Origin of the sequence: Pseudomonas sp. DCB_AW (assembly GCF_026240895.1) — a bacterium.
Classification (GTDB): Bacteria; Pseudomonadota; Gammaproteobacteria; order Pseudomonadales; family Pseudomonadaceae; genus Aquipseudomonas; species Aquipseudomonas kermanshahensis.
Window position 1 is genome coordinate 167853 of sequence record NZ_JAPFCE010000001.1, and the last position, 57671, is coordinate 225523.

42 protein-coding genes (2 of these 42 cut by a window edge) are annotated in these 57671 nt (G+C 63.5%); 23 read left to right on the top strand and 19 right to left on the bottom strand.

The window, feature by feature from the left end; all coding sequences use genetic code 11:
- From OO306_RS00830 to OO306_RS00870, 9 genes are all read left to right on the top strand, one after another.
- Window positions 1–453 carry the 3' portion of an LLM class flavin-dependent oxidoreductase gene (locus OO306_RS00830; RefSeq protein ID WP_099429813.1) on the top strand. The gene continues 699 nt to the left of window position 1, outside the view, so only the last 453 of its 1152 coding nucleotides appear in the window; the start codon falls outside the window, past its left edge; the stop codon is at window positions 451–453.
- An 18-nt stretch (window positions 454–471) separates the two neighbouring features.
- A complete protein-coding gene (locus tag OO306_RS00835) occupies window positions 472–1536 on the top strand; it encodes an ABC transporter substrate-binding protein (protein WP_186678656.1) in 1065 nt (354 codons plus the stop codon).
- On the top strand, window positions 1533–2591 hold the full coding sequence (locus OO306_RS00840; RefSeq protein WP_027593764.1) for an ABC transporter substrate-binding protein: 1059 nt from the start codon (window positions 1533–1535) through the stop codon (window positions 2589–2591). Before OO306_RS00835 ends, OO306_RS00840 begins: the two co-directional genes overlap by 4 nt.
- A 382-nt stretch (window positions 2592–2973) precedes the next feature.
- Window positions 2974–5217 (top strand): TonB-dependent receptor, encoded by a 2244-nt coding sequence (locus tag OO306_RS00845; protein WP_027593765.1) that lies wholly within the window; start codon window positions 2974–2976, stop codon window positions 5215–5217.
- A gap of 152 nt (window positions 5218–5369) precedes the next feature.
- Window positions 5370–7817, top strand: a complete 2448-nt coding sequence (locus OO306_RS00850; protein WP_265967412.1) for a TonB-dependent siderophore receptor — start codon at window positions 5370–5372, stop codon at window positions 7815–7817.
- Window positions 7818–8077: 260 nt separating this feature from the next.
- Entirely contained in the window at window positions 8078–8830 is a 753-nt protein-coding gene (locus OO306_RS00855) for an ABC transporter permease (RefSeq protein WP_265967413.1), read from the top strand.
- A gap of 10 nt (window positions 8831–8840) precedes the next feature.
- Window positions 8841–9596, top strand: a complete 756-nt coding sequence (locus OO306_RS00860) for an ABC transporter permease (RefSeq protein WP_265967414.1) — start codon at window positions 8841–8843, stop codon at window positions 9594–9596.
- An 11-nt stretch (window positions 9597–9607) separates the two neighbouring features.
- On the top strand, window positions 9608–10393 hold the full coding sequence (locus OO306_RS00865) for an ABC transporter ATP-binding protein (RefSeq protein ID WP_099429819.1): 786 nt from the start codon (window positions 9608–9610) through the stop codon (window positions 10391–10393).
- A 57-nt stretch (window positions 10394–10450) separates the two neighbouring features.
- Window positions 10451–10747 carry a chorismate mutase gene (locus tag OO306_RS00870; protein ID WP_265967415.1) on the top strand — a complete coding sequence of 99 codons (297 nt, stop codon included), beginning with the start codon at window positions 10451–10453 and terminating at the stop codon, window positions 10745–10747.
- 171 nt (window positions 10748–10918) lie between these two features.
- Here the strand turns inward: OO306_RS00870 and OO306_RS00875 are convergent, their stop codons facing one another.
- A complete protein-coding gene (locus OO306_RS00875) occupies window positions 10919–21745 on the bottom strand; it encodes a peroxidase family protein (protein WP_265967416.1) in 10827 nt (3608 codons plus the stop codon).
- A 455-nt stretch (window positions 21746–22200) separates the two neighbouring features.
- Here OO306_RS00875 and OO306_RS00880 point away from each other — a divergent pair, with 455 nt between their 5' ends.
- The 3 genes from OO306_RS00880 to OO306_RS00890 are packed head-to-tail and all read left to right on the top strand — an operon-like array spanning window position 22201 to window position 26614.
- Entirely contained in the window at window positions 22201–23937 is a 1737-nt protein-coding gene (locus OO306_RS00880; protein ID WP_085273306.1) for a type I secretion system permease/ATPase, read from the top strand.
- Between the two features lie 6 nt (window positions 23938–23943).
- Window positions 23944–25284, top strand: coding sequence for an HlyD family type I secretion periplasmic adaptor subunit (locus OO306_RS00885; RefSeq protein ID WP_099429825.1), 1341 nt, complete (start codon window positions 23944–23946; stop codon window positions 25282–25284).
- 1 nt (window position 25285) lies between these two features.
- Window positions 25286–26614, top strand: coding sequence for a TolC family outer membrane protein (locus OO306_RS00890; protein WP_265967417.1), 1329 nt, complete (start codon window positions 25286–25288; stop codon window positions 26612–26614).
- A gap of 67 nt (window positions 26615–26681) precedes the next feature.
- On the opposite strand, the gene OO306_RS00895 is transcribed toward OO306_RS00890, so the two are convergent.
- Both OO306_RS00895 and OO306_RS00900 read right to left on the bottom strand, forming a co-directional pair.
- Complete coding sequence (locus tag OO306_RS00895; protein ID WP_265967499.1) at window positions 26682–27107, bottom strand: MAPEG family protein; 426 nt, start codon at window positions 27105–27107, stop codon at window positions 26682–26684.
- Window positions 27107–27439 carry a DUF2834 domain-containing protein gene (locus OO306_RS00900; protein ID WP_265967418.1) on the bottom strand — a complete coding sequence of 111 codons (333 nt, stop codon included), beginning with the start codon at window positions 27437–27439 and terminating at the stop codon, window positions 27107–27109. Before OO306_RS00900 ends, OO306_RS00895 begins: the two co-directional genes overlap by 1 nt.
- Window positions 27440–27549: 110 nt before the next feature.
- On the opposite strand from OO306_RS00900, the gene OO306_RS00905 reads away from it, so the two are divergent.
- The gene (locus OO306_RS00905; RefSeq protein ID WP_265967419.1) at window positions 27550–28362 is read left to right on the top strand and encodes a helix-turn-helix domain-containing protein; all 813 of its coding nucleotides are present in this window, start codon (window positions 27550–27552) and stop codon (window positions 28360–28362) included.
- 22 nt (window positions 28363–28384) lie between these two features.
- On the opposite strand, the gene OO306_RS00910 is transcribed toward OO306_RS00905, so the two are convergent.
- The 3 genes from OO306_RS00910 to OO306_RS00920 all read right to left on the bottom strand — a co-directional run bounded on the left by OO306_RS00910 (window position 28385) and on the right by OO306_RS00920 (window position 32394).
- Window positions 28385–30802: a TonB-dependent receptor gene (locus OO306_RS00910; RefSeq protein WP_265967420.1), complete on the bottom strand. Its 2418-nt coding sequence runs from the start codon at window positions 30800–30802 to the stop codon at window positions 28385–28387.
- Between the two features lie 101 nt (window positions 30803–30903).
- Window positions 30904–31881: a FecR domain-containing protein gene (locus OO306_RS00915; protein ID WP_265967421.1), complete on the bottom strand. Its 978-nt coding sequence runs from the start codon at window positions 31879–31881 to the stop codon at window positions 30904–30906.
- Window positions 31882–32394, bottom strand: coding sequence for a sigma-70 family RNA polymerase sigma factor (locus OO306_RS00920; protein ID WP_265967422.1), 513 nt, complete (start codon window positions 32392–32394; stop codon window positions 31882–31884).
- 149 nt (window positions 32395–32543) lie between these two features.
- Here OO306_RS00920 and OO306_RS00925 point away from each other — a divergent pair, with 149 nt between their 5' ends.
- Window positions 32544–33212: a class I SAM-dependent methyltransferase gene (locus OO306_RS00925; protein ID WP_265967423.1), complete on the top strand. Its 669-nt coding sequence runs from the start codon at window positions 32544–32546 to the stop codon at window positions 33210–33212.
- A gap of 141 nt (window positions 33213–33353) precedes the next feature.
- On the opposite strand, the gene quiC is transcribed toward OO306_RS00925, so the two are convergent.
- Window positions 33354–35261 (bottom strand): 3-dehydroshikimate dehydratase QuiC, encoded by a 1908-nt coding sequence (gene quiC, locus OO306_RS00930; protein ID WP_265967424.1) that lies wholly within the window; start codon window positions 35259–35261, stop codon window positions 33354–33356.
- Window positions 35262–35727: 466 nt separating this feature from the next.
- Between quiC and OO306_RS00935 the strand changes: the two genes are divergently transcribed.
- Entirely contained in the window at window positions 35728–37101 is a 1374-nt protein-coding gene (locus OO306_RS00935) for an MFS transporter (RefSeq protein ID WP_027593782.1), read from the top strand.
- 121 nt (window positions 37102–37222) lie between these two features.
- On the opposite strand, the gene OO306_RS00940 is transcribed toward OO306_RS00935, so the two are convergent.
- The 5 genes from OO306_RS00940 to OO306_RS00960 form a co-directional block, all read right to left on the bottom strand.
- Window positions 37223–38635 carry a DOPA decarboxylase gene (locus OO306_RS00940; protein ID WP_265967425.1) on the bottom strand — a complete coding sequence of 471 codons (1413 nt, stop codon included), beginning with the start codon at window positions 38633–38635 and terminating at the stop codon, window positions 37223–37225.
- Window positions 38636–38834: 199 nt separating this feature from the next.
- Window positions 38835–39779, bottom strand: a complete 945-nt coding sequence (locus tag OO306_RS00945; protein ID WP_099453582.1) for a LysR family transcriptional regulator — start codon at window positions 39777–39779, stop codon at window positions 38835–38837.
- Between the two features lie 138 nt (window positions 39780–39917).
- Window positions 39918–40628 carry a YebC/PmpR family DNA-binding transcriptional regulator gene (locus tag OO306_RS00950; RefSeq protein WP_085273298.1) on the bottom strand — a complete coding sequence of 237 codons (711 nt, stop codon included), beginning with the start codon at window positions 40626–40628 and terminating at the stop codon, window positions 39918–39920.
- Window positions 40629–40722: 94 nt separating this feature from the next.
- Window positions 40723–42114 carry an FAD-dependent oxidoreductase gene (locus OO306_RS00955; RefSeq protein WP_265967426.1) on the bottom strand — a complete coding sequence of 464 codons (1392 nt, stop codon included), beginning with the start codon at window positions 42112–42114 and terminating at the stop codon, window positions 40723–40725.
- 14 nt (window positions 42115–42128) lie between these two features.
- A complete protein-coding gene (locus OO306_RS00960; protein ID WP_265967427.1) occupies window positions 42129–43445 on the bottom strand; it encodes an MFS transporter in 1317 nt (438 codons plus the stop codon).
- A gap of 244 nt (window positions 43446–43689) precedes the next feature.
- Here OO306_RS00960 and OO306_RS00965 point away from each other — a divergent pair, with 244 nt between their 5' ends.
- Window positions 43690–44559, top strand: a complete 870-nt coding sequence (locus tag OO306_RS00965) for a LysR substrate-binding domain-containing protein (RefSeq protein ID WP_027593788.1) — start codon at window positions 43690–43692, stop codon at window positions 44557–44559.
- Window positions 44560–44700: 141 nt separating this feature from the next.
- Window positions 44701–45072, top strand: coding sequence for a DUF2784 domain-containing protein (locus tag OO306_RS00970; protein WP_265967428.1), 372 nt, complete (start codon window positions 44701–44703; stop codon window positions 45070–45072).
- On the opposite strand, the gene tam is transcribed toward OO306_RS00970, so the two are convergent.
- A complete protein-coding gene (gene tam, locus OO306_RS00975) occupies window positions 45062–45838 on the bottom strand; it encodes a trans-aconitate 2-methyltransferase (protein ID WP_027593790.1) in 777 nt (258 codons plus the stop codon). The two genes, OO306_RS00970 and tam, sit on opposite strands and share 11 nt — an antisense overlap.
- A 107-nt stretch (window positions 45839–45945) precedes the next feature.
- Here tam and OO306_RS00980 point away from each other — a divergent pair, with 107 nt between their 5' ends.
- A complete protein-coding gene (locus tag OO306_RS00980; RefSeq protein ID WP_099429838.1) occupies window positions 45946–46125 on the top strand; it encodes a hypothetical protein in 180 nt (59 codons plus the stop codon).
- 3 nt (window positions 46126–46128) lie between these two features.
- Here the strand turns inward: OO306_RS00980 and OO306_RS00985 are convergent, their stop codons facing one another.
- The gene (locus OO306_RS00985; protein WP_027593792.1) at window positions 46129–47538 is read right to left on the bottom strand and encodes an amino acid permease; all 1410 of its coding nucleotides are present in this window, start codon (window positions 47536–47538) and stop codon (window positions 46129–46131) included.
- Between the two features lie 327 nt (window positions 47539–47865).
- On the opposite strand from OO306_RS00985, the gene OO306_RS00990 reads away from it, so the two are divergent.
- The 3 genes from OO306_RS00990 (at window position 47866) to OO306_RS01000 (ending at window position 51675) form a co-directional block, all read left to right on the top strand.
- Window positions 47866–49290, top strand: coding sequence for a PLP-dependent aminotransferase family protein (locus OO306_RS00990; RefSeq protein WP_027593793.1), 1425 nt, complete (start codon window positions 47866–47868; stop codon window positions 49288–49290).
- Between the two features lie 84 nt (window positions 49291–49374).
- A complete protein-coding gene (locus OO306_RS00995; protein ID WP_265967429.1) occupies window positions 49375–50403 on the top strand; it encodes an RHS repeat-associated core domain-containing protein in 1029 nt (342 codons plus the stop codon).
- A gap of 351 nt (window positions 50404–50754) precedes the next feature.
- Complete coding sequence (locus tag OO306_RS01000) at window positions 50755–51675, top strand: LysR family transcriptional regulator (protein WP_099429839.1); 921 nt, start codon at window positions 50755–50757, stop codon at window positions 51673–51675.
- Window positions 51676–51733: 58 nt separating this feature from the next.
- Here the strand turns inward: OO306_RS01000 and OO306_RS01005 are convergent, their stop codons facing one another.
- Window positions 51734–52015, bottom strand: coding sequence for a type II toxin-antitoxin system RelE/ParE family toxin (locus OO306_RS01005; protein ID WP_027593795.1), 282 nt, complete (start codon window positions 52013–52015; stop codon window positions 51734–51736).
- Window positions 52005–52250 carry a type II toxin-antitoxin system Phd/YefM family antitoxin gene (locus tag OO306_RS01010; RefSeq protein ID WP_027593796.1) on the bottom strand — a complete coding sequence of 82 codons (246 nt, stop codon included), beginning with the start codon at window positions 52248–52250 and terminating at the stop codon, window positions 52005–52007. The genes OO306_RS01005 and OO306_RS01010 overlap by 11 nt, the downstream gene beginning before the upstream one ends.
- A gap of 168 nt (window positions 52251–52418) precedes the next feature.
- Here OO306_RS01010 and OO306_RS01015 point away from each other — a divergent pair, with 168 nt between their 5' ends.
- Window positions 52419–52961, top strand: coding sequence for a WYL domain-containing protein (locus OO306_RS01015; RefSeq protein ID WP_265967500.1), 543 nt, complete (start codon window positions 52419–52421; stop codon window positions 52959–52961).
- Window positions 52962–53061: 100 nt separating this feature from the next.
- Here the strand turns inward: OO306_RS01015 and OO306_RS01020 are convergent, their stop codons facing one another.
- The 3 genes from OO306_RS01020 to OO306_RS01030 form a co-directional block, all read right to left on the bottom strand.
- Entirely contained in the window at window positions 53062–53550 is a 489-nt protein-coding gene (locus tag OO306_RS01020; RefSeq protein WP_238211978.1) for a transposase, read from the bottom strand.
- 224 nt (window positions 53551–53774) lie between these two features.
- Window positions 53775–54509: a hypothetical protein gene (locus OO306_RS01025; protein ID WP_099453568.1), complete on the bottom strand. Its 735-nt coding sequence runs from the start codon at window positions 54507–54509 to the stop codon at window positions 53775–53777.
- A gap of 172 nt (window positions 54510–54681) precedes the next feature.
- A complete protein-coding gene (locus OO306_RS01030; RefSeq protein WP_099429842.1) occupies window positions 54682–57108 on the bottom strand; it encodes a TonB-dependent receptor in 2427 nt (808 codons plus the stop codon).
- Window positions 57109–57285: 177 nt separating this feature from the next.
- On the opposite strand from OO306_RS01030, the gene OO306_RS01035 reads away from it, so the two are divergent.
- Window positions 57286–57671, top strand: partial view of a glutathione S-transferase family protein gene (locus OO306_RS01035; RefSeq protein ID WP_186703331.1) — the 5' portion only. 238 nt of this gene lie beyond the right edge of the window; 386 of the gene's 624 nt are visible here — the first part of the coding sequence; the start codon lies at window positions 57286–57288; the stop codon falls past the right edge of the window.

Here is a 57671-nt window from a genome sequence, read left to right on the forward strand (position 1 = left end):
GCCGACAAACAAGGGCGCACCGTGCGCTTCGGCCTGCGCGTCGACCTGTTCGCCCGTGAGACCGAGGAACAGGCGTGGCGGGAATTGCGCCAGCAGTTCGAGCGCCTGGAAGGCAAGGCCAGCGCCTCGGCCAAGGGCTTCGTGACCGGCTCCGACTCGGTCGGCGGCGCTCGCCAGGCGGCCTATCACCAAGGCTTGCAAGGCTTCGACGAACTGATCCTGGCGCGCAACCTGTGGGCCGGCTTCGCCAAGGCCAAGCCCGGCCCGACCGTGGGCCTGGTGGGCAGTCACCAGAACATCGCCGAGCGTCTGGCCGAGTACCGTGATGCGGGTTTCAGCACGTTCATTTTGGCCAGCAACCCGCACCTGGAAGAAGCCTTGCGCATCGGCCAGGAAGTGCTGCCCTTGGTGCAACAGGCTGCCGCCACCCCCCCCTTGAAGGCCAGCGCCTGAACCCGATGGAGCCGGAACATGAGCACACCCCTCGATACCCTTTGGTACACCCGCTGTCCAGTCCCCACCGGCCTGGGCATCGCCGTGCAGCAAGGCTGGCTGCAGGATGACCTGGCCAGCCTTGGCACCCAGGTACAATCCCTGCGCGAAGCCGACCAGCAGGCCGTGCGCGAATCGCATTTTGACCACAGCCTGCTCAACTCGGTCCGCCACGGCGGCAGCATCCCGGCCATCTGGGCCCGCGCGCAAGGCCGCGAAACCCGTGTGATCGGCCTGTCCTGGGCCGATGAAGCGCAGTTGATCCTGACCCGCCCGGACAGCGGCATCCACACGGTCAAGGACCTCAAGGGCCGGCGCTTCGGCCTGCCCGACTGGGCCTCGGCGCAGATCGACTTCACCCGCGCGCAAGCCCTGCGCGGGCTGGAAAACGCCCTTAAACTCGAAGGCCTGCAAGTGGGCGACGTAGCGCTGGTCAACTACCGCTACGACGGCACCTTCAGCGACCGCCCGGTGCGCAATGTGGCGGGTACACCGGTGTCCAGCACGCAAAGCGAAGGCCGCAACCTGGAGCTGGCCGGGCTGTTGCGCGGCGAGGTCGATGCGATCTTTCTCAAGGGCGCGAGCGCCGTGCAACTGGCCCATGCCTTTGCCCTGCACACGGTCATAGACACCGGCAGCCACCCCGACCCGTTGATCCGCAGCAACAACGGCACGCCGCGCACCCTCGCCGTGGACAGCCACCTGTTGGCGCAACACCCGCAGGTGGTGCGCACCCTGCTTTCGTCCGTACTGCGCGCCGAACGCTGGGCCCATCAGCACCCGGACGAAACCCGCCGCTACCTGGCCCGTGAAACCAACAGCAGCGAATACTGGGTCACGGTCGCGTACGGCGCCGATGCCCACCTGCGCCTGAGCACCCGCCTGGATGACCAGGCCATCGACGCCCTGCAGGATTTTGTCGAATTTCTCAAACGCTGGCGCTTCATCCCCAACCGGTTCGAGGTACGTGACTGGATCGCCCGCCAACCCCTGGACCACTTGCTGGCCCCCACTCCCCTGGACAGGAAGCCCGTTACCCCATGACCAAGCCATTGGAAACGCTCTGGTACACCCACAGCCCCGTGCCCACCGGCCTCGGCATTGCCGTGCAATCCGGGCGCCTGGCCGAGGCCTTTGCGCCGTTCGGCACCAACATCCAGTCGTTGCGCGAATCCAGCGAACGGGAAGTGCGCGAAGCCCACTACGACCACCACCTGCAGAACTCAGTGCGCCACGGCGGCAACATCCCGGCAATCTGGGCTTACGCCAGTGGTGTCGAGACCCGCGTGCTGGGGTTGTCGTGGAGCGATGAAGTGCAACTGATCCTGACCACCGAAGAAAGCGGTGTGCGCAGTATCCGCGACCTGAAAAACCGCCGCTTCGGCTTGCCCAAGTGGGCCAATGTGCAGATCGACTTCACCCGCGCCCAGGCCCTGCGCGGGCTGGAAAACGCGCTGAAGCTCGAAGGCTTGAGCGTGGCGGATGTCGAACTGGTCGACTACCCCTACGGCGGTACCTACAGCGACGACGCCAAGCAGCACCTGTATGGCGCCGAAGTGAGCCTGGACACCAGCCGTTTCAGCCGCCGCAACAACGAACTGATCGGCCTGCTGCGCGGCGACATCGATGCGATCTTCCTCAAGGGCGCCCATGCGGTGCACCTGGCCCACGAGTTCGGCCTGCGTGTAGTCGTCGATACCGGCAGCCACCCCGACCCACTGATCCGCAGCAACAACGGCACACCGCGCACCTTGACCGTGGACCGGCATTTGCTGGAAGAGCACTTCGATGCCAGCCGTACACTGGTCGACACGGTGTTGCGCACCGAGCAGTGGGCGTGGGCCAACCCGGAAGAGACCCGGCGCTTCCTTGCCCGTGAGCTGAACACCAGCGAGTACTGGGTGGCGGCGGCTTATGGCGACGATGCCCACCGGCGCTTGCGCACGACCCTGGACAGCCGCTCGATCGATGCGTTGCAGGACTTTACCGAGTTCCTGTTCAGGTGGGGGTTCATACCGCGCCGGTTCGATGTGCGGGAGTGGATCGACTTCAGCGTGCTGGAGCGTGTGATCGGCTCGACTTCGCGGTTGGCTGTGTGACCCTGGGGGCGCTATGCGCCCCATTCGCGGGACAAGCCCGCTCCCACAGGTTCACCGCAGCTTCCTGGCCTGCGGCGTATCTGTGGGAGCAACTTCAAAAAAATCCTCAAAGACAGTTGCTCCCACAGGTGCGGCGCTAGCCTTGGAGGCTACACAGTTCGGGTGGGAGCCGGCTTGCCGGCGATAGGGCCGCAACGCGGCCCCAACATGCTCAACCAAACGCTGCTGCCCCAGCAGCACCCGCCAAGCACCCCACTGCTGCCCTACCGGCAACGGCCCCCTAAAAAACCAATTAAATTCATATAATTCAACAACTTAAAAACATGGCACAGTCCCTGCTCTAGCTCTCCCCAACAACGCTTTACATACGGGGAGATTCACCATGCACCAGCTCCACCCACTGGCCCGCCAGATCAGCCTCGCGCTGCTGCTGGCCGGCACCGGCGGCCAGGCCGTCGCCGCCAACGAAGACGCCAAGACCGAGCCCGCCCTGGAAACCGTCACCGTCACGGCCCAGCACCGCGAGCAGACCCTGCAGGAAGTCCCAGTCGCCGTGTCGGCGATCAAGGGCACCAGCATCACTGCAGACGGCGTGCGCTCGATGGGCGACATCACCACCTTCGTGCCCAACGCCTCGGCCAAGAACCCCGACGGCGATGGCCGGCCGCGCTGGTACATCCGTGGCCTGGGCACCGGTGACACCGGCGCCGCGACGGTCTACCCAGTGGGCATCTACGCCGACGACGTCTACCTCAACGCACCGATCGCCGGCGGCGGTCCGCTGTTCGACCTCGAACGCATCGAGATCCTGCGCGGGCCGCAGGGCACCCTGTATGGCAAGAACACCACGGCGGGCGCGGTCAACGTGATCTCCAAGAAGCCGACCTTCGACACCGACGGCTACGGCACGGTCGGCGTCGGCAGCAAGAACGAACGGATCCTCACCGGTGCCATCGGCGGCGCGCTGGTGGACGAAAAACTGGCCGGCCGGGTGTCGCTGTACTCCGAAGAACGCGATGGCTTCCAGCACAACGACTTCGACGGCAACACCTATGGCGACGTCAACAAAAAAGCCATCCGCCTGCAGTTCCTCGCCCAGCTCAACCCCGACCTGGACGCCTTGCTGAAGCTGCACAGCCGCCAGTTCAAGGGCGATGGCAGCAACGGCGCGCTGCCGGTGGGCCGCTATTACAACGTCGGTTACGAGCGCCCCAATGGCCGCGACATTTCGCTCAACGTCAACGAGGACTACCGCCTCGACCACGACGGCGCGTCGCTGACCTTCAACTGGTACCTGGGCGACTACACCCTGACCTCGATCAGCGCCTACGACTACATCCGCAACCGCTCGACCAGCGACGCCGACTACACCCCGTACGAGGTCAACGGCGCGTCGATCACCGACAACAGCTACCGCCAGTGGTCGCAGGAGCTGCGCCTGGCATCGCCGGAAGACCGCCCGCTGCACTGGCTGGCAGGCGCGCACTACTTCCATGAAGACCTCGACAGCGCGGCCCAGCGCATCGTCACCCCGGGCCCGACACCCAACGGCACCGGTTCGAACCAGGTCGGCACCACCGCGTTCCGCGACCTGGGCTATGACCACCGCACCGACAGCTACGCGCTGTTTGGCAACCTGACCTACGACTTCACCGATGACTTCAGCGTGACGGGTGGCCTGCGCTGGACCCAGGAGAAAAAAGACATCGACCTGGACCTGACCCAGTTGACCCGCACCACCGCCAACGGCCCGCTGATCCCGCTGGCAGGCGTGGGCACCAACGGCAATCGTCAGGAAGACAAGACTTGGGAAGCCTGGACCTACGACCTGACCCCCGAGTACCGCATCAACGACAACCTGCGGGTGTTCTTCCGCTATGCCCATGGCTTCCGCTCCGGCGGCTTCAACACCGGGCTATCGACCAGCCTTGCACAGCTGACCACGGTAGACCCGGAAGAGCTGGATGCCTACGAGTTGGGCCTGAAATCCGAGTGGTTCGACCGCCGCCTGACGGTTAACGCCAACGTCTTCTACTACGACTACAAGGACATTCAGGTGAACCTGCTGACGGTCAATAACGGCGTGCTCACCACCGCCTTGACCAACGGCGCCAAGGGCAAGGTCAAAGGTGCGGAGCTGGAGATCGAAGGCCAGCCGACCGACCGCCTGCACGTGCGTGCGGCGGTGTCCTTCCTCGACACCGAATACACCGACTTCAAGAACACCAACCCCACCACTGGCGCGGTGACCGGCGACTACAGCGGCAACAGCTTCGTGCGCTCGCCACGCAACGTGGTGTCGCTGGGTGCCGACTACACCTTTCCGTTGCAGGTCGGCGGCAAGCTGGTGGCCGGCGGCGACGTGAGTTTCCGCGACAAGGAATACTTCCTTGCCGACCGCCAGAGCAGCGCTGACGAAACCCTCAGCCAGCCCCACTACACCCTGGCCAACGCCCGCCTGACCTGGTTCAGCCCCGACGACAAGCTGAGCGTGACCGGCTTCGTCAACAACCTGACCGACCGCCGCTACCAGGTGCATGGCCGGCCTAACGGGACTGCCGGGCAGTACGTGATCACCTATGGCGACCCACGCACGGTCGGGCTGAGTGTCACCAGCCGCTTCTGATTTTTTCTGCCTTTGGGGCCGCTGCGCGACCCATCGCGACGCAAGGCCGCTCCTACAGGAGCGCGCGACCGCTGTGTGTAGGAGCGGCCTTGCGTCGCGATGGGCTGCGCAGCAGCCCCAAGGCACTCACGCCTTCTAAAAGGACATCCCCCATGCCCCACCACACCCCCTTGGCCAGCGCCATCGCCCTGGCCATCGGCAGCCTTGCCGTGCCCGCATTCGCCGCCGAACCCGCCACCAACCTCGACACCGTGGTCGTGGTCGGCACCCACCGCAGCGACGTCACCGCCCTGCAAAGCGCTGCGCCCGTCGACGTCCTGAGTGGCGAAAAACTGCAGGAAACCGGCGCCAGCGACCTGTCCGCCGCGCTCACGGCCTTGTCACCGTCGTTCAGCTTCCCGCAATCGCCACAAGGCGCCTTTGCCGGCTCCATCGCCCAGGGCGCCTCGCTGCGCGGCCTGGCTTCCGACCAGGTGCTGGTGCTGGTCAACGGCAAGCGCCGCCACACCAGCGCCAACGTTACCCGCCAAGGCTTGGTCAACGCCCGTGGCGCGGCGGCAGTGGACCTCAGCCTGATCCCACTGTCGGCCATCGAGCGGGTAGAGATCCTGCGCGATGGCGCCGCCGCCCAGTACGGTTCGGACGCCATCGCCGGGGTGATCAACATCGTCCTCAAGGAACGCGACGACGGCGGCAACGCCGGCTACCGCTTCGGCGGCTACAAGAAAGGCGATGGCCTGCAACGCAAGCTCAGCGGCTGGAAAGGCTTTGCCCTGCCCAACGACGGCTTCCTTACCCTGGCCTTCGACGCTGGCAGCCAGGACCCGGCCAGCGACACGCGCGACGACAACCGCCTGTTCTATCCCGGCTCGACCAGCATCGACACCCCACGTGAACAGAACAACCGCTACCGCAACTGGCGCTGGGGCTCGGGCAACGTCTCGGACCAGTACAACTTCACCGCCAACGCCGAGATGGGCCTGAGCGAGGGCCTGAGCGCTTATGGCTTCGCCACCTACGCGCACAAGAACACCGACGCCGAGAACTTTTTCGATCCGCCCACCACCCTGCGCAACAACTACGGCAGCGTGGCGCTGGCGCGCTACCCCGACGGCCGCTTGCCAGTCACCCGCTATGGCCTGGAAGACTTCGCCGTCACCAGTGGCCTGCGCCTGGAGAATGAAGCACTGGGCAACTTTGACCTGGCGCTGAACTACGGCAACAACCGCGTCGACTCTACCGATCGCAACGCCATCAACCCCAGCTGGGGCACCGCCAGCCCCTCGACCCTCTACACCGGCCGGCGCGAAGCCGACCAGACCAACCTGACCCTGGACTGGACACGCGACTTCGCCAACGACTGGCTGTTCAAGCCACTGACCGTTTCGGCAGGGCTGGCCTGGCGCCAGGAGAACTTCGACCTGACCGAGGGTGACGCCGCCGGCTGGTCCAACGGGCCGCTGTTCAACACCGTCGACCCGGTTTCTGGCCGGCGTATTCCCGGTTATTACTCGGGCATCACCCAGGTCGATGCGGTGTCGCTCGACCGCCGGGTGATCGGCGCCTACTTGGATGTCGAAGCCCAGCTCACCGAGAAATTCCAGGCCGGCGTGGCGGTGCGTAGCGAGCACTACTCGGACTTTGGCGACACTACCAACGGCAAACTGTCGCTGCGCTATGACTTCACCCCCGAAATCGCCGCCCGGGCCAGCGCCAGCACCGGCTACCGCGCGCCTTCACTGGTGCAGAGCGGGTTGTCCTCGTTCAGCGTGCAGGTGGTGGAGCAACCGCCGGGCAGTGGCAACTGGGTCGAGGTGCAACAGCGCACCCTGCGGGCCGACAGCCCGGAAGCGGCGCTGCTGGGTGGCAAGTCGCTCAAGCCCGAAGAGTCGACCAACTTCTCCGTGGGCCTGGTCTGGCGGCCGCTGCCCAATGCTTCGGTGACGCTGGATGCCTACCGCATCGACATCGACAACCGCATCACCTTGTCCGACCAGTTGCCGTCGTCAGTAGTCACGCCGATTTTCGCCGGCACGCCCTACGCCAATATCCAGAGTGCGGCGTTCTACACCAACATCGCCGACACCCGCACGGATGGCTTCGAGCTGGCCGGCCACTACCAGCTCGAGCTGGGCGGTTGGGGCCGGCTGGACTTCAACGGCGGCTATGCGCGCAACAACACCCGTATCACCGGGCTGGACGACGTGGGCAGCATCCCCGGCAACCAGATCATCGGCCGCAACACCCAAGGCCTGATCGAGGACGGCACGCCCAAGGACAAACTGACCTTGAGCGCCAACTGGTTGTATGACGGCTGGAGCGTCACCGTGGCCCAGCGCCGTTATGGCGAATGGCAGAGCCGCAACGCCGCCAACCCGGCGCTGGACCAGACGTTTGCGGCGCAGTGGGTGACCGACCTGGATGTGTCGTACCGCTTCGACCTGGGCCTGACCTTGTCGGCGGGCGCGATCAACCTGTTCGACAGCCACCCAGACAAGCTCGAAGGCGCGCAGCTGTATGGGGTGCCGAAGTATTCCATCACCAGCCCCGAGGGGGCGCAGGGGGCGTTCTACTACACCAGCGTCAGTTACGATTTCTGATCAGCGACCGCGCTGGCTTCTTCGCGGGCAAGCCCGCTCCTACCCGAACTGTGTAGCCTCCAAAGCTAGCGCCGTACTTGTGGGAGCCGGCTTGCCCGCGAAGAAGCCAGCAGACGTAGTGCTGACGACCTGCTGCTGGAGCAGCAGCCCTGTGCTGCTCCAGCACCACCACATTCTCATCCCCCGTATTTCCGGGCCTTCAGCGCCTGGCACAGCTCTTGCGATAGCCCTTTCTATCGTCTGCTCCCCCAAGGCCCGCCATGCGCTTGCTCTCGCCCCTCTCCTGGTTGATCTCACCTGCAGCCCTGCTCGCACTCTGGGCCGTGCTGGCCAACGCTGGGCTGTTCCCTGCCAACCTGCTGGTGCCACCGCTGGAGGTCTGGCACAGCTTCACCGAACTGCTGGCCACCGGCGAGCTGCAGGAGCACCTTTGCGGCAGCCTTTCGCGCCTGGCCCTGGGCTTTGTCGGCGGCGCGCTCGGCGGCCTGGCATTCGGCACGGCGCTGGCCTTGTCAAACACCGTAGAGGCCTACTGCGCACCGCTGTTTCACACGCTTCGCCAGGTGCCCAGCATCGCCTTGATCCCGATGTTCGTGCTGCTGTTTGGCGTCGATGAAACCTTCAAGATCGTCATCGTCGCCAAGACCGCGTTCTTCCCCGTGGCCTTGGCCACCTGTGAAGGGGTACGCGCGATCCCGCGCAGTCACTTCGAGGTCGCAGCGGTGTATCGCCTGCGCTGGACTACATTGGTCGGCCGTATTGCCCTGCCCGCTGCCGTGCCCGCGATCGTCACCGGCGTGCGCGTGGCGTTGACCCGCGCCTGGGTGGTGCTGGTGGCCTGCGAGCTGCTGGCCGCCGACAGCGGGCTGGGGCAGATGATCGAAATGGGCCGGCAGATGCTGCGTATCGATGTCGTGATGGTCGGGGTGGTGATCACCGGTGTGATCGGCTTCACCCTGGATTTTGCCCTGCGCCGCGTGGAGCGGCGCTTGTCTGGCTGGCAAAGCCGCTGAGGAGGCAGTAATGAAGCTACACAATACCCGCGGCCTGGTGCTGCCATTGCTGCTGCTCGGCGCCTGGGAATACGCCTCGTGCCAGGACGCCGCCGGCGCCTACGCCTTCGTGCCACTGGCGCAGGTAGGGTCGGCATGGGTCGAACTGCTGGGCAGCGGCGAGCTGCTGATCAACCTGTGGGCAAGCCTGGTGCGTACCTGCACCGGCCTGGCGGTAGGCATTGTCGGTGGTATCGGGCTGGGCGCGCTGATGGCCCTGTCCGCCCCTGCCAACCGCCTGATCGCGCCGCTGTTCCATGCCCTGCGCCAGGTGCCGATGCTGGGCTGGATCCCGTTGATCGCCCTGTGGCTTGGCAACGGCGAAAGCGCCAAGCTGCTGATCGTCAGCCTCGCGGCTTTGTACCCCATGGTGCTCAACACCTTCGAAAGCCTGCGCCAGGTCGAGGGCCAGCACCGTGAAGCCGCCCGCGTGCTGATGCTCAGCCGCGCCCAGCAGCTGCGCTTGATCCTGCTGCCTGCCGCCTTGCCGGGCATCGCCGCTGGCGTGCTGCAGGCACTGGCATTCGCCTGGGTGACCTCGGTCGGCAGCGAGCTGTTCCTGTCTTCCGGTGCCGGCCTCGGCAGCCTGATGATGACCGCCGAAGCCGGCGCGCGCATGGAGATCATCGTGGTCTGCGTGCTGTGCATCGGCCTGTGCGGCTACCTGATGTCCTGGCTCTGCACCCTCCTCTCACGCCGCCTGCTGCGCTGGCGCCCGACCCGTTGAAAGGCCCGACCATGAACGCCATCGCCCATGCTCTACCCACCACCGCCACCCACGGCGCACTGACGCTTCGTGGCCTGAGCAAGACCTACGCCCTCAAGGGCAAGCCGATGCAAGTGCTCAAGGACATCGAGCTGAACATCCAACCTGGCGAATTCGTCAGCATTGTCGGCGCCAGCGGCTGTGGCAAGTCCACGCTGCTGCGGCTGATCGTCGGCCTCGACCAGGACTATCACGGGCAGATCCTGCTCGACCAGCAACCCGTGCGCGGGCCGGGCCTGGAACGCGGCATCGTGTTCCAGGACCACCGCCTGTTCCCATGGATGACCTTGCAGCAGAACATCGCCCTGGCCCTGAAAAACCACACCATGCCAGCCACGCACAAGGACCGCCTGGTGGCTGAGCACATCGAGCTGGTGGGCCTGAGCGGTTACGAACACGCCTACCCGCACCAGCTCTCCGGCGGCATGGCCCAGCGCGCGGCCATTGCCCGGGCGCTGGTGAACAAACCCAAGGTGCTGCTGCTCGACGAGCCGCTCGGCGCCCTCGATGCCCTGACCCGGGTGAGGCTGCAGCAAGAGCTGCAGCGCATCTGGGTGCAGGAGCGGTGCACCGTGATCATGGTCACCCATGACATCGAGGAGGCGCTGTACCTGGGTGACCGGGTGATCGTGATGGATGCCCACCCTGGCAGAATCCGCGAGGACCTGCACATCGACCTGCCGCACCCGCGTGAGCGCGACAGTGCGGTGCTGCACGCGTACAAACAGCGGTTGCTGGGCGAGCTGGTGGGGCATTGAGCTGCGCCTGTGCTAATGTCGGTCGACTTGCTTGCCCATCAACATGGAGCCCCCAACATGGACGTACGTTGCACATCGATCGAGGACGTTCGCTCGCGCATCGACCACATCGACCAGAACCTGGTCGCGCTGCTCGCCCAACGCGGCCAACTGGTCGCCCAGGCAGCCACCTTCAAGAAGACCACCGACGATGTGCGCGCACCGGCGCGGGTCGAGCAGGTGATTGCCAAGGTGCGTGCAATTGCCAGCGATAGCGGGGCGTCGCCCGACGTGGTGGAACGGGTGTACCGGGCGATGATTGCGGCCTTTATCGATGAAGAGCTGAAACTGCATGCCACGTTGAGCCGTGAGTGAACCTGGACGGGTTCAACACTGCCCTACGCGAACCCGGTAGGAGCAGCCTTGTGCTGCGAAGGGGCCGGTGACAGCAGCAAAAATACGCTGTGCTGTCACCGGCCTCTTCGCAGCACAAGGCTGCTCCTACACGAGAATGCGTCGACTCTGGGACGACGAACGCTCAGCCACTCACCCCGCCAGAATGAAGTCTGCCGCCGTCACCGTCGTGGCGTCGGCCACCCCCACCAGGCGGATCGAGTCGGCAGCGCCGATGCTGACCAGCGTATCAGCGCCGACATCGGCGATGGTGACGCTGGCAGCGAAGGTGGCAGCCGTGATGTTGAGCGCGGTGATGTCCAGCCGGTCCTGGCCGCCCGACGCGATGGCATCGAAGTTGATGATCAGGTCGTTGCCAAAGCCTGCAGCGAACTGGAAGACATCATTGCCGTCAGTGGCAATCATCGTGTCGTTGCCCGCCCCACCTGTGACCGTATCGTTGCCAGCGGCACCGTTGATGAAGTCGTTGCCGGCCCCTCCCAGCAAGGTGTCGTTGCCGACGTCACCAAACAGCGTGTCGTTGCCATCGCCACCCTGCAGCAAATCGACGCCGACGCCACCGTCCAGGGTGTCGTTGCCCAGGCCACCCAGCAGCGTGTCGTTGCCAGCGCCCCCCAGCAGTGAGTCATTGCCATCACCGCCATCGAGGCTGTCATCGCCACCGCCGCCGTTCAAGGTATCGATGCCCAGCCCACCAAACAGCTGGTCGTTGCCGGCGTCACCGTTGAGCGTGTCGTTGCCCGCGTTGCCATTGAGGATGTCGTTGCCGCCGTCACCATTGAGCGTGTCATTACCTGCCCCGCCGTTGATGAGGTTGGCCAGCCCATTGCCCGTGGCAGTGAAGTTGCCCACCCCGGTAAAGGTCAGGTTCTCGACGTTGCCGGCCAGGGTGTAGGTACCCAGCGAGGTCTGCACGGTATCGGTACCGGCACCCGACGCTTCGACCACCACATCGTTGGCATTGTCGACCACGTAGGTGTCATTGCCGACGCCACCGACCAGGCGGTCGGCCCCCGCACCGCCATTGAGCACATCGTTGGCGGCCCCCCCAGTGAGGGTGTTGGCCAAAGCGTTGCCGGTGCCGGTGAAGCTGCTGCTGCCGGTGTAGGTCAGGTTCTCGACATTCGCCGTCAGCGTGTAGCTTGCCAGGCTGGTCTGCACCAGGTCGGTCCCGCCGTTCAGCGCTTCGGTCACCGTGTCACCGGCGTTGTCGACCACGAACGTGTCGTTGCCGGCACCACCGTTCATGGCGTCCGCGCCAAGCCCGCCGTTGAGGGTGTCGTTGCCATCGTCGCCGTTGAGGATGTCGGGGTCGTCACCGCCGTTGAGCACGTCGTTACCCAGGCCGCCGAACAGCTGGTCCGCGCCGCCCAATCCGTTGAGGGTATCGTTACCGCCCAGGCCCGAGATCACGTCGTTACCCGCCGAACCGGTCAGGGTGTTGGCCGCGTTGGTACCGACCAGGGTCACACCGGGCGGCACCACCACGGGCGCGGTTGCTGCCGACGTCAGCGTCTCCAGCGTGCCGAAGCCGTCGGTGTAGCGCACGATTACCCGCAGTTGCTGGTTACCCTGGGCAAAGCCCGGGGTGAAGGTGGCCGCCGTTGCGCCGACGATGTTGCTGAAGCTGCTGCCGCTGCCTTGCTGCCACTGGAAGCTGAACGCACCCAGCCCGTCAAGGTCGGCAATGCCAGCGGTAAGCGCGGTCAGCACCTGGCCGCGGTCGGGTGTGGTGTCGCTGATCAGCACCGCGCCTGTCGGTGCATCGTTGACGTTGGCCACCGGGTCGAGGATGTCGGAAGCAACACTTTCGTGCACGCCGAAGTCATCCACGTAGCTGACCACCACCCGCATGTTCTGCCCCACCTGCGCCTGGGTCAGGACGAAGGTGCTGTTGATGGCACCGGCAATGTTGACCCAGCCAACGCCCCGGTTCGACTGCCACTGGAAGGTGAACTGCGGGTTGCTCAGGCCGTCGGCATCGACAATGGTGGCCGGGTTGGCCGTCAGCGTCTGGTTCTGTATCAGCAAGCCGGTCACGGCCGGCCCGGCGCTCGGCGCGCTGTTGGGCGCCGAGTCGACGATTTCCAGGGTGCCCTTGGCATCCTGATACACCGCCCGCACCCGAATGCTCAGCCCCGCCACATCGTCGGTCACCCGGTAGGTGCTGCCGATGGCCCGCGACACTTCGCCGGCCGCGACGAAGGTGATGTCCTCATACATCCCCGAACCCGGCAATTGCTCGACCTGCCAGTAGTAAGCCACTGGGCCGTTGACCGCGCCGGTCGGGTTGCTTGCACTGGCGTTGTCCGCATCATGCACGGCCAGGTCAGTGACCCGCAGCAGCTGGCCAGCCACCGGTGTGTCATCGCGTACGCCGGTGGCATCGTCGAGGATCACCAGGTGGCCCGACGGGCCTGCGTTGGCGGCCGTGCCGACACCGGAGGCGATGGCCCGGTCGGAGAACTGCAGCCGCTCGATGCCGGTCAGCCGATCGACCCCGTCACGCCCCGCTACCAGGTCGGTGACAATCACGGTATTGCCATCGACCACGACGTTGTAGTCCGTCGCCACGCCTGAGAACAGCGCGGTGTCGAAGTTGTCAGTGCCTTTCAGGATCTCCCGCACGATCACCAGTTGCCCGGGGTTGTAGGTGCCGTTGAGCATGAACGGCACCATCGGCTCCATGCTGTCGAACGAGGCGATTTCCGGGCCGGTGCCATCGCTGTTGGCGCGTACGCTGATGCGCACGTTGAGCCACTTGTCACCGTCGAGGATATCGTCACCGCCGCGGCCTTCGATCAGGTCGCTGCCGCTGCCGCCGAGGATGATGTTGCCGCCGTCGTAGAACGTCGCGCCAGCGGCAAGCAGATCGGCCAGGCCGTTGATCAGGCTGATGTTGGTCAGCACGCTGCCATTGGCACCGGCGGTGGGCAGCGAGGCGGCATCTTCGTTGTCGCCGCGCAGGAAGTCACCGTGCGCCGAGCCTGACAGGCCCTCCATGATGTCGAAACGCACCAGCGCCGATGCCCCCGAACCCGGTACCGGCGGCACATCGAAGAAGCGGTCGCTGTAGTCGATGGTCACGCCTTGGGCGAGCCCCTTGAAGGTCGCCCAGTCGTAGCCCGAGCCGCCGATATAGCGGTCACCGAAGCCGAGGCTGCCGACCATGATGTCGTCGCCCCCTTCGCCGTTGAACTTGTCGTTCTCGTTACCACCGACAAACACATCGTTGCCGATGATCGGGTCGTTGCCGAGCGGGTCGAAGTTGTCGCCAGGGGCACCGTCCGAGGTGCCCTTCTCGATCCAGTCGTCCCCTTCGTTACCCATGTCCTGTTCGTTGGCCTTGCTGCCCAGGATGAAGTCATTGCCCTGGCCGCCGATGGCCTCGGAAGCGTCTTCACCGGTGACGATGAAGTCGTTGCCGAAACCGCCAATGATCAGGTTGATGCCATTACCGCCGTGCAGCACGTCGTTGCCGTCGCCGCCCTGGATATTGTCGTCACCGCCCATGTCGCTGATGATGTCGTCGCCGGCACCGCCGCGCAGTTGGTCGTTGCCGTTGCCGCCTTCGATGCGGTCATTGCCGGCATCGCCCCAGACCGTGTCGTCCCCCCCGCCGGAGACGAGCACATCGGCGCCATTGGTGCCACCCAGCACAATGTGCTCGTCACCGGCATAGCGGATGTAGTTGCTGTCCGGCCCTGCGGTCAGCGGGCTGTCGCGGAACACCACCTGCTGGCCGTTCTCGCCCAGCGGGTCGGCATTGCCCAGGCCATCGTTGTACTGCTTGCTGCGGTCCACTTCGAGGTAGAACGCCGGGTCCGAGAACACCAGGCCTGGCAAGTGGGTGGCCGAGGTGTTGGCCATGATCAGCTTGGCGAACGAGTTGCTTTCCAGTTCCGCGTTCATCGACAGGCCAGCGGTGCGCTCCAGGTAGTAGAAGCGGTCGCCGTCCTGGAGTTTTTCCAGCTGGTTCTCGAACACGAAGTTGAACGTTGAACCGAGCATGCCGCCGAACGGGGTTTTCGCTTCGGCCAGGCCGCCGATCCACAGGTCGATGGCATCGACACCGGTCACCGTGACGCCCTTCAGGTCATCGGCCGTGCCCAGCACGCCGTCCTTGCCCGGCCGTGTCACGTTGGCCCAGGCCCCGGTGCCGTTGAGGAAGTCGAGCCGATCAAGCGGCGAACCATCGCCGCCGAACACCAGCGCCATCGCCGCCGCACGCTTGTCCACCAGGGTGGTTGCCCCGGTGATGGTGCTGTGCGTGCCATAGGCGGCGATGAAGTTGATCAACGACTCCGGATGCTTGAGGTGTTGCACCAGGTCGACCCAACTGGTGTACGGCTTGAGTTGGGTATCGCCGGTTTGCCCATAGATGTCGCGGCGTACGGCGTTGAGCGAAGGGATACCGACATCGCGGCCACGGGCGATGTTGATCGCCGGCAGGTCGAGCGGCAGCCCGAGCAGGTTGTTGCGCAGCGCCTCGGTGACGAACTCGTCGATTTCGTTACCGGCCTGGCGGGTAACCCCGCGCACGATGGCACTGGTCGCATCCTCGGGGGTGACGCCACTGGCGGCGTACGCCAGCGGGTTGAGGAACGCGGCGATCAGGCCCAACTGCTGGTCGGGGTCGGCGCTGGAGGGGTCTTTGACCACGTTGAAGTCGATGTCGAAACGGTCGACGGTCTCGGTCAGCATCGAGTGGCCGAAGCGGTACACGGTGTGCGCGAACTCGGCGACGATCGAGGCGTCGAGGTCGACGTCGTACACCTGGGTCGGGGCGAAGAACAGGTCGACACGCGGTTGGATGGTGCGGGCGAACTCCTCGAACACCAAGTGCTGGTACTGCATCTCGGTACCGAACTTGGCTGCCTGGAACAACCGCTCGCCATTCCACACCAGTGCATCGATCTCGGCCTGGCTGGTCGGCAGTGCGTTGACCGGGTTGAGCAGCCACTCGTTGAGGAAGGCCACGTCGCCCGAGTCGAGCACGGTATCCTTGGTCTGCGCCACCAGCCGGTTGTGCTCGGCGTGGAAGATTGCGTGCACGGCGGTCAGGCCGATGTTTTCGTTAACCCGGCCGTCGCCCGCGATGTAGTGCGCATCCAGCAACTCGTTGTCGTAGGCCAGGTTGGCGCCGGTCTGCGGGTTGACCGGGACGGCGTTGCCGACCTGGGTACCGGCATCGGGTGCCAACACACCGCCGTTGAACACTGGCACGGCATTGTGGGCGATGTCGGCGAGGAACTCGTGCCCCGTGCGCACGGCGTTGGTCAGGTCGATCGGCGCCAACGGGTTGCCTTCGACCAGCACGTCGTCCGCCGTGCCGCCCAGGCCATCGGCGCCCTTCATGACCACCATCGGGTAGCCATTGGGCCCTTTGATGAAGTTGCCATAGGCATCGGTCGCCAGCAGCGGAACGTTGTTGACGTCGGCATCGGTGAGGTGAATGCCGAGCAGGTCATTGGCCTGCGCCTTGACCACTTTCCAGGTCGCCATGCCGCCGATTTCGCTGTCGTCGGCACTGCCGAACTTGCCATCGGCGCCCAGGTCGCGGTTGGTGATCAACCGGCCCGTGGCGACGGGGCCATGGTCCGTCATCTGATAGCCGCGCAGGAACACCTGGTGCGACGGGTGCGAGCTGTAGGTCTGGTTCTGGTCCACGAATGGCGTGGTGGTGTTGCTGTGCTCATGGATATCGTCGGCGTTGCCGAGAATGCCATCCGGCCCTGGCTGGTTGGTGGCCCGGGTCAGCACCATGAAGTTGGTGTTGCCACCCGGCACATACAGCGGGTCATCTGGTTGCAGCGGAATGTACACGGTACCCGAACCGCCCTTGGTGACCAGGTCCAGGCCATGGTCGAAGAACTGGCCAAAGAAGGTCATCCAGGCGTTGAACGGCGCAGACAGCCCGGCATCCGCCGTGGTGTTTTCAAACAGGTACACGTCGTGGTCGTCATTGGTGCCGAACTGCCCGTCCAGGCCGGGGCTGGCGACGACCCGCACGCCATCCTTGAGCACATCGTCGTTACCCGGCGTGCCGAAGTTGAGCACGCCGTCGGCGCCAGGGTCATAGGCTGTGGCGTAGGCGGCCGGGTTGTTCGAGGTCTGGTCGACGATCAGGTTGCTGATGGTGCGCGGCTGCGAGTCGAACACTGCGCCGCTGGTTTGTTGGTAGGACGACCCTGGAATGGCCGGCGAGCCTGGGCCGAAGAAGCCGGCAGGCGCGCCTTCAGCGGGGTTGAACACCGGGTCGGTGAGGCGTGGGAAGACGTTATCGGCCGCCCCGAACTGGGTGTTGTTGATGCCGTTGAGGTTCATCAGGTTGTTGTTCGAACCATCGACTGCCCGCAGCCCCAGGGGTGCACGGATGTTGGGTATCAGCGAGAGGATGTCCTGCCCGGCGGCATCAGCCTCGGCGATCTTGATTTGCGCGAGGATGAAGTTGAGGTCGGAACGGACCATGTGCAGGCCTGCGCCACCTTCGCTGGCATCAACCACCGGCGTCGGCGCGGTCGGCACCACGGGGGCGCCCGCCTCGACCACGGCCGTGGGTTGCGAGAACAGCACTTCAGTGGTGCCGTGCGCATCCTGGTAGATCGCCTTCACCCGCAGTGACAGCCCGGCAAGGTCTGGCGAGACCTTGAACGCCGTGCCATCGGCGCTTTGGAACGCCAGGTCGCCGGCCGGCAGCAGGATGATGTCCTCGAACACACCGCTGCCCGGGTCCGCCTCGAACTGCCAGTAGTAGGACACCGAGGTGTTGTTGAGCACGCCTTGCGGATTGGTCAGCGACACATTGTCGCCGTCGCGCACCCCGGCCATGCTCACGGTCAGCATGTCGCCCACGGTGATCGCGCCAGCGTTGTTGTCGGTGACAGTCGGGCTGCCGGTTGGCTGCGCATTCACCCCGGTCACCAGCACGCGCTGGCCATCGGCAAATTGCAGGCGCTCGATATGCAGCAGGGTGTCGACGCCGTCACGGCCGGCAACGGTGTCGGTCACCGTCCACACATCGTCCGACACATCGGCTGTGCCACGGTTGTTCTGGGTAACCACGTAGTCGGCCTGAACTCCGGAGAACACAGCGGTATCGAACGCCGCGCCGCCCGTCGAAGTGCCCGGCAGGATTTCCCGCACGGCCTTGAGCTGGCCTGGGTTATAGGTGCGGTCGAGCATGAACGGGATCATGTCGACCATGCTGTCGAAGCTGGCGATTTCCGGCCCGGTATGGTTGACGTCGCCGGCGGCATACACCGCGATGCGCACGTTGATCCACTTGTCGCCGTCGATCAGGTCATCGCCGCCGCGGCCCTCGATCAGGTCGCTGCCATTGCCACCGAGGATGATGTTGCCGGTGGCAAAGCCGGTGGTGGGCAAACCAGCGTCAGCCAGGAACTGCTGCAGCCCGTGGATCAGCGCCACGTTGGTCAGCGCACTGCCAGTGGCACCGCCGTGGTTGAGGATGGTGACTGCATCGACGTCGTCACCCTTGAGCACATCGCCAAACTTGGAACCGGACAACCCTTCGACTTCGGCAAAGCGGTCGAGGATCGAGGCCGGCGAGGCGCCGACCGGGTTGAACACGCCGGCGTTCTGGTTCGGCGCGTTGCCATGGGGCTGCGCCAGCGCGGCCAGGCTCAGGTCGACAGTGACGCCGACCTGGTCATTCTTGTAGGTGACCCAGTCGAAACCGGACATGCCGTCCATCTTGTCCTGGGCATCGCTGCCGACAAAGATGTCATCGCCGCCTTCACCGATCATCTCGTCGAAGCCACCGCCGCCGACGAAGATGTCGTTGCCGATCACCTCGTCACCCAGCAGCGGCGCGAAGTTGTCGCCGGGCGCACCGTCCTGGGTGCCCTTCTCGATCCAGTCATCGCCTTCGTTGCCGGTAGGCGGCAGGTTGGTCTTGGCGCCGAGGATGAAGTCGTCGCCCTGGCCGCCGAACGTGGTGCTGATGTCTTCGGTGGTGATGATGAAGTCTTGGCCATCACCGCCCAGGATCAGGTTGCCGGCAACGCCCATGCTGCCGGCGACGATTACATCGTTGCCGGCGTTGCCTTCCAGGCGGTTGTCGCCGAACGAATCGGTGATGATGTCATCGCCCGCGCCACCCAGCACCGCATCATTGCCGGCGCCCCCTTCGAGGCGGTCATCGCCGCCGTCGCCGTAGAGCGTGTCGTCACCCTCGCTGGAGATGATGATGTCATTGCCCGCAGTGCCCCCCAGAACCACATGGTCCAGGCCGGTGTAATGCAGGTAGTTGCTGTCGGGGCCCACGGTATCCGGGTTGTCGCGGATCACCAGCGGGACGATTTCCTGGCCGTAGATCATGATGCCGCCGGTAGGGTCGGCCTTGCCGTCGGCACCCAGCCCGGTGAACTGGTTGGCCTGGTTCACTTCGAGGGTGAACGTCGGCGTCAGGAACACCGTGTTGGACAGGTGGGTGACGTCGGAGTTGAGCATGATCAGCTTGGCGAAGGAGTTGTTTTCAAGCTCCGTGCCGAAGTTCAGGCCCGCTGTACGCGACAAGTAGTAGAAGCGGTCGCCGTTCTGCAGCGCCTCCAGCTGGGTTTCGAAGACGAAGTTGAAGCTCGAGCCCAGCATGCCACCGAACGGCATCTTCTGCTCGGCCAGGCCACCGACCCAGAAGTCGATGGTGTCGACGCCGGTGATGGTCACCCCGCTCACGTCGTCCGCAGTGCCCAGCACGCCGTCTTTGCCGGCCCGGGTCACGTTGGCCCAGGCGCCGGTGCCGTTGAGGAAGTCCAGGCGGTCGAGCGGCGCGCCATCGCCCCCGAACACCAAGGCCATGGCGGCGGCACGTTTGTCGGCCAGCGTGGTCGCCCCGGTGATCGTCGCATGGGTGCCGTAGGCGGCGATGAAGTTGACCAGCGATGCCGGGTGCTTGAGGTGGTCGGCAAAGTCGACCCAACTGATGTAGGCCTTGAGCTGGCTGTCGCCGGTCGCGGCATAGAACTCACGGCGCGCCTCGTTCAGCGAGGGGATGCCGGTGTCGCGCCCACGGGCAAGGTTCAGCGCCGGCAGGTCGAGCGGCAGGCCCAGCAGGTTGTTGCGCAGGGCTTCGGTAACGAACTCATCGATCTCGTTGCCGACCTGGCGCGTCACGCCGCGAATGATTGCCCCTGCCGCTTCATCGGCCGTCGCCCCGCTGCCAGCGAATGCCAGCGGGTTGAGGAAGGCAGCGATCAGGCCAAGCTGCTGGTCGGGGTTGTTGGGGTCGGTAAGAACGGGGTTGAACTCGGGGTCGAAGCGGTCGACGGTCTCGGTCAGCATCGAGTGGCCGAAGCGGTACACCACGTGGGCGAACTCGGCGAGGATGGCCGGGTTGATCGAGGTGTCATAACCGTTAGGCGCCAGAAACTCGTCGATCTGCGGCTGGATGGTGCGGGCGAACTCCTCGAACACCAGGTGCTGGTACTGCATCTCGGTGCCGAACTTGGCGGCCTGGAACAGGCGTTCGCCATCCCACACCAGCGCGGCGATCGCGGCAGGTGTGGTCGGCAGCGCGGCAACGTCATCCACCAGCCATTCGTTAAGGAAGGCCAGGTCGCCTGCGGCGAGGATGGTGTCCTTGGATTGCTGGACCAAGCGGTTGTGCTCGGAGTGGAACACGTGGTGCACGGCGGTCAGGCCGATGTTCTCGTTCACCCGGCCGTCGCCGGCGATGTAGTGGGCGTCGAGCAGTTCGTTGTCGTAGGTCAGGTTGTTGCCACCTGGGCCCACCAGCTGCGCGTTGCCCACCGCGGTGTCGCCGTCGGCCTGCAGCACGCCGCCGACCACCACGGGCGCGGCGTTGTGGGCGATATCGTCGAGGAAGCCGTGCCCGGTGCTGACAGCATTGGCCAGGCTGATCGGCGCGGCGCGATTGCCCTCGACCAGTTGGGTCACGTCATCGGGCGTGCCGGCAACCCCATCGGCGCCATTGCTGACGCGCATTACCACCTGCGGCATGCCATTGGGCCCGCGCAGGAAGTTGCCATAGGCATCGGTCGCCAGCAGCGGCACGCTGTGCACGTCGGCATCGGTCAGGTTGATACCGAGCAGGTCGCGGGCCTGGGCCTTGACCACGGCCCAGGTGGCCATGCCGCCATTTTCGCCATTGCCATCGTCGGCCGTGCCGAACTTGCCGTCGGCGCCGAGATCGCGGTTGGTGATCAGCCGCCCGGTAGCGATCGGGTCGCCCGCGGCGTTGAGCATGTACTCGCGCAGGAACACCTGGTGCGAGGGGTGCGAGCTGTAGGTCTGGCTCTGGTCCACGAACGGCGAGGTGGTGTTGGGCTGGCCATCGTCGGCCGTGCCCAGCACACCGTCCGCGCCGGCCGTGCGCACGGCACGTGGCAGCACCATGAAGTTGGTCGGGCTGTTGGGCACGTACAACGGGTCGTCCGGCTGCAACGGGATGAACACGATGTCGGTGGTGCTCTTGGTCACCAAGTCCAGGCCGTGATCGAAGAACTGGCCAAAGAAGGTCATCCAGGCGTTGAAACCGGCCGTCAGGCCCGCGTCTGCAGACTGGTTGGGGATGAAGAACACGGGCTTGTCGTCAGCCGTGCCGAACACCCCATCGAGGCCAGGGCTCATCACCGGCGCCGCGCCGCCATTGGCTTCGACGGCGGCGGGGTTGTTCGGCGTCTGATCGACGATCAGGTTGCTGATGGTGCGCGGCTGCCCGTCGACCACCGTGCCGGTGCCGGCATAGGCCGCGCGGTACGACGCATCAAGCAAACGCAGGAAGGAATTGTCGGCGGCACCGAACTCACTTTGCCCGGCCACCAGGTTGTTGTAGCTGCCGTCCACGGTGCGCAAGCCAAACGGCACCTGGCTGTTGGGCAGCAGATCGATGAGATTGGCGCCCTTGGCGTGGGCTTCGGCGATGAAGATCTGCTTGAGGATGAACTCCAGGTCCGACTTGCTGAAATTGGCCATTTAGATTGCCCTCGATCTATCGGGAGAAAGACACAGGGCAACAGGGTCCATCCCGCGCCCAGTCAGTACTGACGTGCGCAGTTCGTGGTTCGGTTTTCCGGGATCGGTGGTGCGATGACTTCTGGTCAAGCGCGGTCCGTTGGAGCGGCCCGAATAATCAAGACTAAAGTCGTAGGTTCAAACCTTGTCAATAAGCCGTCGAAAAAATGACTCTCGATGATAATGCGTTGCAACTCGCTGTTTTTACGTGACTTATAAAAAGTTCAAAGAATTTATAGAGCGAAATGATATTACAAGATGTTTCGTTGCAACCTACGCTCGTGCTTGTGGGGCACCGCAGCGTTTTCGGATGATTCGCCTACAGAGCGACCCGCCTGCGTGCCGTCCAGAAGCCACATCTAGAGCAGTCCAGAGCGCCGCAACGGCCTCCGGTTTGGTACAGAGGGAGGCCCCAGATGCACAAGCAGCCGCGCACCCGTTCCGAGCTGGCCGAGGCGCTCTTTCGCCTGCGCCGCAGCTTCTACTCACTGGCAGGCTTCAGTGGCGTGATAAACGTCATGATGTTGACGCCAGCTGTCTACATGCTCCAGGTCTACGACCGCGCCCTGGTCAGCCGTAACGTCACCACATTGACGATGCTCACCGTGCTGGTGGTCGGGCTGTTCCTGCTGATGTCCGCCTTGGAAATGATCCGCACCCGCGTGTTGATCCGGGTCGGCAACTGCCTGGACATGGACCTCAACCGGCGCATCTTCAGCGCCGCCTTCGAGCGCAACCTGAACCGCGCCGGTGGCAACCCGGCCCAGGCCCTGCAAGACCTGGCACAGGTCCGCCAGTTCTTGACCGGTAATGGCTTGTTCGCCTTCTTCGATGCACCGTGGACGCCCATCTACCTGCTGGTGTGCTACCTGATCCACCCGCTGCTGGGGCTGGTCACGATGATCGGCTCGATGATCCTCGCCGGCCTGGCGTACCTCACCGAGAAGGCCACCCACAAGCCGTTGGCCGAGGCCAACCACGCGGCGCTGTCGTCTGCCAACTACGCCAACAACAACCTGCGCAATGCCGAAGTCATCGAGGCCATGGGCATGCTGCCGTCGATCAGCAAGCGTTGGTACCAGAGCCATCTGCGCATCCTGCAGATGCAGACGCTGGCGTCCGACCGTGCGGCCTTGATCAGCAGCACCGGGCGCTTCGTGCGCATCACCCTGCAATCGCTGATCCTCGGCACCGGTGCGCTGCTGGCGATCGAAGGCAAGATCACCCCGGGCATGATGATCGCCTGCTCGATCCTCACCGGTCGCGCACTGGGGCCGGTGGAACAGGTCATCGCCTCGTGGAAGCAACTGCTTGGCTGCCGGTCAGCCTGGGGGCGGCTGACCGAACTGCTGCAGGACTACCCGCGCCGCCCACCGAGCATGTCGCTGCAACGGCCCCTGGGCATGCTCGCCGTGGAGAACGTGTTTGCTGGCGCCCCCGGCACCAACACCACCATTCTGCGCGGGGTGAGCTTCAGCCTGGCGCCGGGCGAAAGCCTCGGCATCATCGGCCCCTCCGCCTCGGGCAAGTCCACCCTCGCCCGCCTGCTGGTTGGCGTCTGGCCGACCCAGGCCGGCAAGGTGCGCCTGGACGGCGCCGACATCTTCACCTGGAACAAAGGCGAACTGGGCCCGTGGCTCGGCTACCTGCCGCAGGACGTCGAACTGTTCGAAGGGACCATCGCCGACAACATCGCGCGGTTTGCCGAGGTGGACAGCGATGCGGTCATCCGCGCAGCCAAGAGCACCGGCGTGCACGAGATGATCCTGCGCTTCCCGCAGGGCTACGACACCCGCCTGGGCACCGATGGCAGCCCGCTTTCCGGTGGCCAGAAACAGCGTATTGCCCTGGCCCGTGCGTTGTATGGCGAACCTAACCTGGTGGTGCTGGATGAGCCCAACGCCAACCTCGACGATGTCGGGGAAAAGGCCCTGGTCGATGCCCTGGGCGAACTCAAAGGCCGTGGCGCCACGGTGGTGCTGGTTTCTCACCGGCCCAACGTGCTGTGCGCCGTCGACAAGGTGCTGATGCTGCGTGACGGCGGCGTGCAGATGCTGGGCACGCGCGACGAAGTCTTTGCCGCGCTGCGCAAGGCAAGCGTGATACCGGCGGCCGCAGCAGCGCCGCTGGCTTCGGTAAAAGTACGGGAGTAACCGATCATGCACATGAGCCAACCGACCGAGTTGATCCCTGCCGAGGCGAAGAGCCTGATCGACCTGGATGCCGGCAAGCCGGTGCGCTGGGGCCTGTGGCTGGTGCTGGCCGGCTTCGGCGGCTTTTTGCTGTGGGCCTGGCTGGCGCCGCTGGATGCCGGCGTGGTCGCCACCGGCACGGTCAAGGTCACCAGCAATCGCAAGGCCGTGCAGCACCTGAGCGGCGGCACCGTAGAGGCGATCCTGGTGCGCGAAGGCGACGTGGTGAAAAAGGACCAGGAACTGGTTCGCCTCGATGCCCTGCGAGCCGTGGCCGAACAGGGCGCAGTCAGCGCCCAGTACATTGTCAGCAAGACCGTGGAAAACCGCCTCGAAGCCGAGCGCGACAACCGCGACTCGGTGACCTTCGACCCCGCGCTGCTCAAGCGCTTCGGCGCAGACCCACGCCTGCTGGCCGCCATGGACTTGCAGCAGCGCTTGCTGGACACCCGCCGCGCCGGCCTGGCGGGCGAACTCAGCATCCTCGAAGAGAACCTGGCGGCATCGGCCGTGCAGCTCAAAGGCCTGCAGCAGGTGTACGGCGCCCGCGCCTCGCAGATCAACTTCCTCGGCCAGGAGCTGCAAGGGACCCGCGTGCTGGCCGCCGAAGGTTATGTGCCGCGCAACCGCCTGCTGGAACTGGAGCGCAGCAACGCCGACCTCTCCGCCGGCCAGGCCGAAAACCTCAACAACATCGCCCGGGTACGCAGCCAGGCCACCGAGATCAAGCTGCGCATGCTTCAGCGCCAGCACGATTACTTGAAAGAGGTCGAGTCGCAACTGACCGACACCGCCAAGGAAAACACCACCCTGGCCGACCGCTTGCGTGCATTGGACTACGAAGTGACCCACACGGTGATCCGCTCACCCATCGATGGCATGGTCCAGGCGCTGGGCATCGCCACGGTCGGCGGGGTTATCCAGCCTGGCGCCAAGCTGATGGAAATCGTCCCGCTCGACGAGCCGTTACAGGTCGACGCGATGATCCCGGTGCAGGCCATCGACAAAATGGTCCCAGGGCTTGCCGTGGACATCGCCTTCCCGGCCTTCAATCACGCACAGACCCCAAACATCCCCGGCCGTGTGAAAACCATCTCTGCCGACCGCCTGCTCGATGAAGAGAGCAAGCAGCCGTTCTACCTGGCGCAGGTGGACGTTTCACCCGCCGGCATGAGCTTGCTGGGCAGCAACCATATACGCCCCGGCATGCCGGCCACCGTCACTATCAAGACCGGCGAGCGCAACCTGCTCAGCTACCTGCTCAAACCCATGCTCGAACGCGTCGACAGCGCTTTCAAGGAGCAATGAGATGAACCGCCACTGCCTGATGTTGTGCCTGTTGGGGTTGTCCTTGCCAGCCAGTGCCATGGACCTGAAGCAAGCCTGGGACCTGCTGCAGTACCAAGGGCCCATCTACCATGCCGCCGAGCATGAGAAACAAGCCGGCCTGGAAAACCGGGCCATCGGCCAAGCCGGCCTGCTGCCGCAGATCAATGCCACGGCCTATTACAACAAGGTCAATGGCTCGCAGCGCCAGAGCGGCCAGGACAACGACCTGGACTACGACTCCAAAGGCGCCAGCGTGCGCCTGCGCCAACCGCTGTTCAACAAACAGAAGATGGCCGAATACCACCAGGGCCAGCAGCGTGCCGACTACAGCGTCGCGGTGTTCGATGCCAAGAGCCAGGATGCCGCCGTGCGCCTGGCCGACAGTTATTTCGATGTGCTGTTGGCCAGCGAAACCATCACCCTGGCCAGGGCCAAGCTGAACGCTTTCGAGGAGCAGCTTGCGTCAGCGAAACGGCGCATGGAGCTGGGCGCCGGCACGGTGACCGACATCGACGAATCGGTCGCTCGCCGCGACCTGGCAGAAGCCGACCTGATCGAGGCGCAGGACAACCTGGTCAACGCCCGCCGCAAGCTCGAGGAGTACATCGGTGAAACCCCGGCATCGCTGACCACCTTGCAGCCAGGCTTCACCACCCCGCCGCTGCTGCCAGGCAACCTGCAGGACTGGCTGGTCAAAGCACAAACCGACAGCCCGCTGATTCACGCCCGCCGGCACAGCTACGAACTGGCAGAAGAAGAGGTGAACCGGGCCAAGGCCGGGCATTGGCCGACCCTGGACTTCGTTGCGGGTTACACCGCAGGCAGCAGCCAATCGATTTCGGAGCTGAACCAGCGCAACCAGTACAGCTCGATCGGCCTGGAACTGAACATCCCGTTGTACAGCGGCGGCAGCACCAGCGCGCTGACCCGCCAGGCCAGCGCCAACAGTTCGAAAGCGCTGGACGAGCTCGACGCCACCCGCCAGGAAGTCATCTCCGGCACTACCCGTGAGTACCGAGGTGTACAGAGTGGCGCCATGCGTATCCATGCGCTGGAAAAGGCCGTCGCGTCCAACGAACGCTCGCTGACCTCGACACGCAAGGGCTTCAAGGAGGGCGGTACCAGTACCAACTCGGATGTGCTTAATGCCGAGGAATTGCTGTTCGACGCACGGCATGACCTGTTCGAGGCCAAGTTGAATTACCTGATGTCACGCCTGCGCCTGGCGTCATCGGTGGGCAGCCTGGGGGATGACGATATCGAGCTGGTCAATAATTACCTTGGGCCGGAGTTGATGGTGAGTAACTGACCTGCTCTGGCTTTGTTTAAGCTTGAGATTGTTGGGGCGTTTTGTGCCCCAAGATCCTAAAGCTTACTTACAACCCACAAGCCTGCAAGACCGTTACCGCCAGCCCCAGCAAGCACACCAGCCCAACCGCAAAGCTGACTGTCCTCCAGGGCTGCAAACCGCTCAGGTAGCACACCGTATGCGCCACCCTGGCAACGGTGAACACCACACTCAGCCAAATAATGACGACCGCAGCAGCCTTCAGCGCAATAGCCAAGCCGGCCAAGGCAAAAAACGCCGGAATGTTCTCCAGATCATTCGCCCAAGCCCTGCCCCCTCGGCTGACCTGCGGCAGTTCTTCAACATTGGCCAAGCGCCCAAAGAACGCTGCGTCTTCACCATTGGTGAAGGCCTGGTAACGCAGGCGGTAATAGCCTTGATAGCAAGAAATCGCCAGCATCTTCAGGAACAGCGCGACCACACAGACCGCATAGACTGACAGGGCACCGTGCATCATGCCCCCTCCTGAGCATGATGTGCCGAGCGCCTGCCAAAGCCTTCAAACACGATGTACAGAAGCGGCCCAACCGACACAAACACAGCCGTGAGCAGCAAAAAAGGGGTAACCCGAACCCACGATCGCCCTTTCGAACGGGCATCCCTGATCATCCAGGCGCACGCAAGCCCAGCCATCACGTACAAGTCGATTACAACCTGCGCGGTATCAGGCCGGGCCATCAGTTCAAGGCCAAATGCGAGCAATGATTGCTCTGCAATGAACATCGTCCAGCCGGTGTACAGCGAAAACGACATCAGGGTAGCCAGCGCGATCCAAGTGCTTTTCATCTGCAACGCTCCTTAACCAATACCGCGCCAAGGTAGTGCTATGGTTGCAGCCTGCTCAATGACCTCACAGGTCATCGACGCCCCCGCTCACGACCCGTCAGAGTTGCCCCATGAGTAACCACCCTTTCCACCCGACCGCCTCAGCCGGTAACCCGGCAGGCAACCACTTGCGCCGGCACCGTCAACAGGCAGGTTTGAGTCAGCTTGAGCTGGCGCTACGCGCCAACGTATCCCAGCGTCACCTGAGCTGCGTGGAGACCGGTCGCGCCAAACCAAGCCCAGGCACGTTGCATGCCCTGCTTTCTGCGTTGGACGTACCATTGGAGGAGTGCAACGAGGTTTTCCTCGCGGCAGGTTATGCGCCTCGCTACACCGCGTCGCCGCTGAATGCGCCCGCGATGGCAATGGTGCACGAGGCGATTGCGCATATTTTGCAGGCCAACAACCCCGCTCCGGCGATCGTCCTGGATAGCATGTGGTACATCACCGCCGCCAACACCAGCGCAGGGCTGCTGTTGCAGATGGCGGGGGTACAGCCCCGCGATGGCGCGCCGCTCAACCTGCTGGAAACGCTGCTGCGCCCCGAGGGCCTGGGCGACCAGTTGATCAATGCCGATGAAATCCGCGCCACCGCGTGGCACAGGGCCTCGCGGGAAGCGGCGGGCAACCCTGAGTTGGCGCAGCTTCTGCAAGACCTGCCCTGCCCCGCCGCGCTGGCGATCGCCCCATCGCCTTCGCCGGTCGTGTTAACCCGCCTGCGCTCGGCACACGGTGAGCTGAAGTTCCTGTCCACCTTCACCACCTTTGGCATGCCGCTGGACGTGACCGTGGCCTCGCTGCGCATAGAACACCTGATACCTGCAGACACGCATACCTGGCACACCATGACCCTGGCGTATGAACAAGTGACCGCAAACCCCTGAGTGCGCCCAGGCCGAACCGGCCTCAGAAATCGACCGTGGCCGACAGCTGCAGGGCGCGTGGGTAGCCAGGCGATATTGCGCCATACGAAGCGACCCCCGACCAGTACTCACGGTCGAAGACGTTCTGCACCGTGGCCCGGAAGGTGGTAGGACGGCCTTCGATGTGGGTGGTGTAGCGCGCACCCACATCGAAACGTGTCCAAGCATCGAGCTCCTGGGTGTTGGCCTGGTTGATGTACTGGCTGCCGGTGTAGATCGCGCCACCGGTCAAGGTGACACCTTCGACCCAAGGCGTGTCCCACTCGGCCCAGAGGTTGGCCTGCACATCGGGCACGCCCACAGGCTCATTGCCCTTGTTGGCCGCCGTGGCCGAATCGGTCAGTTCGCCGTCCAGCAGGGTCACGCCGCCCAGCAGTCGGGTACCGGGCGCGACTTCACCGAACATGCTCAACTCGATGCCACGGTTGCGCTGCTGCGCCTGCACCGAAAACAGGTTGCCAGCGCCCAGTTCACCACTGGGTTTTTCGATCTGGAACAGCGCCAAGGTGGTCATGAAGGTGTCCCGTTCGAACTTCACCCCCAGTTCGTGCTGCTTGGTTTCATAGGGGGCAAAGGCTTCACCGGCATTGCCCGCCGTGGCCGGTGCCACATCGCCTTTGCTCAGACCTTCGACGTAGTTGTAGTACAGCGAGACATTCTCCCAGGGTTTCACCACCACCCCGACAACGGGCGTCGTCGCACTGTCTTTGTAGCGGGTAGTCATAGCGCCTGCGGTGCTGTAGTTACGCGACTCGATCGCTTGCCTGCGCACGCCCAGGGTCAGTTGCACGCGGTCATCGAGCACCGCCAAGGTGTCGGTCATCGCTACGCCGGACAACTCGGCTTCAGACACCCGATTCACGTTTGGCGCACTGATGTACTGCTTGGGCACCGCTACGGGGTGATAGATGTTCGAGATTATTTCCGTGCCATTGTTGATGCCCCGCGACAGCTCATCCTGGTAACGGGTCGCCATGAGCGTGACGGTATGGTTGATCGGCCCGGTTTCGAACAGCCCGCGTACGCCCACGTCGGCGGTGGAGCGGTCAACATTGAACTTGTAGTAGCCCGGAGTATTGCTGGTGTCGCCCGCGTCATTGAGGATTTTCGGCACCTGGTCGGACATCCGCGCGACATCCGCCCTGCCGCCACCCGCATGGGCAAACACAGTCAACGAATCGCTCAGGTCGTATTCCCCACCCAACAGCGCGGATTGCTCGCGGGTGTCCGACCAGCCCCAGTCCTGTGGCAGGTTGGTGCGGCCATTGGCGGCCGAAGGCACGTCGACACCCGGCGCCACGGTGAAGGGCCGCGACGCGGCATCCCAGCGCTCCCGCTGGCTGATGAAGTCCAGGTTCAGGCGCAGGCGCTCACCTTGGTAATCCAGGGCGATGGCACCGATATCCAAGGCCCGTTGCTGGTCATCAATGGCCGTGTCGCCCTGGGCGAGGCTGCCGTTGAAACGCACGCCCCATTGCCGCTGATCACCAAAGCGGCGGCTGATGTCGAGGTGGCCACCGGTTTGTGTGTCGGAGCTATAGCTTGCAGTGAAACGGCTCAGGTCCTCGGCCAGGGCGCGCTTGGGGACGATGTTGATCACGCCGCCGACCCCGCTGTTAGGCGAAATCCCATACATCAGCGCGCCTGGCCCTTTGAGCACCTCGACGCGCTCGGCATATTCGGTAAACACGCGGTAGTTGGGCGCCACGCCATACACGCCGTCGAAAGCCAGCTCCCCTAGGTTGCCCTCACCGACAGGGAAGCCACGGATGAAAAACGAATCGACGATGCCGCCGGTTTGCCCCGTGGAGCGCACCGAAGGGTCACGCTCCAGGGCATCGGCGACGGTGACCGTCTGCAAATCCGACAGGGTTTTGGCGGTATAGCTGGTGACGTTGAAGGGCGTGTCCATCACGTCCTTGTTGCCCAGCATGCCCAGCCGCCCGCCACGGGCAACTTGCCCGCCGGCATAAGCTTCTGGCAGGGTTTCGTGGCGCATGCTGTTGGCGTCGATGGTGGTCGCGGCCAGGGTCAGGCCGTCGCCACTGGCCACTTGCCTGATCAGCTTGAAGCTGCCGTCGCCCAGCTCGACCAGTTCGAGCCCACTGCCGGCGAGCAGTTGCGCCATGCCGTCACGCGGGGAGTAGCGACCGTTGAGGCCTGGGCTGTACAGGCCTTCCGTCAATGCAGGCTCGAACGACAGGGCCACACCGGAGGCCAGCGCGAAGCTGGCCATGACCCGGCCGAGCGGCCCAGGGGCGATGTCGTACGGCCTCGTAGCCGTCGCCTCCAATGGTTGTGCGAGCGCCGCCCATGAATGGCTGGCACCTGCCACCAGCACACAGCTGAACAGGGCGCGACGGATTGCAATGGCGAGCTGGGGACGACTTGCAACAGGCATGACAGGAGGGTCCTTCTGACCGGGAATGGAGGTGTTCACTCCTATTGCCAGCCGAGGCGGAAAAAAGTATCACCTGGGGCACGACTTTTTTTGCGGTGCGGTCAACGCGGCGCAAGCATCGTCCAGTAGCCCCCCATGTGCGCCTCCACCCGCAGGGCATAAGTCGACTCCAGCATGCTCAACGTTCGACGCGGGTCGCTGATGGGGAATGCCCCCGATACGCGAAGGTCGGCAATGCCTGGATCACAACGAATGAACCCCCGTTGGTAACGCGCCAGCTCGGCAACCAAAGCGTCCAGCCTCATCTTGTCCGCCAGCAGCATGCCCTGGGTCCAGGCCGTGACAGCCTCGTCTACCGGCCTTGGTGCAGCGATCGTTCGGGCGTCGAAGTCAGCGCGTTGGCCGGCTTGCACGACGCGGCGGGCAAGGTGATCGGCATTGCCAGGTTCGATGCGAATCGCACCTTCGATGACCGCCAGGTAGGTACGCCCGCCGAACTCCCGCACGGTGAACCGGGTGCCCAAGGCTTGCATGCGCCCCTCCCGCGTCCCTACCCACAGCGGGCGAGCAGGGACCACGATGTCGGGGGCCGTCTGCACCAGGATTTCGCCACGGAGCAAACGAATGAACCGCTCGCCGGCATTGAAACGTACATCGATCGCGGAGTCGGTATTGAGCACAATCTGCGTGCCATCGGCCAGGGTAAGGTCAAGGCGTTCGCCAATGCCGGAGCGGTAATCAGCTGCCCAACCTTGTTGCTCGGTCAGCCGCCAACCTGCCCAGCTGGCCGGGGCCAGGGCCAGCAGCAGTGCCAGCCGGCTGACCAGTGCACGACGGCCAGGGTCGGCCGGGCGGTCCAGTGCAGGCATCGACAGTGCCGGTGGCAGGCCACCCAACTTGCCCATCAACCGCTCCGCGCGCTGCCAAGCGCTTGCTCGGGCCGGGCTGCTGTTGCGCCAGGCCAGCCAGTCGGCCTGCTGCGCATCGGTCACGTCGCCTGCGCTCATGCACATCAACCACTCGGCGGCTTCTTCGAGCGCTTCGGCGTCTACCGGCTCGGCGCGCTGTGCATCGGCCATCTAGTCGACCAGCCTCAAGCACTGAACGAATGCCTGCTTCATGTAGCGTTTGACGGTAATCAGCGATACACCGAGCTGCTCGGCAATCGCCTCGTACTTCATGCCAGCCAACTGCGACAGCAGAAACGCGCGCCGGACCAATGGCGGCAAGGTATCGAGCATGGCATCGATCTCGTGCAGGGTTTCCAGGATCAGCAAGCGCGTCTCTGGCGAAGGCACTTCAGGGGCAGGCAGGTGCTCAAGTGCCGCCAAGTACGCACGCTCCAGCGATTTACGTTTGCACCAGTTGGCGAGAATGCCGCCAGCGACGCAACTCAGATAAGCGCGGGGCTCATCGAATACGACGGCTTTGGAGGCGAGGATACGGGTGAACGTGTCCTGAACCAGGTCGGCCGCATCCACCGCGTTGCCCAGGCGCCTGCGCAATTTCGCGTGTAACCAGCCCTGGTGGCCGGTGTAAAGCGCTTCGACATTGCGTATGTGATTGTCAGGGCTGGGCAGCACGTCGCTCATGGGCGGTCTTGTCTACGCAAGTGAGAACTATTTTCAATGGTAAGTTAGCGCTGGCGCGCAAAGCAAGTTCAATATGGGCCAGCATTCAGCCGCAAAGGCGCGCGCTCGCGGCCTATGCTTCAACTCACTCAAGGCGGCGGAGCCCCCCCATGCACAACCCCGAAGACAACCTGCTGCACAGCTGGCAGCACAACGCCCAGGCCTGGATCGACGCGGTGCGCAGTGGCGCCATCGAGAGCCGTCGGCAGGTGACAGACCAGGCTATCCTGCTGGCCATTCTCAGCCAGCAACCCGAGCGCGTGCTCGACCTTGGGTGTGGTGAAGGCTGGTTGCTGCGGGCGCTGGCTGATCGCGGCATCGAGGCGGTCGGCGTAGATGGCGACAACACCCTGGTGGAGGCGGCCCGTGCGGCAGGCTCCACCGAGGTACACCTTGCCAGTTACGCACAGCTGGCCGAGGGCGACGTCAGCGTTGGCCGTGACTACGATTTGGTTTGTGCCAATTTTGCGTTGTTGCAGCAGGACGTCATCCCCTTGTTGGCGGCGATGAATGCGCTGCTGGCTCCGGGTGGTGCAGTGGTGATCCAGACGTTGCACCCCTGGAGTGTGGCTGCGGGCGATTATCAGGATGGCTGGCGGGAAGAGTCGTTCGCAGGGTTTGCCGGGGACTGGCGGCCGATGCCTTGGTACTTCCGCACTTTGGCCAGTTGGCTGAATGCATTGGACATGGCTGGGCTGCGCTTGGTCAGCCTGCAGGAGCCGCAGCATCCGCAAAGTGCGGTGCCGCAGGCGTTGTTGATGGTGGCCGAAGGGCGGTGAACCCTGTGGGAGCGGGTTCACCCGCGAAGCAGGCGACGCGGAGTATGGCACCGGCTTCGCCGGTGTTCGCGGGTAAACCCGCTCCCACAGGGGCCCTGTGGAAGCAAAAAGGATCAGTTTGATCCAACAGGGTAGCGGCGCTTACAGCACCGGCTTGCGCGCTGCCCCGCTGCGGGCCTTGGCCATGGCTGCCAGGCGCACGGCGACATTCGCTGCGCCATACCCGGCATAGCCGCCCTTGCGCTGGATGATCTCGAAGAAGAAGCGCTCCTCGAACGGCTCGGTGTACACGTGGAACAGTTCGCCGCCTTGGGCATCGCGGTCGTACAGCACGTTGTAATACGCCAGTTCACTGAGGAATTCGTCGTCGAAGTCGAAGCGCGCCGCCAGGTCGTCGTAATAGTTGAGCGGGATTTCCAGCAGCGGCACGCCAGCCAACTTGGCACGCGCCACTTCACGGAAGATGTCATCACAATCGAAGGCGATGTGATGCACACCCGAGCCGCGGTAACTGGACAATGCGTGGGCAATGGCGGTGTTGCGGTTCTCGGAAATGTTCAGCGGCAGGCGCAAGGTGCCGCACTGGCTGCGCAGCGCACGGCTCTTGACCAGGCCGTACGGGTCGGGCAGCACCACTTCGTCGTCGGCGGCGAAGTCGAACAGGCTCTTGTAGAACAGCACCCAGCTGTCCAGCGACTCGGCCGGCAGCGCCAGGGCCATGTGGTCGATACGGCGCAGGCCACCGCTGGCAGTGGCGGTTTTGTCCAGGCTGAAGTCGGTGTCGTACAGGGTCTGGCCAGCAGTGCCCTGTTCTACCAGGTACAACAGGCTGCCGTCGGGCGCGCGCACGGCGGGTACTTCGCACTCGTTGGGGCCGACCAGGCCACGGAACGGCTGACCACGGAAGGCCGTGGCGCGCTTCAAGGCAGCTTGCTGGTCCTTGACGCGCAACGCCGTGGCGCACAACGACGGGCCATGCGCCTCGAAGAAGTTGTGGCCAAACGAATAGGGTTCGGCATTGAGGACGATGTTGATGTCGCCCTGACGCAACAGTTGCACGTCCTTGCTGCGGTGCTTGCCGGCGTCGGCGAAGCCCAGGCGTTTCAGCCAGTTGCTCAAGCGCGCACCCACCGCCTCGTCGACGGCGAATTCGAGGAACTCCACGCCATCATAGGCACTCGCCGCCGGCGGGTTGAACAGCACGCCCGGCTCCACCGCCACGGGCTCCTGCTCCAGGCGCAGGCGGGTCTGCTCTTCGAGGTACAGCAGCGAGCGCAAGCCGTCGGCGGCATTCTGCCGAGGTGGCGCGGCGCGGAAGCCGTCGTTGAAGATTTCCAGGGACAGCGGGCCGCGGTAGCCGGTGGCGAGGATCGGCGCGAGGAAGCCGGCCAGGTCCATTTCGCCCTGCCCCGGGAAGCAACGGAAATGCCGGCTCCACTCCAGCACGTCCATGGCCAGGATCGGTGCGTCGGCCATCTGCACGAAGAAAATCTTGTCGCCCGGGATGTCACGGATCGCGCTCGGGTCGCCCTTGAGCGACAAGGTATGGAAACTGTCGAGAATCACCCCAAGCGACGGATGGTCGGCCTGACGCACCAGGTTCCAGACTTGCTGGTAGGTATTGACGTGACGCCCCCAGGCCAACGCTTCGTAACCGATGCGCAGGCCACGCTTGCCGGCATGTTCGGCCAGCAGGCGCAGGTCGTCCACCAGCAGTTGCTCGTCGCCCAGGGCATCGGCCTGGACGTTGCTGCACACCAGCACCAGGTCGGTGCCCAGCTCTTGCATCAAGTCGAACTTGCGCTCGGCGCGGTCGACGTTGCGCTGCAGCCGGTCGCGGCGGCAGCCTTCAAAGTCGCGGAACGGCTGGAACAGGGTGATGGCGATGCCCAGGTCCGCGCACATCTGGCGAACCTGACGCGGGCTGCCGGCATAATAGAGCAAGTCGTTTTCGAAAATCTCGACGCCGTCGAAACCGGCGGCGGCGATGGCTTCGAGCTTTTCCGGCAGAGTGCCGCTCAAGGACACGGTGGCAATCGAACGCTGCATGGCGGGAGTTCCTTGTTGTTAGGGGACGACGGCGCAGGAAAACCAAGGTAACGGTGCCTGGCATGATGGATTATTCGCAGGTAAAGTCGCCTCATCAATCTCTTTGTACGGAATGGTTAGTTTTGTGTTCGATTACCGAACAAAACCGGATTTCGCGAATTGCTAGACCGCCACCCCGTGGTCAACATGAAACCAGACGCAGGCACACCGACCGCCGCCTTCTTGCCAGACGGTCGTTCGGCAGAACCTGCGCTAACAAGCCCAACGCCACAACATAATAAGTTCAATAAAACCGGGTACCGACCTATGAACACTGCTCTCGCCTTGCGATCCGCACCTGTCTCCTGGCTGCCTGTCACGGCCTTGGCGCGGAATACGCCCGCACTTCACGTTTGACCCCACTCCCGAGATAACCCCACGCTCGCCTTGCGCCGTGCGGGAACCAACAAGAACAACGGAGACACCGATGGCTCACTCCAGCTCTCAAGCCAAGAAAGCGACCGCCAGTGGATGGATAGGCTCGGCACTCGAGTACTACGACTTTTTCATCTATGCACAGGCTGCGGCCCTGATTTTCCCGCAAATCTTCTTCCCTAACACCGACCCGAAAATGGCGATCATCGCCTCGCTGGCCACTTACGGTGTCGGCTACCTGGCTCGCCCGGTCGGCGCCATCGTGCTCGGCCACTGGGGTGATACCCGCGGACGCAAGAACGTACTGCTGCTGTGCATGTTCCTGATGGGTGTGTCGACCATGGCCGTCGGCCTGCTGCCGACGTACCACGACATCGGCATCCTCGCCCCCGCCTTGCTGGTGCTGCTGCGCCTGGTCCAGGGCTTCGCGGTAGCCGGCGAGATCTCCGGTGCCAGTTCGATGATCATGGAGCACGCGCCGTTCGGCCGACGAGGTTATTACGCGAGCTTCACCCTGCAGGGCGTACAAGCCGGCCAGGTATTGGCGGCGGCGGTGTTCCTGCCACTGGCCTACTTCATGCCGAGTGAAGCCTTCAACGACTGGGGCTGGAGGATTCCGTTCCTGATGAGCGCCGTGGTGCTGATCGCCGGCTTCATTATCCGTAAAGAAGTGCACGAAACGCCTGCCTTCGTGAAGGAAGAGAAGCAGGATAAAGTCGCCAAGTCGCCGGTCAGCGAGGCATTCCGCCACAGCTGGAAACACATGGTGCTGGTGATGTTCATGGCCCTGATGAACGTGATCCCGGTCGTCGCGACCATTTTCGGTGCGGCCTACGCGGTGCAGCCGGCCTATGGCATCGGCTTCGACAAGAGCGTGTACTTGTGGATTCCGGTGGTCGGCAACATCGTCGCGGTGCTGGTGATTCCATTCGTCGGTAACCTTTCCGACAAGATCGGCCGTCGCCCGACCATGATCGCCGGGTGCCTGGGTTCGGGCCTGCTGGCCTTCGTCTACCTGTATGCGATCAGCATCCAGAACGTACCGCTGGCCTTCGCTGCCTCGATCGTGATGTGGGGCATGGTCTACCAGGGCTACAACGCGGTGTTCCCAAGCTTCTACCCTGAGCTGTTCCAGACCCGCTACCGTGTTTCGGCCATGGCCATTGCGCAGAACATCGGCACCATGCTGACGGCCATGCTGCCGGCGCTGTTCGCCCTGGTGGCACCACCGGGCTCGGACAACATTCCGCTGGTCGTGGGTGGCATGGCGTTCTTCATCACCTGCATCTGCGCACTGGCGGCGTACATCGCACCGGAAACCCATCGCCTGTCGATGGAAGACCTCGGCAACCCGCAAGCCAAGCCGATGGAAAAGGCCGCGTACGAAGCCAGCCGTAAAGGCAGCTTGCAGACGGCAAGCCACTGATAGATCGCAGGGGGCTGCTGCGCAGCCCATTCGCGGCGCAAGGCCGCTCCTACAGGTGTGCGCAAATCCCTGTAGGAGCGGCCTTGCGCCGCGAATGGGCCGCAAAGCGGCCCCAGCGTTTTCAGCCCTTGATCACTTCCTGCAGCCGTTGCCACAGTTGTTCAACATGCTCCCGCTCGGTCGGCAATGCGCCAATCGACACCCGCACCATCCACCGCCCATCAAGGGTGGCCGGCGTCACATACGCCTCCCCAGAACCATTGAGCCGCTCGGCCCAGGCCTTGGTATGCGCATCCAGCGCCTCCCCTTCCAGCCCCGCCGGCCGATGCTGGATGCACAGCGTCTGCAACTGCACAGGTGCCAATAGCGTCCAACCCGGCGTCGCCTCGACCTGCCCAGCAAGCCACTGAGCGTTATCCAAATCACGGCGCAAGCGCGCCTGCAGCGCTTCGACGCCCTCGCTGCGCAACATGAACCACAGTTTCAAAGCGCGGAACCGCCGGCCCAGTGGAATACCCCAATCACGCAGGTTCTTGACCTCACCATCCACCGCCGACTGCAGGTAGCTGGGGTTGGTGCTCATCACCCGGATCAGGTGCTGCGGGTCGCGCACGTAGTAGATCGAACAATCAAAGGCCACACCCAGCCACTTGTGCGCGTTGACCACCACCGAGTCGGCCAGCTCGATGCCGTCCCACATCCAGCGGCACTCGGGCAGAATCATCGCCGACCCCGCCATGGCCGAGTCAACGTGCAGCCACAGGCCATGGGCCTGGGTGATTTCACCAATTGGGCGCAGTGGGTCGAGTGCCGTGGTGGCGGTAGTGCCGGTGGTCGCAACTACCGCACAGGGCTGATTACCTGCCGCCAGGTCCTGCTCGATGGCTGCCCGCAACGCTTCTGGCTGCAGGGCGAACTGCGCGTCGGTGGGGATCAGGCGAATGTTGTCACGGCCAAAACCGGCCAGCAGTGCGGCTTTGTCCACCGAGCTGTGAGCGTGGGCGCTGACGTAGACGATCAGCGGCTTGGCCTGGGCCTGCAAGCCACCGCGGACCAACGCGTAATCGCTGGCCCGTTCGCGGGCGCAGATCAGCGCCACCAGGGTGCTGGTCGAGGCGGTGTCCTGGATCACCCCGCTCCATTGCCCTGAAAGGCCGAGCAACTGGCGCAGCCAGTCGAGGGTGGTTTCTTCCAGCTCGCTCAAGGCTGGGCTGGACTGCCAGGACAGGCCCAATACACCCAGACCGGTACTGAGAAAGTCGCCCAGCACAGATGACAACGTGCCGTTGGACGGGAAGTAACCGTAGAAATCCGGGTGCTGCCAGTGCGACAGGCCCGGCATGACCAGGTTGTTGACGTCGTCGAGAATCGCTTCGAAGGGTTCGCCTTGCTGCGGGGCGCACTCAGGCAGGGCCGCTTTCAAGTAGCCCGGTTCGACTTGGGCCATGACTGGGCGTTCGCCCACAGTTTGGCGGTAGTCGGCGATCAGGTCGATCAGTTGGTGGCCGTACTGGCGGAATTGTTCTGGGGTCATGGGCGGTCTCCATTGGGCAGTTTGCTGCCTGGGCCGGCCTCTTCGCGGGCAAGCCCGCTCCCACACGGTCCGCACAGCGCTCAAGCTGTGATTAACCTGTGGGAGCGGGCTTGCCCGCGAAGAGGCCAGCACTGGCAATACAGGCCCATCAGTCTAGGTGCCACCCGCCCTGCAAAGAACCCCGCTTCGCGCATACCTCCTATGGCGTTGGCGCATGCCCCCCTTGCACCCCGAACTGGGACTGGCGCCACAGCTCGAACACCCGGTTGCGCAACCAGCGGTGCTCGGCCGAGGCCTGCAGGCGCTGGTGCCAGACCACCCAGTAACGCTGACTGTGATCGATGAAGCCCAACGGTCGCCAGGCCAGGTCATGCAAACGGCACAGTTGCCGGGCAATGTGTTCCGGGACCGTGGCCACCGCCTGGCTGTTGCCGATCACTTGCACGGTGGCTGAAAAAAACGGCACTTCCAGGCTGACCCGCCGCTGCAGGCCCTGGGCGCGCAGGTGGCGGTCGATGAAGCTGTCCTTGTCGCCACCCCCGGAAATGCGCACATGCTTGTGCGCCAGATAGGCTGCCTGGCTGAGCGTGTCATGGGCGGTCAACGGGTGGTCGCGACGCATCAGGCACACCGCGCGGTCCTCGCCGAGCAGACGACCATGCAGGTTGGGCGGCGACTCATCGAACAAGGTGGTGGCCAGGTCGATCTCGCCACTGGCCAGCAACGCGTACTGGCCAGCCTGCCAGGTGCGGTACTCGAGGGACACGCCGGGCGCTTCGTGCTCCAGCGCCGCCACCAGCAGCGGCAGCATATGCTCGGCGACGTAGTCCGAGGCCGCCAGGCAGAAACGGCGCTCGCAGCGGGCGGGGTCGAACACGGCCGGTTGGCGCAGGGCGTGCAGCTCTTCTAGGACCTGGCGCAGTGGCTCGACCAGGGCTTCGGCATGCTCGCTGAGCACGTAGCCACGGCCTTGGCGCACCAGCAGCGGGTCGTCGAAGGCTTCGCGCAGGTGGGCCAGTTGACGGCTCAGGGCAGATTGGCTGACACCCAGGCGCTCGGCGGCGTGGCTGAGGTTCTTGAGCTGCAGGAGGCAGTCGAGGGTGCGTAGATGGGCGAGGCTCAGGGAGGCGAAAGTTGGGTTCATGCAGGCTCCCCTTTATCAAATTCACCGGCCCATTCGCGGGACAAGCCCGCTCCCACAGAGCTCCGCCGTGTTTGAGGTTAGCGGAGGGCTGTGGGAGCGGGCTTGCCCCGCGAATGGGCCGCAAAGCGGCCCCGGCTTTTAGTCGGTCAGGCCGACATAGACGTTCTGCACGTCATCGTTCTCATCGATCGCCTCGAGGAACGCCTCGACCTCGGCCAATGCCTCAGCACTCAAGCTGGCAGCACTTACCGGGTTCTTCGGGGTGTAGCCGATCTTTGCCGAGGTCACGGTGAAGCCATGCTCCGGCAGGGCCTTTTGCACCGCGTCCAGGTCGGTGGTGTCGGTGATGAACAGGGTCGAACCCTCTTCTTCCCCTTCCTCGAAGTCCTGGGCACCGGCTTCGATGGCGGCCATTTCCGGGTCGGCACCTTCGCTCGGGGTGGCTTCGATCAGGCCGACGTGGTTGAAGTCCCAGGCCACCGAACCGCTCGCACCCAGCTGGCCCTTGCGGAACAGCACGCGGATCTGCGCGACGGTACGGTTGATGTTGTCCGTCAGGCACTCGACGATCAGCGGCACCTGGTGCGGCGCAAAACCTTCGTAGCTGACCGCGTGGTACTGCACGGCATCACCGTCCAGGCCGGCACCCTTGCGGATTGCCCGGTCCAGGGTCTCGCGGGTCATCGAGGCCTTTTTGGCCTGCACGATCGCCAGGCGCAGGCGCGGGTTCATGTCGGGATCGGCGCCCGATTTGGCAGCGATCTGGATCTCTTTGGACAGCTTGCCCATGATCTTGCCTTTGGCATTGGCCGCTGTTTCTCTATGTTTGGCTTTCCACTGTGCGCCCATGTCGACTCTCTTGTTTCAACGGCCAGTTCAGGAAGCGACCGGCCAAAAGTGGGTGCAGTTTATACGCCCTCGGGCATGTGATCGACAAGAAATCTCATGCTTTGTCGGCCTTCCCCGCCGCCGCCGCAAAACGTGCCAGGCGTACATCGAGGTGCCGTGGTCGTAGCCCGCGGTCCTCGGCGCGCTCCTTGCGGCGAATGGCATTGCGCACCATCAGCGACCCCAGATAGCGAATCGGCTCTGGCGGAAACAGCCCCAGCGGCCCCTTGACCAATGGCGAGCGGGTCCAGGGATTGTCCAGCCCCAGCGCCAGCGACGACAGGATTTGCCCACCCATGTGGCACGGCCCGACGCCGCTGCCGGAATAGCCAAAGCCATAGAACACATTGCCCTGCCCGTCTAACCGGCCGAAGAACGGCAAGCCCGTGACGGAGCGGTCCGACGGCCCATTCCAGCTGGCCGCCAAGGGCACGTCCGCCAATGACGGGAAAAACTCGCCCAGGCTTTCACGCAGCAGCGGCCGGTAGGGTGAGGGCTGGTCGAATACCGGCAGCATGCGCCCGCCATAGGCGAAGGTATTGCCGCCCTTACCGAGCATCAGCCGGCCATCGGAGGTGTTGTGGTAGTAATGCACGAAAATGCGCGAATCGAGCACGCTGACGCCGCTGTCCAGGCCAATTTCGTGCAACAGCTCAGGGCACGGCTCGGTGATCACCATGTCGCTGGACACAATCGCTACACTGCGCTCGAACTGCGGGAACGCCCGCGCCATCCAGGCATTGAGGCCCAACACCACACGGTCGGCGTGCACCGTACCGTGGGCCGTGCGCACCTGTACCGGCGCACCGTGCGCCAGGCTCGTCATGGCCGTGCCTTCGTGAATGCGCACGCCACGCTGCAACGCCACCCGCCGCAGGCCGCGCACCAACTGCCCTGGCTGCACGGTGGCGGCGGCCGGCGAAAACCAGCCTTCCAGGTGCCGCGCCGACCCCGCCAGGCGTTGCACCTGGTCCAGCGGCAGCCGCTGGAACGAATTCACCCCCTGCTGCTCCAGCGCGGCGATCACCGCATCGGTGGCACCGACCTGGGCCGAATTGGTGGCGGTGTACAGCGTGCCGTCCAGGCGGTAGTCACAGTCGATGCCATTGGCCGCGCAAAACGCGCCGATGGCACCGATGCTGCGTTCCGACTCGCGCACCAGGCGCACCGCTTCGGCCGCCCCGAACAGGCGCTCGAGGGTGAAGTACTTGGCCGACCACGACAGCGCACAACCGCCATTGCGACCACTGGCGCCAGCGCCGCAGATGTCGGCCTCGATCAGCACGATATCCAGCGCCGGCACCGCCTCCTTGAGCATCAACGCGGTCCACAGGCCGGTGTAGCCGCCGCCGACAATGCACACATCGCAACGGCTGTCGCCTTGCAGCGGCGGGCACGCCGCTTCCTGCGCCGAATCCAGGGCCTGTTGCAGCCAGAAGGGTCTCATTCGCTCGCTTTCCTTTAGGTACGCAGTGGCTTGATTGCCATGCTGGTGTTCGGTGCCACGTCGTTGCGCTGCACCGCGGTGGCCGGGCGGCTGTTCCAGTGCGGCAGCAGCACCAGCGCCGAGAACAGTGCACAACCGGCGAACACGATGAACACCGTGACGCCGTCGAAATAACCCGGCAGCAGCCCGCCAAGCACGGCCCCCACCGAGCCGCAGCCGTTGACGAAGCCTGCTGCGGTGGCACCTGCCTTGGCGGTGCCGAAGTCGATGGCTGCAGCGCCGCTGATCATCGAGTCAGGGCCATACAAGGTCAGGCCCATGACGAACAGCAGGCCCACCACCAGCATCACGCTGCCGGTGTGCATGGCCGCCATGAACGCGGCTAGCGTCACCGTCAACAACACCAGGCTGATCACGCACGCCGGCATGCGCCGCGCGCCGAACAGTTTGTCGGAGGCCAGGCCGATCATGATCGGCCCCAGCAGCCCGGCCAGTTCGAAGGCCGTGGGGATGATCGCCGCGCCGACCTTGCCCACCGACGGCATTTGCTCGAAGACGATCACTGGCCCCCACAGCAGAATGGCGTAGCGCGCCGGCTTGAGCAGGAAGTAGGCCAGGCCCAGGGTCAACACCGTGCGGTTACGCAGGATCTCGCGCAACGGCGCCCAGACGCTGCTCAGGTTCGCGCCCGGTGCCATGCTCTGCGGCTCGGGCTCTACGGCGGGCAAGCCGACGTCTTCTGGCTTGTTGCGCTGCAGGAAGAAAAACAGCACAGCCACCAGGGCGACCACCACGGCACTGGAGAAGAACGCGGCGTGCCAGGTGCCGACCAGGGTGTAAGCCCACCAGCCGGCAAACGGCGAGGCCACCAGGCCGCCAAAGGCATAGCACGAGCTCCACAACCCCAGTACCCGCCCGCGCTGCGCGGCTGGGAAGAAACTGCCGATGTTCTTGCACAAACCGGCCCAGCCTGTGGACTGCGCCAGGCCCTGGATCAGCATGCAGGTGGCGAAGATCGGGAAGGTGGCGTAGCTGCCCATCACCACCGCCGCCGCCGCCGAGATCAGCAAGCCGCCAAGCACCACCACACGTGGGCCGAAGCGGTCGGCAAGCATGCCCCAGGTGAACTGGCCCACGGCATAGGCGGCCAGGTAGATCGCGTCAAGGTTGGCCATGGCGGCCTTGTCGAGCATGAAGCCTGGGTCTTCGGCGATGCCCAGCTTGGCGACCGAGAATGCCTTGCGGGTGAAGTAGAAGGCGGCGTAGGCCAGCCAGGTGATTGCGAAAATCTGCATACGCCAGCGTTTGAACGTGGCTAGGGAATGGTTCATGTGAGTCTGACCTCTTGCTCAAGTGTGCCGGCAGAATGTGAAGAAACGCCTGTCTTGTTCTTGTGTTACGCACAGCGATGGCGGGGGCCCGTCATCGGGTCAGATGGCGCTGTATCAGCGCCATGGCCCCGACCGGCGCTTGTGGCTGCGACGGGGCTGGGAGGTATGGAAACAGCTGATGACTGATAAATAAAATCGATTTATCGTATTTCACTCATAAGCCCAGCTTGTTACTGGAGTCGTCATGTCGGTGTCCCACGCTCAACTCAAGGCCTTTCACGCGGTGGCGGTGCACGGCAGCTTCACCCGTGCCGCGCAAAAACTGTTTCTGACCCAGCCGGCTGTCTCCGACCAGGTGCGCAAATTGGAAGAGCGCTTCGGCGTGCTGCTGTTCCACCGCAACAAGCGTTCGGTGCAACTGACCGACCTGGGCGAGCGCCTGCTGGGCATCAGCCAACGCCTGTTCGCCTGCGAAGCCGAAGCCCACGAACTGCTGCAGGACTCACGCGCCCTGCACACCGGCAGCCTGGTGTTGGCGGTGGACGCGCCGGTGCACGTGCTGCCGCAGATTGCGCGGTTCTGCCAGCGCTACCCGGGCATCCAGGTGAAGGTCGAAACCGGCAACACCGATGAATCGTTGGCCCGGCTGTTCAGCTACCAGGCGGACCTGGCACTGCTGGGACGGGACGTCGACGATGAGCGCCTGCACTGCCTGCCGCTGCGCCGCGACCCGATGGTTGCCTTCGTTAGCCACCATCACCCTTGGGCCAGCCGGGGCTCGATCAGCCTGGCGGACCTGGATGACACCCCGCTGGTGCTGAGGGAGCCTGGGTCGGTGACGCGGCAGACGCTGGAAGAAGAAATGCAGCGCGCCGGGCTGCGGATTCGGCCGGCGATCCAGGTAGAAGGCCGGGAGGCGGCGCGCGAAGCGGTGGTGGTGGGGATTGGCGTGGGGGTTGTGTCGGCGGCGGAGTTTGGCGCGGATGCGCGGGTGTGTGCGTTGCCGATTGTCGACTGTCAGCGGCATTTGACCGAGACGCTGGTGTGCCTCAGCGAGCAGCGTACGCGGCGGGTGGTGGCGACGTTCTTGCAAATGGTTGAGGAAGGGCTGTAAAGCTGCATCCCCAATGTTTGCTTGGTAGGAGCAGCCTTGTGCTGCGAAGAGGCCGGTGCAGGCAGCATTGATGTATGGTGCCTGTACCGGCCTCTTCGCAGCACAAGGCTGCTCCTACAAGGATCGCGAGGATCACGCCCCATGCTCTTTCGATTTGCCGCCGACGCTCTGGTGCTGTTGCACCTGGCCTTCATCTTGTGGGTGCTGTTCGGTGGCCTGCTGGTACTCAAGTGGCGCCCCGCCCTGCTCGTCCACCTGCCCGCCCTGGCCTGGGGATTGGCGGTGGAAGGGTTGCACCTGGAATGCCCGCTGACCGACTGGGAAAACCGCATGCGCGTCGCCGCCGGCGACGCGGGCTACCACGGCGGTTTCGTCGAACATTACATCTGGCCGCTGATCTATCCGGCCGGGCTGACGCCGCAGATCCAATGGCTGCTGGGCGCCATCGTCCTGCTGGTCAACCTCGGCATCTACGGCTACGTGCTCGGGCGCTGGCGCCGCCCTACCGCGTAGCGATCACGAACAAGCGCGGGAACGGCAACAGCACCTTACCGTCGGTGGCCGGTGGGTAGTCGTGCTGCATCGCCTGCAGGTACATCTGCAGGAAGGCGGCTTGCTCTTGTTCGTCCAGCCTGGCCAGGTAAGGCCGCAACGCCGAGCCCTTGAACCACTCCACCACCGCTTCGGCGCCACCCTCCAACGGATGATGGTACGTAGTACGCCACACATCCACCCGCGCGCTCCGCGGGCTGAGCAGGTCGTAATAGAACGCGGCGTTGTGCCTGGGCGGTAGCTGGAAATCGGCGAATTTGGCGGCCCAGGGGCCTTTGCTGGCGATTTCGCGCAGTTGCCGGTGCGCTGGCTCGTCAAGGTTGTCAGGGGTTTGCACCGCCAGGCTGCCGCCCTCGCTCAGCTGGCTGACCAGGTGCGGATACAGCGAAGCGTGGTCCGGCACCCATTGCAGCGAGGCATTGGCAAGGATCAGGTCTTGCGGCTCTGGCGCGGACCACTGGGCGATGTCGGCAATGGCGCAGCGCACGCGTGGTACACACAGCCTTTTGCGCTCCCGGGCCTTTTCGACCATGTCCGGGTCGCTGTCCAACGCCGTCACCTGGGCATCGGGGTAGCGCTGCAGCAGCACCTCGGTCGAGTTGCCCGGGCCGCAGCCCAGGTCGGTGGCATGGCGGACCGGGCGTGGCGGCACGGCGGTCAACAGGTCGCGTACGGCGCGGGTGCGCTCGTTTTCGAAGAGGGAATACTGGGTGGCGGACCAGGCCATATGCGGCTCCTTTGGGCGGGCAATGTGCCCAGCATAAGCCAAGTAGTGGCACTTAGGGTCTATTCGCGGGCCGGAACCGAGCGTCTATCCTTGAAGTCAGTCCTTATATGCGCCTGCCCATGAAAACATTCCTGGCCCTCGCCATACTGGCCCTGATCGCCGCTGCCGCCCTCCTCGGCTCGCCGTGGATGAACCAGCGTTTTCACATGCCGCCGGACAAACACCCGGCCCAACAACGCGAAACGGCCGGGTCCCCAAGGGAGCCGGCCGTTTCGAACCACAACTGAAGCTTAGTGGCGTTTGGCGCTACGGATCTGATGCACCACACCCATGGCTACCACGACTGCGGCAGCAATACCGGTGGAGATCACCAGGATCTGGTAGTCAGGCATGAACGCCATGGTCACCAGGGCAGCCACGATGAACGCGATTACCAGGTAGGTCAGCCACGGGAACAGCCACATCTTCAGGCGCACTTCCTTGCCTTCGGCAATCAGCTTGCGGCGCATGCGCAGCTGCGAGAAGGCGATCACCAGGTACACCAGCAGCGCGATCATGCCGGTGGTGTTCATCAGGGTGTCCAGCACGTCTTTCGGGCGCAGGGTTTCGCTGAAGTTGATCAGCGCACACACCACCGCCACGGCGCACGAGCCCATGATCGCGTACACCGGTACGCCGGTGCCGGCGCGGGTGATCTTGAAGAACGACGGCGCGTCGCCACGCTGGGACAGCGAGAACAGCATGCGCGAAGCGGTGTAGTGACCGGAGATCAGGCAGCTGCTCACCGAGGTCAGGACCACGAAGTTCATCAGCAACTCGGCATACGGCACGCCCAGCAGCTCCAGGGTACGGCGGTAGGCACCATAGCCCGAGACGCCCAGGTGCGGGTCATTCCACGGCACCAGGCAGACGATCAGGAAGATCGAGCCAACGTAGAACAAGCACACACGCCACACCACCGAGTTGGTGGCCTTGACGATCTGCGCGGCCGGGTCTTTGGCTTCGGACGCGGCGATGGTCACGATCTCTGCGCCGAGGAAGGCGAACATCACCCCGAGCAACGCACCAATCACCGTTGTGATGCCGTTGGGCATGAAGCCTTCTGCGGTCAGGTGGCTGATGCCACGCACTTCACCGAACTGCCAGACGTTCATCACCGCTGCGGTGCACACCACCAGGAAGCAGACGATGGCGATCACCTTGATCAAGGCAAACCAGAACTCGAACTCGCCGTAATGCTTGACGTTGAAGAAGTTGACGGTGATCAGCAGCAGGGTCGTGGCCAGCACGAACACGTTGACACTGACGTCAGGGAAGAAGCCATGCAGGATCTTGCCCGCCACATAGGCTTCCCACGCCATGAGGATGACCCAGTACCACCAGTACAGCCAGCCGATGGTGAAACCTGCCCAACGGCCAATGGCGCGGTCGGCGTAGGTGGAGAACGAGCCGGTGTCAGGCGAGGACGTCGCCATTTCGCCGAGCATGCGCATGATCAGCACCACCAGGATGCCGCCTGCCAGGTAGGCCAGGACAGCGGCCGGGCCGGCGCTGTGGATCACGCTGCCGGAACCGACGAACAAGGCGCCGCCGATAACCCCGGCGATCGACATCATCGTCAGGTGGCGCGACTTGAGGGAGGCACTGAGCTTGCTCTCGTGCCCGCCTTTCGCGGTGGTGGTTGTGGATGTTGCGTCCATCAGTTGTGTACCCCGTGCTTCTTTTTATCCAAGGAAAACTGTGAGACCCCGATGGCTAGCGGCCTCACCTGTACATCAGTGCTAATGCGGGCAGGATGGTGTGAGCAAACACACGCAGGCCATCCATGGCGGCCTGCTGACGCGCCCGAAGGTTTGCCCTTCGAGCGAACTGAACATGCTTTATGTGGCGATATCCGACACCTAATGTAAAAATGTCCGACGCAGAGAGCCATGCACAGTGGCATGAATCTCGCACTGCACTGTACAGGTCGCCAATGCAGTACACCCTGCAGGCACCTGACGCTACGCACCCTGAAAGGCCCTCGAATGTTCGAATTACACCCAGACGCCCCCACCCCGTTGGTCAACCAGATCATCGACGGCTTGCGCGAGCTGATCGACAACCAGACGCTCAAGCCTGGGGCCAAGGTCCCGTCTATCCGCGCCTTTGCCGCGACCTACTCGGTGAGTACCTTCACCGTGGTCGAGGCCTACGACCGCCTGGTCGCCCAGGGCCTGCTGGTCAGCCGCGGCAATGCCGGGTTTTTCATCAACCGCGCGGCTGGCGAGTTGCTGGACAAACACAATGTCGAGGCCGACACCAGTCGACCAACGTTCAACTCCGAGTGGTACCTGCAGCAGATCTTCGAGATCCGCCAGCTGCCCTTCAAGCCCGGCTGCGGCTGGCTGCCCAATGACTGGATGTACGAGGAAGGCCTGCGCCGCGGCCTGCGCCAGGTCGCTGGCAGCCCGCTGGAACTGTCCGGCTACGGCGACCCCATGGGCCTGGCCGAACTGCGCACGCTGACCGCACAAAACCTGCAGCAGGAGCTGTCGATCGTCGCCAACCCGGCGCAGCTGATGCTCACCCATGGCGCCAGCCAGGCCCTGGACCTGGCCGCGCGCACCCTGGTGCGCCCGGGTGACGTGGTGCTGGTCGACGACCCCGGCTACCCCAACCTGATGAGCATCCTGCGCACCCAGGGCGCGACGTTGGTCGGCGTACCCCGCACCCCTGCCGGTTACGACCTGAACCAGCTGGAGCAGTTGCTGGCGCATCACCGCCCGACCGCGTTCTTCACCCAGCCGCACCTGCACAGCCCGACCTGCTCGCGCACCCCGCTGCCGCAGTTGCATCGGCTGTTGCAACTGGCCAGCCAGCATGGCTTCCGCCTGGTCGAGAACAACCTGTACGCCGACATGGTCGCCGAACCGCAACCGTGCCTGGCCAGCCTCGACCACCTGCAGCAGGTGGTGTACGTCGGCAGCTATTCGAAGAGCATCTCGCCCAACGTACGGGTTGGCTACATGATGGCCAACCCGGAGCTGATGCAGAAACTGGTGCACCTGAAAATGCGCTCAGGCCTCACCACCTCGCAGGTGATGGAACGCGTGGTGTATGCCGCGATCATCGACGGCCGCTGGCGCAAACACCTCAAACGCCTGCGCCAGCGCCTGGCCGAGGCGCACCAGGAAGTGGGCCGGCACCTGCACCGGCTGGGCTTCGAGTTGTTCACCGAGTCGGATGAAGGCATGTACATCTGGACCCGCCACCCCGCCATCCCCGACAGCGCGGAGCTGCTGGATGATGCGTTGGAGAAAGGCATCATGCTTGGGCCTGGGCAGCTGTTCATGGTCGATGCCAAGCCGACCGGGTGGATGCGCTTCAATGTGGCGTTCAGTACGGACCCGGCGATGTGGGAGTTGTTGGAGAAGGTGCTGGTGAAGCATGTGCGGCGGGGTGGGGTGTAGGGACAGAGCCTAGTAAAACTGCCAGTTGTGAGGGGCGGCCGGAGCGATCCAAACTGGGACATCTCCCTCCAGCAGGTCGCGATAATGAATGATTCAATACGCAGCCTTCATGCTCAACAGCTGACGCCACAACGCTCAACGCCGCCGGCTTCCCAGCTAAACAGCCCTCACACTTATCACTTTTACAACGGTAACCGCCTGGCAACACGGCTGAACACCCAGGGTTGTCAGCGCGTAATCTGGGCACTCAATATCGGAGTGGCGCAGGGCACGCAAGTAAGTGGAACGTGGCACAATCAGATGCTACAGACAGACCAGCAAGGCTCGGCTTTGGGCAGTTTCAACGATGAGTATCAGGGGACAGTCTATACGCCTTATGGCCATCGTTTCGCTGCTGAGAGCGCGCCACTATTGGGCTTCACAGGACAATGGATAGATCCTATATCTGGCACCTACCCGCTGGGAAATGGGCACCGTTTCTATCATCCACAATTACGGCGCTTCAGCAGCCCCGATGCGCTGAGCCCGTTTGGCAAAGGGGGCTTTAACGCGTACGCCTACTGCGCGGGGGATCCAATAAACAGCGCTGATCCCTCCGGGCGATGGCCTGTAACGTTCAACCAACAACTTAACACCCAAGGTAGCTCAATACTCCAGTTTTTGGCTGAAAATTCGGAACAGCGCTTACACGCAATTGGTTTCAGCCACATAAAAAGTCCAAAAATCCCAAAAGGTTATAGCCGTACCTACTTAAGATATAATACCAATACAAAAGGAACGGAAGCTAAATATCCTTCTGAACTCCCGCAGATTGAACCACTAATACCCACCGGCTATTACTACACCAACGAGACTACCGGCGTGGTGATACTTGGCTTTGGCCAACGTGAAGGTGCTCCAGACCCTGGTTTAATGCACTCACACCACAATTCACTTGTAGCCGCCGGGTTCAACCTGCGACCTGTCAATACGTTCGATGAGGGTTCTATCTATCAAACACCCAAGGGTATCAAGGTAGATCGACCCAGACAGAACACACCTAATGAGTCAAGAACTCACTTCAATGCGGAGCTGTTATCACTCACCGCGGAACAATTGAGACAGCTCACATAGCCGATGAAACCGAACAGTGGTACTCGCCTTTGAATACATTCCCAAGCGCCGACACGATCCACCACCCTGCAGGACCTTTGGGTATTTCCCAGGGCAGAGCCCCCTAACCTTTGCTGTAGTCATTTAAATCCACTGTAGAGCCTCTATCGCTGCGCGGTGGCTGGGGCGAATCGGTGGGCTTCATGGTGGGCTCCTTTGCTTGTTGTTCTGGCAGGAGTTGTGGGTCATCACAGTTGCGCTCTGGTGGCGCTTGGTCGGTGCATGGCTGCGATTTATCGTCCCCGGGCTATGATTAGTCAATTTTCTATTTATTATTTGCACTATTAGCCCAGCTTATTATCGAGCCCGACCATGTCCGACCGCCTGCTCAACGACCGCCTCGACTGGAACCTGCTGCGCACTTTCCGGGTCATCGGCCAGGAGCTGTCCATTAGCCGGGCGGCCGCCCGCCTGCACCTTACCCAACCGGCGGTGAGCCAGGCGCTCAAACGCCTCGAAGATCAGCTCGGCCGGCAACTCATCGCCCGCCGTGGGCCACGCTTTGTGCTGACTGAAATGGGCGAGCAGCTGTTTGTGCTGGCCGGCGAGGTGTATGGGCAAATGTCGCAGATCGGCTGCCTGCTGGAGCAACCGGCGGACGAACTGGTGGGCAAGGTGCGCTTGCTGATGATCAGCCGCATCGAAAGCGAGCAGTTCGACGATTTTCTCGCCGACTTCCACCGCCAGCACCCACGGGTAGAGCTGGAAATCGAGGTGATGCGCAGCTCCGACATCGTCGCCGCCTTGCAGGAGAAGACTGCCACGGCGGGCTTGAGCCTCAATCGACGGCCGCAACCGCGTTTGGAGCAGCGGCTGTTCCTGCGCCAGCGCTATGCGTTTTTCTGCGGCAAGCACCATGCCTTGTTCGGCCAATTGGAGGGCGACCTGCAACGTGAGAACTTCGTCAGTTTCACCAGCGACCAGATCGGCGGGATGCTCTCGCCGCTGACCATCTTCCGGGACCAGCAAGGGTTCTCCGGGCGGATCGTGGCGTCCTCGCCCAGCCTTGAAGAGGTACGCCGGCTGGTGATCGCGGGCTTTGGCATCGGCTGCCTGCCGGAACACGTGGTGGCGGCGGATGTGGCGGCGGGGTTGTTATGGAAGCTGCCACCGCAGGAGGGGATTGCGGATGTGGATATCCACCTGCTGTGGAACAGGGAACAACGGCTGAGCCGGGCCGAGCGAGTATTTATCGAGGCCCTGCAACAGTGCGGGGATAACAAAGAATCGTAGGACACAGTGAGGGGGAGTTCATCGCAACATCGCAAAAACGCTGCTTGTGAACGCCCCTCTAGCGCTTTTTGGCTGACTGATAAACCGCGCTGCGTTCACGCTTGCCCACTGAAACTACCACAACAACGACCCGCTCATCTTCGACCCGGTAGACGAGGCGGTAGCCTGAAGCCTTGAACTTTATTTTGTAGTGATTAGGCAGCTCCCGCAGAGCATCGGCCTGCACCCTCGGTGCCTGCAAACGTTCGCCAAGCTTCTTCTTGATCTGCTCACGCAACGTATGGCCCAGTTTGCCCCATTCCTTGAACGCTGAAGGGACGAACTCAAGCTTATAAGTCATCCAAAGACACCGGTATACCTTGCTCACCAAGACGGGACTTGGCCAGCTCGCTTAGCTCGATGTCTTCCAGTTTTTCCATCATGGCTTCATACAGTTCGGCCGGCACCATGTAACCCATCACACGATTGTGATTCAGTACGGCAATGGGCATGCCTGCGGCGCCAGACATTACTGCAGTTGGGTTCTTTTTTAGCTCTGAAACGCTTACCGCTACGTCAGCGAAAATATTCTGCATGCTATCAGCCCTCAATTAAGACCGATATTTTGGTCAAATTTAAGAAGCATGGCAAGGGACGGCCCCGTAAAAGTTTGGATCCCATCCCCGGGCAGGGTATGCTTGCAGGATAGCCAAATGCCACCATCCGGGCGCACCCAGTGCCTGGCATTCACGGACGAGCCTCCTTTGCCCAGCCACCCTACCCGCCACACCATCGCCCGCCAATGGCAGCTGCTCAAGCTGCTGCCGGGGCGCCACCCAGGCATGAGCTCTACGCAGTTGCAGGCAGCGCTGGCGAAGGTGGGCCACACCACCAGCAAGCGCACCGTGGAGCGCGACCTGGTGGAACTGTCGGCGTTGTTTCCGCTGCACTGCAACAGTAAAGGCATGCCTTATGGCTGGTACTGGCAACCTGGGCTGAGCCTGGACGAGTCGCAGCAACTGCAACCGGATGCCCTCGCACCGGTTCGCCAGATCGGGCTACGCGCCTGGGTCGACGACGCGCTCGCGCGGCGCCTGGAACAGCAGCCACTGTCCACAGACATGCAGTTGGTACCTCAGCAAGACGGCGGCGCCGCGCTGGCCGCTACCGTCGACGACAGCCGTGCACTGATGGGCTGGTTACTGTCCCAGGCAGGGTCGATTCGTGTCCTAGCCCCCGCATCACTGCGCACCGCCCTGCTGGAGCAGCAGCGCCAGAGCCTGGCGCTGCACGAAGAATGCAGCTAAGCACGAGCGTGTAGGAGCAGCCTTGCGCTGCGAAGAGGCCCGCGACAACACCGCGAATCTTCGCTGGTGCTACGGGCCTCTTCGCAGCACAAGGCTGCTCCTACAGTGAGTTAAGTGGGTTGGTCACGTCCGCAGTGAGCCACACTGCGTCCCAATGGGGATAGTCACCTATGTGTTCAACCAAACCCGCACGCAATGGGTTTGCAACGATGTACCTGGCTATCTTGCGCACGTCATCGTCCTTGCGTACGGCACGGTCTTGATAACCACGTTGCCAGACTTGGCCGCGACTTACCCCTGCTTTGCATAGTGCAGTGCCAGAACGCGACTTGAACTGCCGCATCAGGCTGCACAGTGTGTCGGTGTGAAGCTCAATCAGCCAATGTAAGTGGTCAGGCATCACCACCCAGGCAAGTGAATGGCAGGCATCTTCTCGTTCCGAATGGCGCATTTGCCCGATGACCAGGCGCGCAGCACGCAGGTTTGCAAACAGCGGCCTGCGCTGGTGAGTGACAGTGGTGAGCAGGTATAGCCTGCCGGGCTCCGAAAACCGTCCCCGCCGTAGTAGTTTTGCTTTGGCCCAATCCATGGTGTGCCCCTCGTTTAACGATCCTTGTCGTTACGAACAATAGGAGACACAGCAATTCAGCACTCGGTAGATCGTTACTGAATATCACAACCAAATACCGAATAGCGGTTGTGTAGGAGCAGCCTTGTGCTGCGAAGAGGCCCGCGACAACACCGTGAATCTTCACTGGTGCTACGGGCCTCTTCGCAGCGCAAGGCTGCTCCTATAGTGACCCATCGACAGGTTCAGGACGGCAACACCGGCACGCGTCGGCGTGACAGGCAGGCATACGCCAACCCCAGTACGCTGAACCCTAACACCACCAGCAGCACCATCAATTCGCGGCTGTAGCGCGCCACTTGCGCGGGGAAGCCGGTGAACTCTCGGTACACCTGCACATCGGCCACGCCGTCGGCATGACGGATGCTGACGCCGCCCTGGCGGATCTGCGAGTAGTCGGCATCGAAGTAAACCCACACCTTGCACACCCCACCCGGTTCGATGGAGGGTATTTCGACCAAGGGCGTGGCTGCTTCAATAATGGTGTCGTTGCCAGCCGCATCGCGCACCTGCACCAGGCCCTTGGCCGGCAGGCGAATCTTCACTTGGCGAACCGGCGCATTACCGGTGTTGCGCAGGTCGATGAGCAGACCGGTGCGGTGGTCCACCAGCCCCGCCTCGAACGGTTTGGCGAACAACTGGGCGTAAGGCGCCTGGGCCAGTTCGATCAACCTGTCGACCTGATCCTGATGCAACTGCCCTTCGCTGATGGTGTTGATACGGCCCTGCAACTGCTCGTACTTAAGTTGCTCGCTGGCCTTGGTGATGCGTTCGCTGAATTGGCTCGGGTAAGTGAGGTAGGCGTAGGTCAGGGAGGCCTCCAGGCGAGGGCTGCCTTTGATCACCACATAGGCCACTACCATGACCATCAGGCCAATCAGCAGGGCTACGAGGACTTTGCCGACTTTGTCCCAGCTCAACGCAAACTTCCTTCTGTCGTGATACTGACGGTTCAAGGCGCCCAAGGGTGCCAATTTCGTGGCGCCCAGGCAAGCATTCAACGCCCTGGGAGGCGAAAGCGACCACACCGGTACCCTGATAGCAGAGCATAGCCACCCTCAGCATCGACAGGTTGAAGTTCTGACCCTGGGCTCAGAAGCCCAGCGTCGCCGACAGCAGGTAGGTCCTTGGGGTAGACAGCGTCAGCCCTGGCTCACTGTCGTCCGAAGCCCCTGCCGACGCCCAGTAGCGGTCGTCCAGCACGTTCTCGACACTGGCACGCAGCGTGACCTGGGTCTCGTCTACCTTGAAGGCATAGCGGGCGCCCAGGTCGAAACGCTCCCAGCCGTCGATCTGCTTGCTGTTGTTCTGGTCCAGGTACTGCGAACTCGAGTGAATGCCCCGTGCGGTCAAGGTCAGCCCGTTTACCCTCGGCACATCCCATTCAGCCCCCACATTGACGTTGTACTCGGGCGTTGCCGGTGCGCGGTTGCCGTCGAAGGCGCCGCCGACGGTATCGGTCAGTTCACTGTCGATGTACATCACCCCGCCCAGCAGGCGGACGCCCTCCAGTGGCTCGCCAAACACACTCAGCTCCACACCTCGGTTGTCGCGCTTGCCATTGGGCCCGAACACCCGCGTAGTGGCATTGGTTTCGTAGGCGGGCTGGCGTATGCGAAACACGCTGGCGGTGAAGCCGACCTTACCCAGGTCATACTTCGCCCCGACTTCCACCTGCCGGCTGGTGAAGGGCGGGAAGATCTGGTCTTCGTTGACCGACGTCGACGGCGCGATCTTGCCTTGGCTCAAGCCTTCCATGTAGTTGGCGTACAGCGACAGCTGCTCGCTGACCTTTAACAGCACACCCGCCGAGGGCGACACCTTTTCTTCGTCGTAGGCCGTGTCACCTTTGACGCCGTCGCTCCAGTCATCAACCTGCACCCGCTGCCAGCGGGCGCCCAAGGTCAGCAGCAGGCGGTCATCGAAAAAGCCAAGGGTATCGGCCAGGGCGACGCCGCTGAACCGGTTCTCGGTGTAAACCTTGGGGTCGAGCCGGGTCGGGGTGCCGGGTGTCGGCGTGGCCACCGGGTTGTAGAGGTTGCTGGGCGCGGAGGCATAGCGCGCGCCGCCGTTGGTGAAGTCCATGTAGAAGTACGTGGCGGCCAGGTTCACTTCGTGGCTGACCGGCCCGGTATGGAACCAGTTGCGCACACCGGCCGTGGCGGTACGCACGCTTTCATCGCGGGTGAAATCGCGCGGCTGAACAGTAAAGTCCCCGGCATCGTTGATGATCGAAACGTTGTGGCGCAAGAAGTCATGGTTGCTCTTGCGCGCACCGACTGCGCCATAAGCCATCAGCGAGTCGCTGATGTCGTACTCGGCATTGAAGGCACCGAAGGTGTCATTAGTGCGCGCCTTGCTCCAGGCCTGTGCGTAGTTGTGGTGTACATCATTGGCGCTCGGCACCTTGGCGTTGGCACCAATCAGCACACGCTCCTGGGGGGCATCGGTATCACGTTCGGTGTGGCCGATGTCGGTCGATAGGCGCAGCCGCTCGCCGCGAAAGTCCAGGCCCAGCACCGCCATGTCCCGCTCGACACGCTGGTGTTCCCACTCGGTGTCGCCGGCCTGCTTGACGCCGTTGAAGCGGATACCGAACTGGCCACTCTCGCCAAAACGGCGACCGACATCCACCGCACCGCCAGCCTGGCTGCCCGAGGCATAGCTGCCGGTGAACTCGGTAATGGGCGTATCGCCTGCCCGCTTTGGCACCACATTGATACCACCGCCCACGCTGCCACGCGGCGAAATGCCATTGAGCAACTGGCTCGGCCCCTTGATGATGTCGACCCGGTCGGCCATCTCCATGTCGATCGAGTAGGTCGGCAAGATGCCGAACAAACCATTGTAGGAAACATCGCTGTTGAACAAGCTGAACCCGCGGATGGTGAACTGCTCGAAGCGCCCACCTGCCGGGTTGGTCGCACGCACCGAGGGGTCGCTGGCGATCAGGTCACCCAGGGTACGTGCCTGCTGGTTCTTCACCAGGTCACTGGTGTAGGTGGTCATGCTGAACGGGGTGTCCATGAAGTCGCGCGAGCCAAGCAGGCCTTGCGACCCTTGGCGGGCGACCTGGCCACCGGCATAAGGTGGCGCGTCGCTGGCACCCACATGGCCACCGACGATGCTGGTCGGGGCGATCTCCAGCGCATCCGACGCTTGCGCCACAGGCACCAGGGTAAACGCCCCGTTACCCACCGGTTTCAGCTGCAGGCCGCTGCCTTGAAGGAGCTGCATGAAGCCCTCGTCAACGCTGTAACTGCCTGACAACCCCCTGCTTTGCCGGCCAGTGACCAGCGCCGGGTCGAGTGAAAGGCTGACCCCGGCGAGGTGGGCGAAACGGGTCAGTGCGGCGCCCAAGGTGCCGGCGGGCACGGTGTAAGTACGCCGCGCGAGGTCGTCGGCCCAGGCTGACGAAGACAACAGGTTGGCACTCAGGCTGATGGCAAAACCCAGGTACATCAACGGACGCGAACGAAGTGACGCCGCACGCGGGCGGCAAGGCAATACGACAGGCATTGAAACAGGCTCCCTTTATTCTCTACTACCGCTAATGACAGGCGGCCTGAAAAAAAGGGACAGCCTTGCAGCATTATTATTAACGAACGAAAAACCCTGCCCACCGTCCACGGTTAATCCTTGACCGAGGTCATGCCGTGAAGGACGATCAGCCTTCCACAAGCAAGGACGAATACCATGTTACGGATATTGGGCAGAGCGTCTTCGATCAACGTGCGTAAAGTCCTCTGGGCCTGTGCCGAGTTTGATATCCCCTTCGAACGGGAAGACTGGGGCGCGGGCTTCACCGCCACCGACACCCCCGAATTCTTGGCACTTAACCCCAACGCCATGATCCCGGTCATCCAGGATGGCGACTTCACCCTGTGGGAATCCAACTCCATCATCCGTTACCTGGCGACGCGCTATGGCCACGCCTCGGTGTACCCGACCGAGGCAAAAGCACGAGCAGGTATCGATCAATGGATCGACTGGCAGGCTTCGGACCTCAACAGGTCCTGGAGCTACACCTTCATGTCGCTGGTCAGGCATTCACCCGCCCATCAGGACCCGCAGGCGCTGGC

Excerpts from the sequence above, each read along its gene's own strand:
- OO306_RS00835 (WP_186678656.1), top strand. The coding sequence starts at position 472 with ATGAGCACACCCCTCGATACCCTTTGGTACACCCGCTGTCCAGTCCCC.
- OO306_RS00840 (WP_027593764.1), top strand. The coding sequence starts at position 1,533 with ATGACCAAGCCATTGGAAACGCTCTGGTACACCCACAGCCCCGTGCCC.
- OO306_RS00845 (WP_027593765.1), top strand. The coding sequence starts at position 2,974 with ATGCACCAGCTCCACCCACTGGCCCGCCAGATCAGCCTCGCGCTGCTG.
- OO306_RS00850 (WP_265967412.1), top strand. The coding sequence starts at position 5,370 with ATGCCCCACCACACCCCCTTGGCCAGCGCCATCGCCCTGGCCATCGGC.
- OO306_RS00855 (WP_265967413.1), top strand. The coding sequence starts at position 8,078 with ATGCGCTTGCTCTCGCCCCTCTCCTGGTTGATCTCACCTGCAGCCCTG.
- OO306_RS00860 (WP_265967414.1), top strand. The coding sequence starts at position 8,841 with ATGAAGCTACACAATACCCGCGGCCTGGTGCTGCCATTGCTGCTGCTC.
- OO306_RS00865 (WP_099429819.1), top strand. The coding sequence starts at position 9,608 with ATGAACGCCATCGCCCATGCTCTACCCACCACCGCCACCCACGGCGCA.
- OO306_RS00870 (WP_265967415.1), top strand. The coding sequence starts at position 10,451 with ATGGACGTACGTTGCACATCGATCGAGGACGTTCGCTCGCGCATCGAC.
- OO306_RS00875 (WP_265967416.1), bottom strand. The coding sequence starts at position 21,745 with ATGGCCAATTTCAGCAAGTCGGACCTGGAGTTCATCCTCAAGCAGATC.
- OO306_RS00880 (WP_085273306.1), top strand. The coding sequence starts at position 22,201 with ATGCACAAGCAGCCGCGCACCCGTTCCGAGCTGGCCGAGGCGCTCTTT.
- OO306_RS00885 (WP_099429825.1), top strand. The coding sequence starts at position 23,944 with ATGCACATGAGCCAACCGACCGAGTTGATCCCTGCCGAGGCGAAGAGC.
- OO306_RS00890 (WP_265967417.1), top strand. The coding sequence starts at position 25,286 with ATGAACCGCCACTGCCTGATGTTGTGCCTGTTGGGGTTGTCCTTGCCA.
- OO306_RS00895 (WP_265967499.1), bottom strand. The coding sequence starts at position 27,107 with ATGCACGGTGCCCTGTCAGTCTATGCGGTCTGTGTGGTCGCGCTGTTC.
- OO306_RS00900 (WP_265967418.1), bottom strand. The coding sequence starts at position 27,439 with ATGAAAAGCACTTGGATCGCGCTGGCTACCCTGATGTCGTTTTCGCTG.
- OO306_RS00905 (WP_265967419.1), top strand. The coding sequence starts at position 27,550 with ATGAGTAACCACCCTTTCCACCCGACCGCCTCAGCCGGTAACCCGGCA.
- OO306_RS00910 (WP_265967420.1), bottom strand. The coding sequence starts at position 30,802 with ATGCCTGTTGCAAGTCGTCCCCAGCTCGCCATTGCAATCCGTCGCGCC.
- OO306_RS00915 (WP_265967421.1), bottom strand. The coding sequence starts at position 31,881 with ATGGCCGATGCACAGCGCGCCGAGCCGGTAGACGCCGAAGCGCTCGAA.
- OO306_RS00920 (WP_265967422.1), bottom strand. The coding sequence starts at position 32,394 with ATGAGCGACGTGCTGCCCAGCCCTGACAATCACATACGCAATGTCGAA.
- OO306_RS00925 (WP_265967423.1), top strand. The coding sequence starts at position 32,544 with ATGCACAACCCCGAAGACAACCTGCTGCACAGCTGGCAGCACAACGCC.
- quiC (WP_265967424.1), bottom strand. The coding sequence starts at position 35,261 with ATGCAGCGTTCGATTGCCACCGTGTCCTTGAGCGGCACTCTGCCGGAA.
- OO306_RS00935 (WP_027593782.1), top strand. The coding sequence starts at position 35,728 with ATGGCTCACTCCAGCTCTCAAGCCAAGAAAGCGACCGCCAGTGGATGG.
- OO306_RS00940 (WP_265967425.1), bottom strand. The coding sequence starts at position 38,635 with ATGACCCCAGAACAATTCCGCCAGTACGGCCACCAACTGATCGACCTG.
- OO306_RS00945 (WP_099453582.1), bottom strand. The coding sequence starts at position 39,779 with ATGAACCCAACTTTCGCCTCCCTGAGCCTCGCCCATCTACGCACCCTC.
- OO306_RS00950 (WP_085273298.1), bottom strand. The coding sequence starts at position 40,628 with ATGGGCGCACAGTGGAAAGCCAAACATAGAGAAACAGCGGCCAATGCC.
- OO306_RS00955 (WP_265967426.1), bottom strand. The coding sequence starts at position 42,114 with ATGAGACCCTTCTGGCTGCAACAGGCCCTGGATTCGGCGCAGGAAGCG.
- OO306_RS00960 (WP_265967427.1), bottom strand. The coding sequence starts at position 43,445 with ATGAACCATTCCCTAGCCACGTTCAAACGCTGGCGTATGCAGATTTTC.
- OO306_RS00965 (WP_027593788.1), top strand. The coding sequence starts at position 43,690 with ATGTCGGTGTCCCACGCTCAACTCAAGGCCTTTCACGCGGTGGCGGTG.
- OO306_RS00970 (WP_265967428.1), top strand. The coding sequence starts at position 44,701 with ATGCTCTTTCGATTTGCCGCCGACGCTCTGGTGCTGTTGCACCTGGCC.
- tam (WP_027593790.1), bottom strand. The coding sequence starts at position 45,838 with ATGGCCTGGTCCGCCACCCAGTATTCCCTCTTCGAAAACGAGCGCACC.
- OO306_RS00980 (WP_099429838.1), top strand. The coding sequence starts at position 45,946 with ATGCGCCTGCCCATGAAAACATTCCTGGCCCTCGCCATACTGGCCCTG.
- OO306_RS00985 (WP_027593792.1), bottom strand. The coding sequence starts at position 47,538 with ATGGACGCAACATCCACAACCACCACCGCGAAAGGCGGGCACGAGAGC.
- OO306_RS00990 (WP_027593793.1), top strand. The coding sequence starts at position 47,866 with ATGTTCGAATTACACCCAGACGCCCCCACCCCGTTGGTCAACCAGATC.
- OO306_RS00995 (WP_265967429.1), top strand. The coding sequence starts at position 49,375 with ATGAATGATTCAATACGCAGCCTTCATGCTCAACAGCTGACGCCACAA.
- OO306_RS01000 (WP_099429839.1), top strand. The coding sequence starts at position 50,755 with ATGTCCGACCGCCTGCTCAACGACCGCCTCGACTGGAACCTGCTGCGC.
- OO306_RS01005 (WP_027593795.1), bottom strand. The coding sequence starts at position 52,015 with ATGACTTATAAGCTTGAGTTCGTCCCTTCAGCGTTCAAGGAATGGGGC.
- OO306_RS01010 (WP_027593796.1), bottom strand. The coding sequence starts at position 52,250 with ATGCAGAATATTTTCGCTGACGTAGCGGTAAGCGTTTCAGAGCTAAAA.
- OO306_RS01020 (WP_238211978.1), bottom strand. The coding sequence starts at position 53,550 with ATGGATTGGGCCAAAGCAAAACTACTACGGCGGGGACGGTTTTCGGAG.
- OO306_RS01030 (WP_099429842.1), bottom strand. The coding sequence starts at position 57,108 with ATGCCTGTCGTATTGCCTTGCCGCCCGCGTGCGGCGTCACTTCGTTCG.